Genomic DNA, 54,640 nt, shown 5'->3' with positions numbered 1-54,640 from the left:
TCACCATCAAAGTCAGCACCTGAAAGCCGTTCCGCAACCTTACTGTTAATACCGATTGCATCTTTAGGTGTGTTGCCAAGGATTCGACGAGCCTCTGCCTGCTTGTTATTCACTGTAAGGATAGGAATCTCAAAGGTTCCGCCATGGGGGTAACGAACCAGAGCTACTGTTTCACCATTCTTGTAATTCGGGGCATACACTTCATTGTCTTTCATCGAAGTGATAGGTAGGATCACCTGATATTTCTGACGAGGAAGAGCAGCTGCCTGAAGGTGCACAGCAGCAGAGTCACAATCATCCGCAAAGGATTTCAGTAATGATTTTTTAACCGTCGGATTTGTCAGTGAGCAGATTTCATCAAATTCAGCCATCTTATCAGATGCCGCCAAGTTCAGCTGTTTATTGACCAGACTCAAACTCTGCTTAGAAAGAAACTGGGATGGGAGTTTATCCGCCCATTCACCCCAGTCGCCCTCTTCGGCACGCTTATTGATAAGGGAAAGCTGTCGTTTGCCATCAGCATCGATGTAATAGCTCTGCCCACCGGCTTTGATAAGTGAACCGAACGGATTGTCAGGGTCGTCCTTGACCTTCTTCAGAACATCCGATGTCGGGGTGCCTTTTTTCTTATTGGTATTGAACATTACGTCCACACCATCAGGAAGATCATCAGAATAGACAGCCATACCTTTCAAATATCTATTGCCGTCGACCAGGATACGAACCTGCGCATAATGGGAATCGCCAAGAGATAAGTCGTCTACACCACGACGAATTTCAATGACACCATCTTTCTGAATACCGCCATCTTCCGCATAACGGATTTTCAAGCGGCTTGAATCCATACTTTTAGGATAGACAAACTTGTCGAATGTCTCGCCGTCATCATGAGACACATAGTCTCTGACAGAATGAACATTCTCGAAATTATAAATCTCTTTATGCTCTGTTCCTGGAGGGCAGAGAACCTTGATGTTTGTTTGCTTACCCGGGTTTGTTACCTGAGGGACACCGCCGCCATAGATGGGATAGCCTTCCATTTCCAAAATATAAAGAGCCTGGTTCATTTTCTCTTTCGAAATACCAAGCTCTCTTTCGACTCCGGTTCCGACATCGATCATGCCTTTTTCCGAAATCTGTTTTTTCAGAAATTCAGCGGTCTGCTTTGCCTGATTCATACGAGCTTCGGAACTCTCATTCAAAAGCGAGCGAACCGAAGAATCGTTAGCAAAGCCCATCTTATCAGCGATTTCATTCAAACTATAACCCTTAGCACGAAGAGCCTTAGCCGTAGCGACATCAGCAGAACGGCGTTCATCCTTTGCAAGGCTCATCTGGGTACGAAATTGGGTTGTACTCAAGCCCATAGATTTTGCAATGGCTACTTCTCCTGTGTAAGTTTTTCCATCTTTATCGGTAAAGGTGAAATTGGACTTTTTCAGTTCCTCTACACGGGAAAGAAAATCACCGCTGTGCTGATAAGGGTTGTCACCCGAACCCCAAGGATAACGACCAGACCTTCTGGGCATACCGTAATGCATTAAAATATCATCCGTGAGACTCATGGTTTAACCCTCCTGTTCTTTGATTTTTCTGATAACCTTGTCGAAGGTAATAATTTTGTCCATGATTGGAACAATATCTTCGGCAGTAGGTGTGTGATATAGAATTTCATTGTTCTGATACAAACGAAGTTCCATCTCGATTTCCGATGGTTTCACCTTGTATTCCAAACAAAAAAGAGCAGCGTATATTTCAAGCTGCTCCATGTGCGCCGGCACGACACCGGTCTTCAAATCGTGAATACGAAGCGTGCCGTTCCGGAACACAATCGTATCAGCGGTGCCAAAGCAATTTTCTGAATAGAACAGAACCTGTTCAGGCACCATACGAAAACTGATTGCATCATTGACATACATGTTCAATGTTTTCTGTGACTTGGGAAGTTTTTGTCCCAAAGTGATGCATTGGCATGCAAAGTCATGCAGAACGGTCCCTCGCTGTGTAGCCAAAAACTTTGAATAAGCATCGGCTACTTTTGTTTCATCATAGTTGATCCAATGATACTTGCTGGCACCAAGAAAAGCGTGTTGCCCTTCAAGATTGGAATGATTGTTGAAGATCATGCAGCACTTCCTCCTTGTTCTCGGGGCAAATAAATCTGGAAAAAGACATCTCGTCCATCTTGCCCACATAATATTCTTGGTTTGGTTGCTTTTTTGCGCCAGCGTGTTGCTTACATTCCAGAGCAGCCCATTTGTCATTGAATAGAATAAGCAGATCAGGAATGCCCTGTAAATATCCAGAGTCGCTTTTCATCACGATGCAACCCGGAAAAAGTTTCTTAAGCTCCTTAATGAGCTTCGATTGAAATTGACTTTCGAGCATTGGCAAATGAGCCTCCTTTCATGTAGTTTTTCAAAACTGAAAAGAGAATGCCTATTCTTAAAAATAGCTTTTTTACTCCTCTCTTCATAAAAGGGAATGTATTTTTCGCGCGGCGAAAAAAGACATAAAAAAAGACCGAGACACTGTTTAAGCATCTCGGTCAAATATAAAGTTGTTTGTTATCGAGCTTCTACACTTACTGGATCAAGTTCAAAGAGACCGGTATCAGAATTGTAGCTCCGCACTTTAGCCTGTATTCTTACATTGCTGCCGACTTTGATATAATCAGCAAGCGTAAGTCCGTCTCCTAAATCATATACCCCAACATCCTTAAACTTAAAAGTTGGACCAGGGTTTGCAGTATTTTCATCTACATAGTCTCCCGCACTGATTAGCAAATCATATCGGGTGTCGTAATTATCGTGGTTTGTAAGATAGGTAATGCAGCCATTAAACTCAATAACCTGGTTCTTATGAGCCTCTGCAAAATCGGCATACGATTGGTCCATATCAGCTTTAAGAGAAAGTATTGCTGCCAATTCCGGAGAATTATCTACTGTCAAAATATCAGCAGCGGGCGTTTCGGTTGAAACGGATTCACTGTCTGATTCAGAAGTTTCTTTTTCCGGGAATGTGTGATATGTGATTATAACCTCGACATCAGCCGGATACCAAGCATCAGCAGAGTATCCAGTATCGCCATCTACGGAAACAGATTCGACCTCACCGTCTTTTGTAAGCCAACCAGTAACAAGGTCGTCAAGTTTTTCGAGTTTGATGTTTGTGAAGCCACTACTTTCAAACTCGTCAACTACTTTTTGATAATCCTTGCCTTTTTGAATACTGGAACCTGACGGAGTTTTAGCTTCACCTTCATGTCCCTCTGAACTACAACCTGCAATCGTAAATATCATGACAATCGCCATGCACGCTACCAAGAACTTTCTCATCTCATTGTCCCATCCTTTCCGAGGGCATTAAAAAAGTGCGCCCCCACAACGAGAGACGCACCGAAAAAGTGTCAACCCTCATTGTTGCCACACAATCTCAATCAAGCCGCAAAGGGACAAATGAAATGAGTAAAGAGAGAAAACACTTTTTACCAAAGCAGTTTTCCCTAAACGACTTGAACATATTAGATTGTGTGGCTCTTATAGTATAGCACAGTCTAAAAGAAAAAGGAAGAACTTTCGGTAAAAAGTCTTGACATTTTCGTCTACTTGTGCTATGTATTCCGACCTCTGGCCAAATGCCCACTTTTCTCGCCTTATTTATATATTTATTAAAACTTTTTATCGCAATTAAATAAGAAATAAAAGTGGGAAAGTGGGCTTTTTTCACAAAAAAAATTTCAAATCGGCGCAAATCGGCCATTTTGGGGCAAAAAACGCCTAAAAAGTGCCATTTTCAGAAAATGCCTACGAATTTTTCTGCCCACTTTTGGTTTTCAAAACCGGGCTTTTGCCCACTTTTTCTGGCTTTTTTCAAGAAAATTGTCCGTACACGCTCAAAAATTTTTTCAAAACCGGGCTTTTACCCGAATCCGCCAAACAAAAGTGGGCTAAAATTTACACAATTTTCAAGTATGTACGGACTCATTTCTCTCATCTCCAAACCCGTCCGTTCCGTTTATCAACCAGAATAATCCGACCTCGATCTCGAAGTCGGCCAACTCACACAAGTAAAACAGTGTATGCAGCAGCTTATGAAATCTTTCGTCTTCTTCACGCTCAATGTTCTTGAGGGCTTCGTAAGCGGTCGGGTCAGAATATCCTTCGGCATTTCGTCGAGGATTAGTAGTGTTCGCCATGATGCAGGTACTCCTTTCTTCTAAGTTTGTTTCAAGATTGCTACGCCTTCTTTCAAGCTTTCCGGAATATCAATTACTCGTTGGTTACGGCTTCCTCTGAAATCAAGCCCCAACGATTTTTCAGCCTGTACGAACGGACCGTCAACGAGCACATCAATATAATTCAGCAGCTCGGCACCCTGTCCGTACAAGTCTTCAAAAAGATAGCCAGTGTAGCACCAAACGCTGAGCCCCATTCCATGAGCTTTTTGAGCAATAAGACTACACTGACCAATTTGACAGAACGGCTCGCCTCCGGAAATGGTAATGCCGTCTATCCAATCTTTTCTTTTGGAAATATCATTGAGTATGTCTTCGATCAACACGAGTTTTCCGCCACCGAACGGGTGAGTTTGAGGATTGTGGCAGCCGGGACAATGATGTGGACAACCCTGTGCGAATATCACATACCGGATTCCTTCCCCGTCAACAATGGATTCCGGTTCAATTCCCGAAATTCGAATCAACTTCATGCTTGACACGATCTCGCTCCTCCGCACGCTTAGCGTCATTCCACTTGTCAAGAGTTCCGACCAAATATCCAGTGATACGACGAATGCGTTCGAATGGAACTCCATCGGCTTCGCTCCGTCCGCAGCAGGGGCATGTATCATTGATAATTCCGTTATAACCGCAGACAGGATCTCGGTCTACAGGATGATTGATGCTTCCGTAACCAATACCAGCTTCTTTCATGTGTCTTACAACACGCTCAAAAGCAGCCAGGTTTTTGGTCGGATCACCGTCCAGTTCTACATAAGAAATATGACCGGCGTTGGTGAGAGCATGGTATGGAGCTTCAATGTCGATCTTCTTAAGAGCCGGGAGATGATAATAGACCGGAACATGAAAACTGTTAGTGTAGTAGTCACGATCGGTAACACCTTTGATAATTCCATATCTCTCCCTGTCAGAGCGAAGCAGCCGCCCAGCCAAGCTCTCAGCAGGGGTAGCAAGACAGGTTACATTCATGCCGAGTTCAGTGCTCTTACGGTTGCAATAGTCACGAATATAACCTACAATTCGCAGCCCAAGCTCCTGAGAGAATTCATCTTCTCCATGGTGCTTACCGTTAAGCGCTACAAGGCACTCTGCAAGCCCGCAGAAGCCGATAGACAGCGTTCCGTGTTTTAAGACCTCTCCAACCATATCATCAGGGGAAAGCCCGTCAGAGTCCATCCAGACACCTTCTCCCATGAGAAATGGGAAGTTACGAACCACTCTCGAAGCCTGAATTTTATATCGGCAGAGAAGCTGCTGCATCGTCGCATCGAGCATTTTGTCCAGCAGTTTGAAGAAAGCAAGGTAGTCGCCTTTAGATTCAATTCCAAGTCGAGGCAGGTTGATCGATGTGAAACTCAGATTACCTCTGCCGGGAGCGATCTCGCGAGATGGGTCATAAACATTACCCATTACACGAGTACGGCAACCCATATAAGCAACTTCCGTTTCAGGATGACCGGGCTTGTAATACTGGAGATTAAAAGGTGCGTCAATGAAAGCAAAATTAGGAAAGAGTCTCTTGGCACTTACCTTCATCGCCAGTTTGAACAGGTCATAATTTGGGTCATCCGGATTATAGTTGACGCCTTCCTTGACTCTGAAAATCTGAATTGGGAAGATGGGTGTTTCGCCATGACCGAGCCCTGCTTCCGTAGCAAGTAGAAGCTGTTCAATAGCAAGACGACCTTCCCAAGATGTATCCGTGCCATAGTTGATAGAACTGAATGGAACCTGAGCACCGGCACGGGAATGCATCGTGTTCAGATTATGAATAAAACCCTCCATAGCCTGATAAGTATCACGAGTAGTCTTTTCCATAGCATAGTCAAGAATCCATGCTTTATCTTTCAGATCATTGAGGCGTTCGCAAATCGTATAACCCTCTTTCAGGTACTTCTGATAAGTATAACGGACACCCTCGGCCATTGCGTAATCGAAGTCGACGACACTTTGACCACCATGCTGGTCATTTTGGTTGGACTGAATGGCAATAGCAGCCAGAGCAGCATACGAACCGATGCTTTTGGGTGCTCTCAGATGACCGTGTCCGGTATTGAATCCGTTCTTGAAGAGTTTGCGAAGCTCAATCTGTGTGCAGGTTGTTGTCCATGCATAAAAGTCAAGATCGTGTATATGAATCCAACCATCACGGTGAAGTTCTGCAATTGCAGGTTTAATCAAATACTCCAGATTGTACTCCTTGGCGGTATTGGCACCATATTGCAGCATAGCCCCCATAGGGGAGTCACCGTTGATGTTGGCGTTATCTCGTTTCAAGTCGCTATCTTTTGCCTGAAGAACGGTAATGCTATCAAAAATAGTTTTTACCTTTTCTCCGAATTGTTCATTCATAGAAAATCCTCCTTAAATATCATCCTGATTGCGATGCAGACTGTGTTCAGCGTCGAAACCATCCGGATACCTGGCTTTCAGTTTGTCCACATTCATCTGCATGATGGTTTCAAGGTCATACCCAATGGCGTTTGCACTTACAGCAAGGTACCAAGCCACATCTCCAATCTCTTTAGCCATATGTGCAGTATCAAGTTCGTGTCCTTGAAACAGATGTTTTTTCAAAATATCAATTGCTTCGCCGGCTTCTCCGTTCAGACCCATTAAGCCATTGAGCAGAAGTCGGTCAGGCGGTAAATCTTTTGGAGCAGTGCGAAGAGCTGCCTGCTGATAGTCGTTCGGCGTCATATTTTTTCCTCCTGTGATTACGATTCACCAGTACAATAGCCTGGTTTATTTGAATATCAAGCTGACGTTGTTCCTTAGCTTCCCGAAGACGGTCATAAACAGCCTGAATATCCGCTTTTGTCGCTTCTATGGCAAGCATGATTTTCTCCTTTACATAAAAATAAGAGCCAAGGTTTAACCTCAGCTCTTACATAACCTGTTAATTTTTCGATTTGTGGTATTTCCAGGCTTCACAAACCGTTTCCTTGCATTTCGGATAATCAGGGCGTCCGCATTTGTTGCAGATAAGCTCTTCTCGTCCGAGATCCGGAATATCTTCTTCAAATTCTTTGATAACAGTTGTCCATGTGCCGTCTTTTCTTCGAACCGGACAGGACATTCTGGATTTGACTTTCATCGGCATCGCCTCCTTATAGTATGTTACCACAAATATAACAAAAGTAAAAGGGCTTGTTACGGCCCCTTTACCTTTGAAATCGAGTAACTTACGAAATCATGATCTTGTAGCGCTCGTTCAGCTCTTCGAACACTTCCTGATCTGCTGCAATGCTAATATGAAACTCAATCTTGCCCTTTTCGTTCAACACGGTTTGGACAGCAGGTTGAAGTTTTTCAGCAAACAGCATTCTCAAACAAGTGCCGAGTTGCCGATCATTAACTGCCAGAAAATAATTCATTGTGTGTTACCTCCTTTCATAATAGGGGGTGTATTTTTCGTGCAGGAAACCGTTTATTAGAGTTTCTCCGTCTCGATAAGGTGCTCACATTCATGTGGGTTTTCATCCGAGCAGACTTTATATTTATCCCAGTATCTCGGGCATTCATGTTCCTTTGCGTTTTTACTGCACATCGTCCATAGTGGACACAGCTCTCCGTAATAAGGAAGCTGATTGACTACGAATTTCATCATCTTTCATCCTTTCTTTTCGCCAGTAATCAGCTCAGAATAAGGCAGACTCTCAATCCAGTCACAGAACGTATGCCACTCGTCGAGCTTGTGGTTCCGACGGGACTTATAGATGTTCGCCAGAACCTCGTAGTTCAGCATAACTGTCCGGCGCTGGTTGTAAGAGCTCGGGAGAAGCTGGATCATCTGCCACCAATCCTGTTTATCCTTGGTTTCAAGGTAGTTTTCACGATATGCGTTTAGCATCTCGATCGTGCATCTAAGAACATCAAATGGTGTCATCCATACCTTGTGTGGCGAAGTGATATCTTCATCGACGATTACGCTCTCGATCCAGTTGCGATGATAAGGTTCGCGATCCAGATGCTCGCAACTAAAATCCGCCAGCGTAAACTCCTTATCCGCGATCTTATGCATCGTCGAGCAAGAATTGGCAACCGTACCAACCTTGTAGGTGTCAAACTCCTTCCACCAATACAGTGGGGCGGTGATGTCAAGATAGACCGTAATCATCCGCATGAACTTACGGTGATCGGTGCCGGCGTTGCGGAGGGTAGTCATGAGCTTCAGATCGTTCGGACCCACTTCAAAGCATTCAAAGCCCGTACAATCACGGTCATCTTTTGTGCAAATACCCTCTCGCTCGATTTTACCGCACTTTCCACAGTCAACAGCAGGATATGAGTCCGTCTTCTCCCAAGAGTTCTTAGGGTTCCTCATACCACGAATGGCGTGCTCCCAGCCATAACCTCGGCGTTTTCAATTTTCAGCATTTTCTACCTCCGCAAGCTTCATCCGAATCATTTCCAGAATCTCTTCCACAATCGAACGAGTATTATTGTGCATCTTAATATAATCGGCATGGTCTTTATACCAGGCAAACATTTCGGAAAGGTCACCTTTAATCCAGCTGAATGCCCACCAGTCACAGATCATCTCAATAATGTATGGATACGGCATTTCGATAAGGATAGTTCCTTCTTTAGGTTCGTCGTTGATTAAGACCCAATACTGCCAATGATGGGGGTTTCGGTGGATATGCATAAGCCATGCCCGGTTAAACGCCTCGATGATTGCTGGGGTTTGCTCCCCATAGAAATAGTTGTCATAAGGCGTGTACTCATCTGGCGTATTCTTCGACATATCATGGAACTCAATATTTCGAGTCGCCTCCACATCTGTCAGTTCAGGAATATAAGCAGCAATCCACTGATAAGCCTTTTTTACAGCTTGCCTGTGTTTTTCCAGATATTCATCATATTTTTGAGACATTGGATTCTCCTTTCTGATAGATAACCCGATCGCAAGCAACTTTGTTTACCACGCTGGTTGTGTAGTCGATTGTAGGTACCTCATGCTGCTCGAAATGGATTACTATGGAAAAATCAGTGATTAAATCATTTTCGGGATGCACCATCGATTCAGCTCGGTTGATAAGTTCTTGACCTGCGTCTTTTATTTGCTGAACAAGAGCATTACGATACCCATTAGTCATTTTTTTCGATCTCCTTTCTCAATTTATGAGCCATAGCCACCTGTTCCTCAAGCCCCGGCATATGAGGGCAGGGGTAATCGAGACCACAAAATAGACAAGTAACACCTCTCGTAAGAGTAAAGCATCGATTGCATAAAACCCGACAACTTTCTTTAAGTGAATCGTTTTCATTTTCGAGTTTTGAAAGCTTTTCATGGTATTCAGCCTGAAGGTCTGACAACTGTCTTTTCAGTTGTGCATTCTCTTCAGTAGCATCTGACGAAAGTGCCTTTCTGAACTCCTCAAGATTCATGTTTCTTTTCTCCTTTCAGAAATATCACTCTTGATCGAGCCGTGCTTGTTTAAGGATGCGACCAATTTCGTAAACAGATTTTGCCTGTGCAATTTTTCTCTTGACTTCTTCGCTATAGCAAAGTTCCGTTGCAATATCAATCGCATCCTTTTTCTCGGCATCAAGAATTGTTTTTGCTTTCATAGTTCATCGGTTTGTGGGAATTTGTATTGCTGGGTTCTGCGAGACAGTCATTGCACGGGTCTTTGGACTCTTCAAGACCGTGGTATTTGCAAGATTTGCAATACTGGTCAAAATAGACTTCCTTTTCTTCATTCATCTGCAAAAACTCCTTACAAAATCCACAGGATGCACTTCACAGCTAAAGCAATGACGACGGCAGAAACACAAAGACAAACTACCAGCGCGATAGCCTGCCCGATTTTATAAGCGACAGTATTCATTCTGTCTGAATTGTTGGTATTCTTATGCATATTCATCCTCCAAACTGAAGTCCGAGATGAGAATATAAATCTTTATAAAGGATCTTCTCCAACTCGTCCTTATACATTGTTACAACTTTGCCGTCTACTACACGGCTTACAGTTTCTCTCAAAATGGGAACTGCTATATCAGCAGTAACCGGGGCTTTGACATCTGCCATAATCGGTTCTGGTAAATATCCCAATGCTTCCATTTCCTTGTGCTCACAGGTCTCGACAAAAGGACATTCACGGCATTGCTTCGTCAGTCTTGCCAACGCCATCGTCCGTCACCTTCTTTCTCAGGTATCGCTCAATGTTTTTGCACCGATTTCGATTTGAGCATCGAATGACCGTGTCGGATATGACGATCTCTTCACTCATTCCGTATGCTTTTTGCGGTCGTTGAACATCTGGATCGAAGTCCATGCAAGCAGAGCAATACTCCGCGACATCAATTGTTATCATCTTTTCTCCTTTCTCAGGCAGCTTTGGGTTTATAGCTGCCGACATACTTGGTTTCGTTGAAATTCCGCTTCTCGCTTAACGCTCGACTGATAGCCAAATCAATGCCAGAACGGGACTTCAAATGGTAGTAATATAAATCTTTGAACGGAGTATTTAAGCGATCGGTTCGCCCAGCTGACTGCTTCATAATTTTGTAGGAGTAATTCTGCGAGTAGAACACAATGGTGTCTGTGCTAATACAGTTCCAACCTTCGGCTCCAGCAGTATACTGAACCAGATACACCCAGCTGTCGCAAGTTGGAATCGGTTGATGCTTGTGACCATTCCATTCTGCAATCTCAACATTTTCTCCATAGTAGAGATTTTTCAGAATATCAAGCTCGTAGTCGAAATTATAGAAGACGATCATTTTAGGATGTTTCTCAAACAGCTCCATTAGAGCGATTTGCCTGGACTCGTCCTCATTTACGATGCGTCTCCATACATAGCAGAGCTCTCCGGCGTTGACAATCGGCTCATTTTTATATGGGTTCCAGCGAAGACGACTTGTCTCTTTATACTTCGCAACATCATAATTGACATAAACATCTTCATGGTGTGAACAGGTTTCCCGCTTGAAATCCATATCTACAAGAATGCGATTGCGAAGTCGAATAAGCCGTCCGACTCCTAAATATCTGTCTACTTTTGGATACTTTCCGTTTACCCAAGTCATGACCATGTGTTCTTCCTTGAAGGCAGTCCGGTTTTTATAAAAGCCGTTTGCAACAAATACAGGAATATAATCCTCCCATGTATCACCTGGAGTTGCCGACAGCAAGATCCATTCGTTAAACTTGGCAATTTTCAGGAACGCCTTAACCCATGCTCCTGAACCGACAACACGCTGTTCGTCAAATATAAAGAAAGCGTCCGCAACCGTTGCGTACTTCCCAATGTTATTCCAGGAATCAACGACGACCTTATTTTTATAGGTATTGACTTCCGCGTGAACAGAGAGAAGGAAGGGTGAAAGCTCACCCTCCCATTCCAAAGTGTCTCTTTTTCTCGCCGTGGTGATGATGTACAGGTCTTTTGGCATACCCGGCATCCGAATATAATTCTTTGTACCGAGCTTACCGCCATTTTGCTTGTAGTAATAGGCTAAAGCTGTTCTGGATTTGCCACTACCGACACCGCCACAGAGAATGCAGCCGTTTTTCATTCTCTCAACGGCATCTGTTTGATAGTCTCGAAGTGATATACCTGCCATCAGCGCCCTCCGAAGATCCGACGCAGCACCCAGACATTAGAATAATACATTGGCGTGAACCAGTAGTTCTCTTTATTGTCGTTGTCCGTCATCGGTTCTGTCAGAGAGTTTCCGACCTTTACATATCCTGCTACCCCCAAAAGTGAAAGCTGAATATAACACATAAGCGCCACTGTTTCATCGATATCCTGTGCAACGACGAGAAGATGATTTTGGTAGTTCAGGTTTGCTTTTTCCAACTGCTTCCTTGCAGCGTGGATTCCGGCAATCAATGTGGCCCCAGCTCCGCAGCACGGATCGTTAATTGAAATATAACCGTCCTGTTCTACCTTTTTTACCGTGTCGTCCATCATCATTTCAGCCATTAGCTCGCAGACATGATACGGCGTAAAGATCTGTCCATTATGCTCGTTGCCGAGATTGAGAGACATAAAAATGCTGCCCAGAAAGTCCTGCTCCGGATTTTCTTCCAAAGCCAAGACAGTCTGAGCAGCCAGTTCAGGAAACACCTCTTGTTCCTGCTTATTGTACTTTTTGATGATTTCCAAATATAACGCTTCTCGCTTATCCCGGTGCTCCTTATCGAGAGGATTAGATAGCGAACAAGCGAACATAGTGATGAAGTCACGCCAAACATCCCAAGCCCGATGTCGATTGGTCAATCGTCCGAATGCATCTAAGAAAGCTTTTTCCGGAGACAAAACCTTTTTGTATTTTTCCCCAGCGGGCTTTTTTTGCTTTGGCGTTTCTTCTTTTTCCTCAGGCTCAGTCGTTTGCGGAATCTCTTCCACCGGCTGCTGAGGAGCAACTAAAGTAACTGCTTTAGGCTTGGTAGCCTTTTTGCGTTTCTTCTTTTTCTGCCACAACATGGCTTTACCTCCTTTCGGTTACTAAAGGGGAATAGGCTGTTTCCTCTTACCATCATAGGCGTGCACACCTAATCGAGACCTTACTGGACATTTAACCAGACATGTACTAAGCTGGCACCTATTCACCTTTAGAAGGGCATCTCCTCAGGACCCTCAGTTTCGGCATACTTTTCAGCGAATTCGTCTTCCTCAATGGTGACATACATCGTCTTAAGGTACGCCTTGACTCCGGTTTTGCCATTGACCTCCCAGTTGTAGGGGCGGATCGTCAGGTCAACATTGCGGATCTCTGCAAAGTCCAGAGTTCCGATAGACTCCTCATCCAGCTGAGTCTTAGCCCGACGAGTAATCATGATAACCTTCGGGGGGATGTTGTCGAAGCTGACCGCCACCTGAATATAATGGCGAGGAGCCTCGTCCTCATCACGAGGAGCTAAAACACGAACATTCCAGCCATCCTCAATAAGCTTCTGCGCCATATCGGGATCTTCAATGACCACGCAGAAATTGCGGGAGCCAGCACGATTGTACTTGGACTCCTCACCCTTAAAGTTGCGGAAGATAATTCGAGCATTCTCGATGATGATGTTGTCTACTGCTTTATAAGCCATAATTAGTTTCTCCTTTCAATTTTTGCGTTTATCGCATGGAAATGGGCAAGTCCTGCACTCCTCACCTCACATCAAACGGAGTAGTATCCTCTTCATGAGGCTCGCCGGCTCCGAACCACGGAGGTGTGTTATCCGAAACATACGGTTCGTCTGCTGCAAAGCGTTCGAAGTCGCCATAAACAGACAGAGACTTGATTGCTTCATCTACCATGTTGTTGTAATAACCACGGTCAATGTCACCTTGCTTGTCCAGCTGCTTTACCATCTCGGATTCGAGCCATCTGAAGCCCTTAGAACCCGTAGCAGCAGCATAACCCTTTTCGCCTGTCTTCTTGTTTTCAGTCTCGCGAAGCAGGATACCGCCTCCGCAGCCAGGCTTAATCGGGCAGAACTGTCCGACTTTTCCGATGAAGTGGTAGTCGTGACCCTTGGCGATTTCGTCCGTTAGTTCTTCGACACGCTCGCATTCCGTGGGCATCGGCTCAGTCATGCGTTTAGAATCGGTAATCTGTTTCCACAGTTTATCTCTTTCCGCTTCGAGGGCACTTACATCCGGCAGAGCCTCGTTCATGTCAAGATAGAGCGAGGACGTCACAGATTTCGTCTCGCACATGTCCTCGAACTCGATGTTCTCCTTGCTGAAAAGTGTCTTGAAGACATAAGGAATCTGGAACTGAGTGCCAGTCGCCGTCCATGCATACGGATGCTTCTTGTTCTCCTTGCAAATATCTTTTGCGGAGTCGATGTACTTTTTCCCATACAGGTCGCAGCACTTCTCAACCGTAGCATATCGAGCAATATAAACTGCATCGTTCACCAGACACATACGATCATAGGTTGCTTCGTGCTCAAAGTTGTACCCATACAGTTTGCCGTACTCAGTCACAAACTTGATGATCTCAGGCGTTGCGTCCGGAATCTTGATGGAGTCGGTTTTGATGTGCGCTACAGTAAAGCCCTGACTCTGAACAGCGTGCTTGAGATTGACCATAAACAAGGCCCCTCGTTTAGCAACAATGTTATCCTTGTTACGATTATCTCGGAACGGATTTTCAAACCCGGCTGAAGTCAGACCATATACCGAGTTAATTGCAATCTTCAGAGCCTGCGCCAAATCAGCCGCTGCATTTTCGTCAGTCAGGTATTTAGCCAATGCACCGCCCAGCATTTTCTTGGCTTTATCAAAATCCTTATGCTTGATTGCGATACGAGCCTGAAGAATTTCGTTGAACCGCTTTGTGTATTCCGGTCCGAAGAGTTCTTCCGCTACGATACTGCTCGGATGCATGGATGCAATATCCAGCAGAGCAATGTTGCTGTACATGCCGGGTTCAGAATATACATAGCCGCCCTCACCAACTTCTTCGCCTCTGTAGACGGACTTACCGCCCTCGAATGTGTAGCCAGGAAAGATGGGACGATGGTTTTTATCGAACTGTGTGAACTCGTCATAGTCTTCAAGCCCCATTGTAAACGGAAGATCCGCATTAGGGTCGAAGATTTGACTCTCGTCACCCATGAAACGGTAATTGAACTGATCCTGAGGCTTGCGGTTGTTACCAAATATAATTCTGGTAGTCAGCGAGTTCGTTGTATCATTGACGGACATCCCCGCCACATCTGCCAGAATCTGACGAGCCGTGAAGTCTGCTTTACGAGCATTAAAGGTTGCTTCTGTCGCAATGACATCATTGTCACAATACTCGGCGACCTTTGTCCAAAGCTCCTCCGGTACAGGCTTGTCCCAGGGAAGACCAAGTTCCTGATGGTGAATACCCAGTTCAATCTCGAACTTCTTAAGGGACTGCTTCTTACTGGAAAAGTCATACACATCCGTATACGACACATTATAGGCTTCGCCAAAGAAGCAATTTGCGCTGCCGTTGATGATCTTTGTCGAGAGATTATAAAGCTGTTCATTCGTATACCCCATCAACCGGGCGTAGAGAATATGATTATCGTATCTGCGGCAGTTGAAACCAACCAGACGGAATCGCATCAGCTCTTCAATCTCAGTCGGGGTAGGGTTAATCATACGAACCACCGGCTTACCATCGCCCTCGATTTTCCAATTCACCAAGAACAGGTTCGGAAACACCTCAACATCGTAAAACACGAGCTTGGCGTCATCATTTTTTGCTCCTGCTGACTGGTCTGCGGACTTAAACTGCATCTTGTTGACTAACTTAATACAGTAATCCGCCTGATGTGTGCTGCTCGCTGCAAATGCCAAAACAGCATTCCGCATATCCGTCACGTCATAATTGAGTCCGCTTGCATAAGCATCCTTAAGAATTTTGTAAATGAAGTCGATACTGGGCTTTGTTGCCGGATGGTACTCTTTGTTCAGATTTCGCTTGATTTGCGTTCTAAGCCCTTTCTCGCTCTTCACTCCTTCAAAATTTATCACTTGCTTTTTTCCTTTCAGTGGTAAACCCGAGTTGATCGTTGCGATAGGCAAGTCATTACACTTTGTCAGCTTTCTGCGCAGCGAGCTCTTACCGGTGAAGACTTTCACTTCAATATGATCGTCATACACTCGGCTGAGCTTGCTGACATCACCGGCATAAATATAATGAAGGTGGATGCCCTGACCGCTTTTACTGAGTTCAGCATAGGTCGGCGGCCATTTACTCGCTTCTTTGAGATTCAGTTCATACGACTTATTGCCGTCCTTATCCTGAATATCAAAGTCGATAACAATGTGGTTCTCCGGAACTTTCACATAATGCAATCTTGATGTAGACAAGTCGCTTAGCTTAGTTGAAACTTCATCCCATTTGGAAGTTGGTGTCTCTTTAGCCGAAGCATACTGAGCAGGACAATCTGCGCATTCTCTATCGAAGACCGATTTCTGTTTTAAGAATTCGATCAGTTTATGCTCAGGCTCGTCTTGCTCGGTAAGTGTCTTATCCTCGAATTTCTCGGTTCGAAAGCCAATGTAATAGCTTCGCACACGAGTTCCGTCATCGAGATTGAATCTCTCCTTATAATCCCGGAAGTAGTTTTTAAGTTCCTCCTTAAATATCCTCTGAGAGAATGGGAAGGTGACTTTTGCCTCATCGCAATAGGTTTTATACATCTCCCACGAGGCTTTGAGAGTTGTCCCGTCTTCTTTTTTGAAGACATGGTAAGAATCAATAATGAAGTTATAGAAATCATTAGATGCACCGAGCATCGTCACGGGAATATAATCATCGTATCTGCCCGGATTCTCCAGATAGACTTCCTGACAATGATAAGCAATCGCACCGAGCTCAAATTCGATCTGCTTTGTCACCGCCTTGTATTCCTTGGGACTCAATTTATTTCCGGAAGGGGATACATCGATCAATCGTCTGATGAGACCTGACTTTGCGTCCGTAATCTTGACCGGTTTATTGGTGCCCATAAACAGGAAGCACTTGAAGCGGTTTGCATAGGTCGATTTGAACTTTTCGTTTACTGTCATCAGTTCGTGAGAAACCAAACTGTTCAGTCGGGTGTTATCCTCAATACGAGACAGATCACCATCATGCTGAATCGCCACAAGTGGGTTTGTCTTAAATGCCTCCAGCGCAAAGGAGTTACTGGATGAACCCAGTGCCTTAGCATCAAAGACCGAGTAATATCCTTCAAAGAGTTGCTGAACAATATTCAGAACTGTAGACTTACCCGTACCTGCTGCACCGTACAGAACCATAAATTTCTGCAATTTTTTCGACTCTCCACAGACAATAGAACCAATAGCCCATTCAATTTTCGTTCGCTCTTCTTCAGAGTAAATTGTGGACATCAGCTTATTCCATGCATCCGTGGTCCCTTCCTCAAGGGGGTAGTTCAGCCGCTTACTTGCATAGTCTTTTTTGTTCGTCGGAGTATTGGAGAATATAAGTTTCTCATCAAGCATGTGGAAAGAGTCTCGCATCTGCTTTTGACAGTATTTGTGCCACGAATCGATCATTCCGGATTCGGAATCCCACATGTGCAGAACTTTAATACTTGAATCAAAGTTTTTGCGGTTTTCCTCTGCATACTTGTCAAGTTCCCGGTCAATAAGCTGGAGCGCATCTTGCTCATCCGTAGACCATAAACCTCGGTCTTCTAACCAAATGGCATAGAAGTCACCGCCTCTAATCATCAGGTCGGAGCTTTTCTTAATGATAAACTTCGGATAGATTTCTATTACACCACGCTTCGTACTACGGGTCGAAATCATTAAAAAGTCGATCATCGAAGTTCTTTAGTCTCCTTCCGTTTTTCTAAGCTCCTTGATTTCGTTTTTAAGGTTCCCGATCTCGTCACGCATACTGCGAATCTCCAAGTCCTGGATAAGCATGTGCACAGTCATAACCGTGGCGACCATGACGGTGCTGCAATTGAAAGACCTCTGTTTTCTGAGCGTCTTAGCAAACACACGCATCGCAGTTTCGGAGCAGCGAAGACTTCCGAAAATATAACGAATCATTTCATCCATGTTTCTTTTCTCCTTTCATGTCGGCAAGAAATTGATCGATCGTTTCAAACTTCCAAGCCTTCGGCTCTCTCAACGAAAATATAAATTCCTGTCCATTGGTTTTGCGAATTCGAATGCTGTTTTTACCATTTGGGAAGTATTCTTTTACCTCCTTTGCCTGGTCGGGTAAGCATGTCTGAAAAAACCCGTACACTTGCGTATGAATCATGGTAATTCTCCTTCATAGGATGCTGTCCAAATACCAATTCATCTGCCACCAAATTTCAACAGTTCTCATGTCATACTTGCAGCGTTCGACGGTAAACAAACCGCCTTCGCCATTTCGCTTATATTTGCGGTTCATAAATCGAGATATTACATCGTCCGTATACGCCGCATCAAATCGAGAATCACTCATCGACCCTAAACCCAGACTAACAATCATGTTCCAGAACCACTGTCCCATGCGGTTACCGATATCCGGGTCGGTCATAATATGTTCTTCGCAACGAAACGCTAAGGCAATAAGCATCTCCAATACACTGCAAGGGCGGTTATCCAGATAACTGGCAATCATAAGACCCTCGTATTCTTTTTCATAACCAAAACGATACCGGAGGTCTATCCCATCTTCTGCTCGATTTCCGTCCATCGGCAGCATATATTGAAAATCAATATTATGCAGATGACGAAGAAGCTTCTGATAAGACAGCCTCCGGCTATATCGTTCGTTACATACGAGCTGACACATCCACTCAAAATATTCATTGTTCAGCTCAATTTCAGTCATTCAATCCTCCTATTAGTAGTTGGAGCCTTCAGCCACATCGGAGAAAGAGCGATTGTCTCTGAGAATTTCATAATCGCATCTCAGACGGTCGTTACGAATAAAGACCGAATCGTCCTCATACTCTCCGAAATGTTCAGCAAAGTCCTCGCCAACAGTGTCCTCAATATCCTCGACGACTTCATCTTCATCGTCGGCAAGGACTTCGTCACCTGCATAATAGACCAGACTGATCTGCGTGTAATTGTCATTCTCACCATAATTGTCCGGAGAGATGACATAAGGTTCATTGGGCATAGGATCATCCTTTTTTTCTTCAGTATTTTTCTTGCTGTGCTCCGTGTAATTGGTATAGCCCTCTTCCTGAAGCTTAGCGGCATAATTCACCAGGTCGGGTTTCAGCTTGGCAATATCTGCCTTATGCTGATTTTCCTCCTGCTTTTCATTGCTCTTTTCATTCTTGGCGATATTAGTGTTTACGGGCTTTTTTTCGGCAAATGCCGCTTTCACAGAATCGATCTCTTCCTGTGCAATCTGCTCGTAATACCGTCTAAGACAAAGCCATGTTGCTGCGGCGCCTACCGTGGCTCCAGCCAGAAACATAGCGAAACCGGTTTTACTCATCTTCGTATTCCTCCTCGTCAGTTTGAATTGTAACAACAGTAATGGCGAGACCTCCGAACAGCAATGCTGCACTCAGAAGAATCCCGCCAGTAATGTGTCTTTTCCGCCGACTGTCCAACATGGCATCGACGGTTGAGATGAAGTCATCCAGAATATCCATTATTTACTCCTTTCCACCGGAGAGAACAGCAATGCCTCCTACGAGGCAAAGCCCTGCCATAGTGGAAAGAATGTACGAAAACAAAGCTTTCATTTTATGTTCTCCTTTCAGTCATAACTCGAAAAGTAGTGACAACACTCCTGAAACAAAGGCTCACCATACTTGCTGTATCCTCCGGCCATGAAGAACACACAATCGTAATTTGTCCGTTCCAAAAGTTCTTCTTTTACCAACTCAACAATCTCAGGCATGACATAACAACGATCAATCCTGCTGTTCCACATCACACTGAACTGATTGGGTTGATAAATAACATCGTACACAGTATCCGGGAAAGATGGATGGTCAATACGGTTAAGAATTGTATCAATGACCAAGCGTTTTCCCAGTTCTGTTTCTCCTTCAGCTTCACCCATGGTTACGAGTGCTATGAGGTCGATTTCTTCTTGTGTAAGAGGATAGTCCGGCTCATTCTTCACTTCAGGTGTTAAGTTAGGAGATTCCATCAGAAGATCCGCTATAATCACTGGCTCTGCCTCCGCAAGAACCGGATAAGATTGCTTGATCTCCGATGTTTCTTTATCTGTAGAGCGAACCACACCGCATACTGCAAAACCAACAAAGAATATCATGCAGAGAACGGCGGCTATCGCTCGTGGTTTGATGCGCATTATTAAAACTCCTTTACATTAAAAATATCACCCCCAGTCCAAGTCTGAAGGTGGTTGATTACATCTTTTCCCAGATGTTACCCTCAACATTGAAGTCGAGCAGAAGCGCCGGCTCATGACGACCATCCTCGGTCTCACGCTCTACCTCAACGATGCGGAAATTAACATAGCCGTCCGGACCATCCTTTGTCCAACCGACAATCTGACCAGCAGGGGTACGAGGAAGATCCAGATCGTCCAGAACCTCATTCAGGAAGAGGTGACCACGGGTCTGAAGCTTGTCGTTTGCAAATGCCTGCTGTGCCTTGAGGAACATGCGGTTGTAATCGGGATTGGTTTCGTAGTTGCGGCTCTTGCTGTCGAAATATACAGCATAATCGCTCTGGAGATTAGGGTCAGCGACCATCACAGTCTTCTTGACCTTCTTCTCCTTACCGGTCTCGGGATCAACTTCGATCTCCTCGAACTTCTTCGCTTTGATGCCATATTTCAGTTCAGTGTCGACCTGCTCACCGAAACGCTCGATGACCCGACCACGATACTCCTTGAAGCTCTTATCGATTGCAGCATAAGCCGCCCCGAGAGCAACATTGCGCTTGCGAAGAATATTGTTGGATGCCAGAATGCTGGTAATGGACAGCGTGCCAAGAATGATGGCGGGGCCATAAAGCTTTGCAAGCTTCATTCCTGTCTGAGCATAGACCACAACCGTGTCCTTCTTGCCGTCCTCAGTCGTATACTCCTGACCGTTGATTGCACCAGTTTCCATTCCATCATGGATAGTATCAAGAGTATCCTTAGTTTCATCGAGAATCTCTGCCACCTTAGTGGTAGCCTTGCAGGCGAGGACGGCACTTACGACCGTACCGGCAATACCAGCCACAACGAGAATCTCAGGGCTGTGTTTCTTGAGCTTCATAACGGTCTTGGAAGCCACGCCGTTCACGCTCTTCATGATTTCAGTCTTATTTTTCATGTTTATAAAATCTCCTTTTCGTTATTTGTTGGAATTGATTTCTGCACCACAGGCAGCATAACCCGCTAAATCGACATAGCTGTCGTCCGTAGCCGTGCCTGTCCGGATTCGTGCAATCTTAAGAAGTGCCATCATCATGGCAACATCATTTGCAGTGAATTCAATGCCTTTATAGACGCTCCAAAAGCCAGCAATAGCGGCGAAATTATCTTCCGGAGAGCCGTATTCATTCTCTCTCTGCCCGCATACACAAGCCTTTGCTTTATCAAGAGTCTCAGATCTGTTCATCATCTTCATCCTCCTTGACAAACGAAATATAATCACGCTTACGCTCTTTTGCGATTACCTGACAACCACACATCGGGCAGTCAAATGCATCATACAGGCATTCTTCAGCAGTAGAGCCAAAGGCAACTGCCAGCCCAGTTTTTCCGTTATCACGAGCAAGATAATGTCTCTCGATAACGGCATTGAATTTAGTGCCACAAATTTTACATTCAAGCATTATTTTTTCTCCTTTCAATTCAGCGGGATTGCACGAGGCAGTTTCAGAATATAACCGTCTCGAACCCGTACCGCAGTTGCACCGCCAATATTTGTCCAACCATAGCGGTTCATAGTAAAGTTATCATTGGGAACACGAGCGAGATCATAGAAATCGGATACACTCACCGTTCCATACTGACTGATGATATCGTTCATTGCATCGAGAACCGCTTCCGCATCTCCACGGGTATCGAAGAGAATATCATCATAATCAGGTGTATTGCGTCTGTTGCCAACGGAACCTGCACGCACTCTGTCTGTGCCTTGATCGTAGTAGTTCCGATAAGACACCTTAGATGCCGTTCCGTTTTTCTTGCTGCGACCTGCCTCGCCGTACAGAATCATGTCGATACCGGTAGTGACAATGTCAGAAATCGCTTTCTTGACAGCAGGCACAATGACCTCCATCAAAATATAAGATTTGACATTGTTTGCATCTTCTGCAATAAAGACATCTGCGAATTTTTGCATCTCGCCTTTTTTTCGAGTTTTTGCAGCCCCGGTAATAACCGCCTCAACTTTCTTTTCTGACTGCTGCTCCTGACGAGCTTTATCAGAATTAGACTTGTAATCTTCCACTGGGTGATCTCCTTTCTTATGCCGGAATCAGCTTACCGGGCAGAGTAATTTTTGTGTTCGGCATCAAGCCGTTTTCTTTTTTATATCGATAGGCGAGATTGCTCTTCGCTTTCGCTTCCGTCGGAGCAACAGTAGTTGCTTTCCAGCGATGTTGTACGCAATCATCGAATCGCATAACAGGACCGTCGTATTGATACTGCTGCATATTTTTTCCTCCTTTCGAGAGATAAAGAAAAAAGGGAAAGCACCTTGTTACAGGTACTCTCCCTTATCCGAACTTCTCAAATTCGCATTTTTAGTTGTCTTCAGTGGCAACATCAGATTCTTCCAAGATAACCGTATTCTCCTCAGCAGCCATCTTCTTCTGCTCGATCTGGGCTTTGATGTTTGCGATCACCGGCTTTGCTACATACTTGTAGACGACCACGCCTACAACTACGCTCAAGCCGATACCCGCAGCAATCTTTACGCCCTTGCTCAAACCAGCGTTCTCGATAACCTCTTCGGTAGCTTCAACGACCTCGTTGTTCATAATCTCATTGTTGTTCATTGTGAAATCTCCTTTCAAATGTGTGAAATTGTGGAATGTTCTTCCATTAAATAAGTTGTAAATTTCGCGCGGCAAATTTACTGATAGTCGTAAACTGGTGCTACCTGATAGTCGATCACCAGGCAAGGGGTGCCATTTGCATCCAGCTGGGACGAGAAAGCAAGGTCAATGTAACCCTTATCAATGTTCCATCCGAGCATATCGCCCATCTTGGTTCCGTCTAAACCGAGTTCATAGTAGAAATCGTTTAGTGTGACATACATTTCGTCACGCATCTGCCGATTCAGTTCATTCATGACCCTGGTAATCTTATCCCTGTCAGACTTGAAATATCGGCCGGACAAGACATCATAACAGATTGTGTTGCCGCCGTTTTCAGTGAGAATCACTTCTCGAACAGGATTCTTTATCATCTTGTCTTTCGACACAGAGTCTCGAATGGACTGTTCTTTTTTCTCACCAATTGTCTCAACAACTTTTTCCTGATACTCCTTCAAAGTAGACTCTGAGAGGGTATATGCCGTTGCCAGAGCAGCATTTCGACGAAGATTAGTCGAGCTTGCCCCAATCAGGCAGAAGACAGAGATGGAACCTACAACGGCAGCTGGAATATAACAAGGCCAAGCCGTCTTGATGATGTCCTTCGGCTCAAGCTTGTCCGTATCCAGCTCGTCTTTTTTCTCTTCAAGCAGAATCAGAGCTTTGGGAGTTGCTTTTACCGCCATAACAGTGGTGGTAATCATACCGGCAATTCCAATACCGGTGAGAATTTCAGGACTATGTTTTTTCATTGCCGTCCGTACACCTTTGGCAATGCTTGCTAAACTTTGTTTAGGCATGGTTTTCTCCTTTCGGTTAAACAAATAGTAGACTTAATTCTTCAGCTGTTTCGACTGCACTCTGAAATATAAAGCTACGCTGCTCGTCCTCGCCGTAACAAGCATACATAGCCATCTCGAACATGAAATTTTCGATGACGGTGATTGGATCATCAAAAGGCTTGTCCAAGATTCGATGACAGATTTCATATGCAGCCCATTGCTGATATGACCTTTTTCTGAATTCATACTTTGGCCATGTGAAGGATGGACTGAACAGATGCTCACCAACATATCGTTGGATAATCGAAACAGCCGTGCTTGCATCACACATATCGTTCGGATAAAGAGGAAGAGCCCTTGTTAGGACTCCTCGTCTTCTTCATCGCTAAGTGCGGCAAGCTTCTCATTGATGCGTTCATCAATTTTTTCTTCCATCTTCTTCTCGTTCACCCAGTCAGTGAGGAGCGTAGCCCCCATACCTACTGCGGTAGCGACAAGACCCAGGATTTTAACCAATTTTGCATTATTCATAAAGCGAAACCTCCTTTTCGTTTTCATAAAGTGAAATGTATTTTTTGCGAACTTACAGATCTTCCATCCACTCAGCTGTAGGCTCAAAAACCATGTCGATAACATATATCTCCATGCCGTCATCCAAAGTGAGTCGGTGATGGTTAAAGTCGATCCAATAAATATCGCCATTACAGCTTGACCATCCTACGGCATCTCCGAGTTCCGTCTTTTCAAGTCCGAGAAACTCGTAAAAATCATTTAGAGGAATAACACCTGCAAACATGAAATTGCGGTTCAGATGGTACTCAGCCTGAATGACCTTCTCGATGGTCGACTCAAAATATCTTTGTGAAAAGCTATCGTAGAAAGTGCGGGAGACTTCTGGCTCCATGCTTTCACCAAAATCGAGAGAAGAATCGTACCAACCTCCATTAGCAGAGATACTGATGTCCTTGCACTTTTCTTTGGCGATAGAATCTACGATAGCATTATGAGCTTCCTCACCATAGAGCTCTTTCAGCTTGTCCTTATACTCCTTATAAGAACTTTGGACAAGCGCATATGCACTTGTTAGTGCTGCCTGTTGACGTCGGTTTAGTGCATTAGCGCCCATAATGCAAGCGATAGTAGAAGCCCCAAATGCTACCGCCGGAATATAACATTTCCATGCAGCGATGAACGCCTCTTTCTTGGTGTACGCATATGGATCGCCATCATGCTTTTTGCGACTGTCTGCGTAAACTAACGCTACTGCTCGTGGGGTCGCTTTGGCTGCTGCAATTGCCGTGACTACCACGCCGGCTGATGCTACACAAGACAATGCAACAGGTGAGTATTTCCTGATACAAAGCCCTGACTTATGCAGCAACTTTTGAATTGCTTGGTTCTTACTCATGTCTTTTCTCCTTTCATGTTTTTTTGTTATTCCATAGCCCTTAGTAGGTCTAAAATGTTCGCTGCCATTTCACTGGCAGATCGAAACATAAGACTCGTGTTTGGATTCACCCTCGCATACTTAGCGGTCTTCATCATAAATTCATGCGTGAGCTTACAGAATTCATCAATAGACCCTTCTCTTCGAGGGTAAATCTGTTCGGCGATAAAATCTCTGAGCTCGTCGACAGCCCATTGTGAGTAACTCGCTTTTTTATAATCTTCAGTCCATTTACCAAACAAAGGCGGCAGCCAAGCGTCCATGCGGTACATGTCATACAAGATTAAATCAAGCTGATCGATGCTCATGTCTTTTCTCCTTTCATGCGAAAATAAAAAGCAAGAGAGACTGTATCGGATTCGAACCGACGACCTCCACGGAAGTGTGGCGCTCTACCAACTGAGCTAACCCGTCTCTCATAATAAGACTTGTAAATTTCGCGCGGCAAAAGAAAAGAGCCGTTGTTAGCAGCTCCTTTCAGATTTTACAAACCAATACTTTTCAGGATTTTAGTAAGTTCATCTTTCTCAAGATCGGCATCTATATCCAGATGAACATGCGTCTTTCCGTCAACGACTGTGGCTTTTACCTCATTCAAATTCAGTTTTACATCATAACCAAATTTCTTTCGGATTGCCAAACTCGCCAATTTCGAGATAATGCTCGTAGTGAATTTAGAACCAATTTTCATTTCGTCCATGCTCCTTTTACTCCTTTCGAATAGCATCGTTTTCCACAATAGGGGTTGTAATTTTGGCGAAAAGAAAAGAGCCGTTGTTGGCGGCTCAATCCTCAATAAATCCAGTTTTCTTTTGCAAAGAACAACGGTATTGCGATAAACGCAAAGAATACTAATGCTGTTGCATCTTTGTCGATAAGTACCGGTAAGTACCCACAAATAAGTAATACTACAGCATATAGCTTGTTCTTTAGTGTTTTCATAATCCATGTCTCCCTTCAAAATTCAATAGTTTTTCATAAAGGGAGATGCGTTTTTTGCGCTTAGATATCCCGTCTATCGAATACGGTTTCCCATCGTTCTTTCTGAATAGGCTTCATTTTTAATGCCCACATAATTTGGCGAACCGTTACAGTAGGGTATAGTCCGTCCGTACAAGTCCCAGCCCTCATTTCAAAGTATTCTCGAAAATCAGGGTGCAAATATAAAGCGTCAGTAATCCAAGGGTCAACTTCGCTCCACCATGTACTTTTCGTCTCGGAGTCAAATCGTTGCTGAATTACTGCTAAACCTCTTTCTTCAATTCTGTAGAGAGTGCAGCTATTGTAAACCGGATGCTCACAAATATAACGCTCGCCATACAAGGTCAAGTAAATTTCCGGTTTGTCAAAATGGTATCGCATATCCATCACCTATAAAAAGAAAAGAGAAAGAGCCCTCGTCAGGACTCCTTCCCCTTTGCTAATAGTCTTAATTAGTCGTCGCAGATCTGATCTCTGGTCGGATATAGAGCATCATATTCTTCATCGTTCTCCATACCGTAATGCTCTAAATCGACGGAGTGACCGCAAGCCGGGCATACTAAAGTATCTTCCCACTCGTCTTCAAATTCCATAAGTCCTCCGCATTCACTGCAAATATACCGTCCAGTAAGTAAACCGTCTCTCTGCGCGTCGTTAAAAAAGCTCATTGCAAATTACCTCCTTGATATTGTGTGGCACTATTAAGTATAGCGGCCATCAGTATTTTATCAAGAGATAAAAAGCACTTTTACATCTCTCACAATAGCCCTTGTAAATTTCGAGCAGGAGAAAAACGAAGAGAACGTGTTGTATGCACGAACTCTCCGCTTTTGGAACCGGTTTATTTCTTAGTCGGTCTGAATCGACTGAATAAACCTCTGAATGTCTGAGAGGTGAAAGTTCCGTCCTGTTCGAACTTAAAACCTCGTCTCATCCAAACGCCGTAGAACATCAACGGCAGCACCAGCTCAGCGGCAGCCATACCAAATCTGAAGTATCGATCTTTGACAGACTCTGCCATTTGAGCCGTCTTGGACTCTTGATCGATTTCACGATTCTCGATCTTGTCCAGACGCTCATAGGTGTTCTTGTCCTCTTCGAGCTTCAGTTTGTACAGCTTCGTCAAGCTATCCACTGCTGTGGTATGCTCCTGACTTCCGGATTCGAGAGATCCCAAGCGTTTAATTTCGGCTTTGATCTCCTCTTCCAACAAACTTCTGTTTTCTTCACCCATATTCGTTTCTCCTTTCGTTTTAATAGGGTTCCATAAAAGGAAGTGTTATTTGTGCGGAATAAAGTCTTCACGCTTCACTTCTAATAGGACAGTTCTTTGAGCTATAATTTCATTAACGCTCTTTTTCAGTTCAAGAAAAAGATAGGGTCCGTCCGGATCAGACTTGTCAATACGCAAAAAACCAACTGGATGCTTTCGGCGAATGATAGATGAGACGGCAAACCCAATCATAATTCCGATAACTACATAGACAACTTCCACGGTGATCTCCTTTCAAATTGTTTTTCAAAAATTTCAACCCGGGGATTTTTCCAGATACTAATTTAACACATATACCTGTCACCTCCATCCGGGTTTTAATCTAAGTTAGAAAAAAGAAAGAGCCAATGCTATAGTGCATCAGCTCTCACTTCTCCATAAAGGACACTGTTATTCTTGCGAACCCTCGTAGACGATCTTCTTCCGTAAGTCAGACCAGGTTATATATCGGTCTTTACGGCATACGGGGCAATAGAACTTGCTTACTTTGCCTCCGATGTCTGTCAGCTCACTGCTGTCGGCTTCAAGCCTACTCTGGCAATTCGGGCAGTTGAAGCGATAGACTTTTTTCACTGCAATATCTACAATCTTCATTACTGTCTCTCCTTACTAAGCAGCCAGAAAAACCGTCTGTACAAGTCGTAATAAACATCCTTGCAACATGGGATGCCGGTTCTGGCTTTCAAATGGTCGTATGAAATACCCTCCGTTATAGCTTCCAAAATATAACATGAAAGCTCTTCGTCCGTTTCTTTTGCAACCTGTTCCACCATCTTCATACGGTCGGCATAGTACAGCCTCTCACCAATATGCTTGGTAACGGGATCACTAACAACATTCGTTTTACAGGGCGGAACTAATTGCGGCCATGAACCCGGATAGTCTATCAACGAATTGTACGCATGACGCCATAGCGGATACTGTAAGCAGAAATGCTTCAATTCGTAATAGCGGTGTTTCTCGATCCAGTAACGATTAGTTTCGGAAAGTTCCGGTCGTATCAATGTACTCATACGCGTTCACCCCTCCATATATAGCCGGTCTCCTGCCAGAGGAGCTTAGGCGAAATATAAAAGTTGATGCGTCCATACTTAGAGTTCATTTCCTCTAAATTCGTAACGAGTTTTCCACTCCGAGTAGCTTTTCCGATCGGTAGCCACCCAGATACGATGCCGGCTCGAATCCAGGATGCGTCTTTCCCGTAGACTCGTGCTGCAACTGCCACCGGGACAGACCCAGATGCAAATATAATTTCTTCCATTGGCGTTTGCCTCCTTTCAACCGCTATTTTAGGTTAGGAACGGCTTTTAGTAAAAACAACCTCGGTGGAAACAAGCGCCAGCGAATCATCGTCATTTCACAAGGATAATCTTCAAAACCCAAAGTCTCACAAGTAATAAGACCTTCAAGCACGCCGATAATAATATCTGCTTCATACTGTTTATACGGAAATATAAAGTCAGGAAGCTCCCGATGAACTGCATGACATTTACAGCACCGAAGTCTTCTGATAGCTACCCATTTTTTGTTGCCGAATTTCGTCCGTACCAATCTTTGAACATGATCGTAGTATTTAAGCTGCCCTCCGCACTTTGGGCAGATTGATTGGTTATCACTAATCATATATGCTTTCTCTTTTCTCTGATTAAAAAGTTTGAATGTAGGAGTTGACATTCCTACACTTATGATATATGATTACTAATAGCAAATCAATGGGGAAGGTGATAATAGTGTTGATGAAATGCCCTGAATGCGAATTACAAGTAAGCGACAAAGCAATTTCTTGTCCTCACTGTGGATTTCCATTGCAACCAAATATAAAACCGAGAAAACCTCGGAATAAGAATAACAAACGCCGTAGACTGCCAAATGGTTTCGGGCAGATCAGTGAGATCAAGAATCGGAATCTCCGCAACCCATTTCGAGCTATGATAAGTGTCGGAAAGGATTCGAACGGACGGCCTATCTGCAAGCCTCTTAAACCGGAGTCATACTTTCGACATACAACGATGCCTACGCCGCCCTCGTCGAGTACAATAAGAACCCTTACGACCTTGAACCGTCTATTACTATGAAGGAACTTTACGAGAAATGGCTTGCTGAATACGAGAAGACAGTTAAAAGCACTCGTTCAGTAGCTTCAGCATGGGGGTATTGCTCGGCCGTGTATGATATGCGAGTCAAAGATGTCCGCGCTCGTCATGTAAAAGGTTGTATGGACGAAGGCTTATCGAAGGTTCGAGGCGAAGAGAAGACACCAAGTGCATCCATGAAGAACCAGATTAAGTCTTTGTTTAACTTGATGCTGGATTATGCCTTGGAGTACGAGCTTGTTGACCGGAACTATTCGCGAACTTTTAACCTCAGTGAGGAAACAATCAAAGAAATCGTCACAGTTAAGAACGAGCATATTCCTTTTACGGAAGAAGAGATGGACTTGCTTTGGGAACACACTGATGATAAAATGCTTGTAGATGTCCTGCTTATTCAGTGCTATTCTGGTTGGCGTCCCCAAGAACTTGGTTTGCTTGAATTAAAAAATGTAGATTTGGAAAACTGGACTTTCCGAGGCGGTATCAAAACTGATGCCGGTACCGATCGTGTCGTTCCAATTCACTCGAAGATCCGTCATTTGGTCAAACAAAAATATAAAGAGGCGCAGGAGCTTGGGAGTCTGTATCTGCTCAACTATGTTAATCCGAATGCTCGCAGCAAAAACACTGCACTCACTTATGCTCGATACCAAAAAGGCTTCAGCATGATTCGAGATGAATTGAATTTGAACCCCGAGCATAGACCGCATGATGGTCGCAAACACTTTGTGACGATGGCAAAGAAGTACGGCGTTGACGAGTACGCAATCAAATATATGGTCGGTCACAAGATCTCTGACATCACTGAAAAGGTTTATACCCAGAGAGAATTTGAGTGGTTGAAAGACGAAATCGAAAAAATAAAATAGCTTGTAAAAACAAAGAAAAGCCTCCCCGAAGTGGGAGCACCAACAAAGGCACTCAGCACAACGAGGAGGCTGACTTTGTGTAGGAATATAGATGTAGGAGTAGTGTAGAAATAATGCACAAGTTGCCTGCATTTCTCGGCATTTATCCACTTCTAACCACTCTGAAAACAGCGTAATTACAGGGGTTTAGAAGCAGCTGGATTGTAGTAAGTTTCTATCGTACTAACTCCTACGTTTTCTGTCAAGTATCGACACCGTTCAACTGCAATCCCCACTGTTTTCGCGTATTTCCTCTGATATTCACCATGATTTTCATGCCATACAAAAAAGGCTGCCGAAGCGAGCTTCGGCAGCCTTCTGTATCTTTACGATTTCTTAATTAAAGGAAGATGTACTTGAGTACGAACAGTACTGCCAGAACGTACATCAGCGGAGCAACCTTCTTGCCCTTGCCGGCTGCAACATTCAGCAGAACGTAGGAGATAACGCCCAGAGAGATACCCTCGGAGATGCTGTAGAACAGCGGCATAGCGATGATGGCGAGATAAGCCGGGATGGACTCGGTCAGGTTGTCCAGATCGAAGTTGATCTCGGTTACGGTGCCTACCATCAGGAAGCCAACCATGATCAGCGCCGGAGCGGTTGCGAAGGACGGGATGGCGGTGAAGATCGGCGCAAACAGCGTGGATACAAGGAACAGGATGCCGGTAACCAGAGCGGTCAGGCCGGTACGGCCGCCGACTGCAACGCCGGATGCGGACTCAACAAAGGTGGTGGTGGTGGAAGTACCCAGAATTGCACCTGCGGAGGTTGCAATCGAGTCTGCCAGCAGAGCGGGCTTGATGCCCGGCAGCTTGCCGTCCTTATCGAGCATCTTCGCCTTGGTGGCAACACCGATCAGCGTGCCGAGGGTGTCGAAGATATCAACGAACAGGAACGAGAAGATGACAACGATGAAGTTTACGATGCCAACCGCGCTGAAATCAACATTGAAGCACTGGCCGAAGGTCAGACCCAGTCTGGAGAAGTCGGTCATGCCCCAGCTCGGGAACAGAGAATAGAAGCCTGCGTCCGGCGTCGGAACGTAAAGGCCGGTCACCTGACAGATCATGCCGAGGATCCAGGTCAGCAGGATGCCGTACAGGATGGCGCCCTTCATCTTGCGGGTGTAGAATACTGCGGTGAAGAACAGACCGATCAGCGTCAGCAGTGCGCAGATGCCTGCGGTGTGGAAATTCTCCGGGAAGCTGATGATGCCGACCAGCGTTGCGGAGTCCACGCACAGGCCGGAGTTCTGCAGGCCGATGAAGGCGATGAACAGACCGATACCAACCGAAACACCCTTTTTGAGCGTCAGCGGAATGGCATTGAAGATGGCCTCACGGATGTTGGTGAGCGACAGGACGATGAAGATCAGGCCCTCAATGAATACGGCCAGCAGCGCAACCTGCCAGCTGTAGCCATAGCCTGCAACAACGGTGTACGCCATAAAGGCGTTCAGACCCATGCCGGCAGAGAGCGCGAACGGCAGGTTTGCCATAAACGCCATGCACAGCGTGCCCAGGCAGGATGCCAGAGCGGTTGCCAGCAATACCGCGGTGGTATCCATACCGGTGGAGCCGAGTACGCTCGGGTTTACGGCAAGGATGTACGCCATGGTCATAAAGGTAGTGATACCGGCCATGACCTCGGTCTTGACTGTGGTTTTGTGTTCCGATAGCTTGAAAACACGTTCAAACATCGAATAACCCCCTTTTTAATTTTCAGGCTTTCGCCTTGATTACTGTGAAATGATAATTTTACTTACTTCCCCTCGTAAGCGACAACCGTCTCCGCCGGACAGGTTTTGATGCGGTCGCGTCCGTGCAGACCCTTGAGCTCCAGCAGGCAGACAACCTTGACGACCTTCGCGCCGAGCTGCTCCAACAGGTGGACAGCCGCCTCAAGCGTACCGCCGGTAGCGATCAGGTCATCGACAACGACGATCTTCATCCCCGGCTTGATGTCATCGCGGTGTACCTCGATGGTCTCCATGCCGTATTCCAGCTCGTAGGACATGCGGGACGTTGCACGCGGCAGTTTGCCCTGCTTGCGGATCGGAATGAATGCCTTATGCAGATTGTACGCCATCGGTGCACCGAACAGGAATCCGCGGGATTCCAGACCGGCGATTGCGTCAAACTCCACGCCGTCCAGCAGCGCAGTCATCTCGTCCACCGCCAGATGGAAGCCGTCCGCATCACCGAGCACGGTGGTAATATCGCGGAAGATGATGCCCTCCTTCGGAAAATCCGGAATGCTGGTGATATACTGCTCAACCTTACTCATGAAACCTCAATTTCCTCCTTATCCCTGCCGCCCGGCAGAGAATCAATTATGCTGTTTTTACCATTTAGCGCGTAAAACAGCAACACTTCTTATATATTATCAAATCGTGTCGTTTGTGACAAGAGATTGATTGTACGAAATGCAGATTTTTTAACATGAAAATTATTACAGCTATACAAATCCTCATCAAATTGTTCACTATCGGATACGGAGCGAGTGCCAGCCCTTGGCTCGGTGGTTCGCCACACCCGCGGCGGCGGGTAACTCGTTGGCCCAGTAGTTACGGACGGCACCTGAGAGTTTCATCTTTAGTACCTCTTACCTTTTATATAACCGCTATTTACTGTAACCATCTGCATCTCATTTATTGCGTTCTTCCTATCGCTGTGCTATGCTGTGTATATACCGACTAACCTCGTTTATGATGGGAGGCTACTGTGATGAATCGAAAAAGCGTTATCAATATTCTCTGTGCCCTGTCGGCCATGATTGCTGTCGGAATTGCGGTTTGGATCACTCTGACTGCCCACACACCGCACACGATGGACGATTATATCAACCATCAATACTTGATTGGTGTTTCCAGCGGAATCGCACTCATACTATGTATTATCCGCAGCTATATGTCAAAATAGCAGAAGAGACGCAACTGCGTCTCTTTTTTATTCTATGGAGAGCGGTAAACCGCAAGTCTCTCTTCACTCTCACTCTAATTCTCAATTTTCCATTTCTCTCCTCATCCAGCTCATCAGCATTCCAACGATATAGACCTGCTGCTCCGCCGAAAGCGGCACCCCCTGCGGGATGCCATGCCATTTTGCCAGACAGCCGCGGCAGCAGCAGGCGGTCGCGTGCTGCGCGATGAACACCGGATGCCCGCGCATGGGTGTCTGCTTGCCGTCGTTTTTCGGCTCGGCCGGTGCAAGCCGCTTGGAAACGAAATCTGCCGCGTGGTCGGCAACCGTGTTCCATCCCTTATCGCGGATATACTGCTTATCCTGCGTCTTCAAATGAAAACGGCTGCGGAAATTCGAGCGCGAAAGCCGCACGAGCATCTGTGCATAGGTTTCCTGCCGCTGTTTGTCTGTCATTACGCTCACCTCTTTTTATAGTATACTCCGATCGACTTTTTTACGCAATCCGGATAGAACATTTGTTTTCTTTTCCCGAATATGATATACTATCTCTGCATTTGATTTTCTGTATCTTCAAACGAAACGAGGAAACCTATGGAACCGACCAAATTTGATATGAAATATGCCGCTGTCCGGCGTGCGATCATCGAACAGCGCTTTTCCAAGTTAAACGACAAGCAGCGCGAGGCTGTCTATCAGACCGAGGGTCCGCTGCTCATCCTGGCGGGTGCAGGCAGCGGCAAGACGACCGTGCTCATCAACCGCATCATCAACATTCTCAAGTTCGGCGACGGACTGGAAAGTGAATTTGCGCCCGACTGGGCGACCGAAGACGATCTTCTGTTTCTGACCGAATACCTGACCGATCCTAAGCCGGAGAACCGCGCCCGCGCGGAGCACCTGTGCGCGATGAATCCTGCCCGCCCGTGGCAGGTGATTGCGATCACGTTCACCAACAAAGCCGCGCGTGAGCTGCGCGAGCGTCTGGAGTTTGCCCTCGGTGACGAGGAAGCCGCGTCCGCTGTCTGGGCGTACACCTTCCACACGGCCTGCCTGCGCATTCTGCGCAAGCACGTTGACCTGCTCGGCTTTGAGAGCGCGTTCACCATCTACGATGAGGACGACAAGAAGCGCGTCATTCTCAACGTAATGAAAAAGCTCGATCTCGATCCCAAGAATTTCGATCCGCGAACCGTGATGGGCATGATCTCCCGCGCAAAGGACAAGCTGATGACCCCGCGTCAGTTCAGCGCGGATGCCGTCGGTGACTACTTCCGTGAAAAGGTCGCAGACGTCTACCGCGATTACGAAAAGGCCATGAAAAAGGCCTGTGCACTGGATTTCGACGATATTATCATGAAAACCGTGCTGCTGCTGCAGAACAACCCCGAGGTGCTTGAATACTACCAGCGCCAGTTCCGCTATGTGCTCGTGGACGAGTATCAGGATACCAACTACGCGCAGTATGTGCTCACCAGCCTGCTGGCAGGTTATTATGAGAACATCTGCGTGGTCGGTGATGACGACCAGAGTATCTACAAATTCCGCGGTGCAACGATCACGAATATTCTGGAGTTTGAAAAGCAGTTCAAGGACGCGAAAACCATCCGTCTGGAACAGAATTACCGCTCGACCGGCAACATTCTCAATGCTGCAAACGAGGTTATCCGCAACAACGTCGGCCGCAAGGGCAAGGAGCTGTGGACCGACCACGGTGACGGTGCGAAAATCCGTCTGCATCGCTCGGACAGCCAGGAAGGCGAAGCTGCCTACATTGCCGATACCATCCGCGAGGGCGTGGAGCAAGGCCGAAAATGGGGAGATTTCGCCGTTCTGTACCGCAATAACGTCCTGTCGGATAACATTGCCGCCGCATTCATCCGCGCAGGCATTCCGTACCGCGTGTACAAGGGCCGCGACTTCTTCTCGCGCGCCGAGGTCAAGGACATGTTCGCCTACCTGTGGGTGATCGAAAATCCGGCGGACGAGCTGCGTCTGCGCCGCATCATCAACACGCCTGCCCGCAAGATTGGCGATAAATCGGTCGAAACCGCCATGCAGCTTGCCGTCGAGTACGGCACGACACTGTACGATGTGGTATGCCATGCCTCTCAGTACCCTGCCCTGTCCCGCGGTGCCGCGGCAATGGAGAAGTTCGGCGAGATGATCGAAAATCTGCGCAAGCTGCGGGAATTTGTCTCGCTTTCCGAGCTGTACGATGAACTCATGGACAAAAGCGGCTACATCCGTGCGCTGCAGCTCAAGGGCGGTGTAGAAGAGGAAAGCCGCATTGAGCACATTGAAGAGCTGAAATCCTACATTGTCGATTACGAGGACAAGACCAAAACGCCGTCGCTCGGTGATTTTCTCGAGAACATGGCGCTGTACACGGATGCCGACCAGTCCGGCGAGGACGATGACGCGGTTATCATGATGACCATGCATGCCGCCAAGGGTCTGGAGTTCCCTGTCGTGTTCCTCGCGGGCATGGAAGATGGGCTGTTCCCCGGCTTCCGTGCAATGGAGAAAGACGAGGACATGGAGGAGGAACGCCGCCTGTGCTACGTTGCCGTCACCCGCGCAAAGGAGCAGTTGTATCTCACCTGTGCGGAGCGCCGCCTGCTGTATGGCCGCACGCAGTATTCGCATCCGTCGCGCTTTGTTGATGAGATGCCGGAGGAGCTGCTTGAGAGCAATATCACCGAAAGCCGCCGGTTCTCAAACGCAACTGCACCCGATCCCACGCTTTCACGTCCGCAGGTGGCGCGCGCGCGGTATGTCTCTGCCGCAAATACTGCGCCGAGCGCGTCACTGGCCTCGGCAGCTAAAAGCAAGCCGCTGCCGAACTTTGCCGCCGGCGACCGCGTGTTCCATAAGGCCTTCGGCGATGGACTGATCGTATCGGTAAAGCCGATGGGCGGCGATGCCCTGCTCGAAATTGCATTTGATCAGAAGGGCACCAAGCGACTGATGGCCAAGTCGGCCGGACAGTTTATGCACAAAACTTAATATGCAAAAACCCTCTGAACACATTCATTCAGAGGGTTATTCAAACTTAAATTCTACATTTTCTTCAATAATTTCAACCAATTCATGCGGTTTCATATTCAGCGCAAATGCAATCTTAAATAGCGTATCAACATTAGGACTTCTTAATCCACGTTCGATTTTGCTGTAATGTGTACGGTCTAAAGCCGCTAAACCGCTTAATTGTTCCTGCGTAATGCCCTTTTTCACCCGTAATTCTCGTATAATTATGCCAATGCTCTTCGCATCTATCATTCCATCATCCTCCCTATTGTTATGATAACAATAGGGCATTTATTTTATGAGGTCAGTTGACCTCACACAGTAAATATGCTATATTGAATATAAAGAAATTTCCATTACATTCAATGTTTGAATAGGAGATGGCATTATGAGCGATTTGGCATTATTAAAACAATCCGCCGTGAAAGGCTCTATTCGCAATGTACTTATCGATGAATTTGGGAATATCGCCAAAACCCTTGCACCCAAAATCATCGATGCTGTCGTAAAGCTGAAAACAAGGAAACTAACTGTCTATCGAAGGCTTTGGATACCACACTTCCCAAATTATTGGAAACCGTAGACAAGGGCGTTGCTGCTGCATTTGCTCCAGACCAGCAAACAGTTGACTACTCCAAAGCAATGCTGGATCTTCTTAAATATCAAATGACCATTATTCAGAACGACAACACTTTGTCCCTCTCTGAAAGAAATGCACAGCTTGATGATCTTACGATTAGATACAACGAGTACCAGAGTCAACTTGAGCAATATAAAGATCACGATGCTGGCCGCAAGAAATCCTTTATCGGCTCCATTGTTGCAGGTACTTCTGCTGTTATCGGCGCAGCGGTATTGCAGCTTTTGTGGCACATCCCAAGGATTTATCTTCTATTATTAAAACGCATCAAAGAACAAAAGCAACCAAGCATGTTTTTGATGGCCTCTTTGATACGTTCAAAAGCATTTTCAGCATATCCCATATTTTCCGCAATCTTTTCACAAAATAAGGACATAAAAAGGAGTTCTCTCACGAGAACTCCTTTTTCACTCTCTCAGCATTTCCCTCAGCTTCTCTATGGCACGTTTTTCGATGCGCGAGACCTGCACCTGCGACACACCGACAATGCGGCTGACCTGCTGCTGCGTCAAATCACGCGAATAGCGCAGACTGAGCACCTGCCGGTCGCGCTCGGGCAAGTCCTGCAGTGCGTCATGCAGCGACAAATGCAGGCAGGTTCTCTCCTCCATTCCCTCGTCACCGACCAGATCACCTACGCGTCCGCCGTCGGACAGTTCCCGCTCGAACGAGTCCACCGACACGTCCGCCTGCTCGCAGGCCGCTACTTCCTCGACCGTCAATCCGGCGGCCTGTGCCAATTCTGATACGGTCGGTGACCGTCCGTTCCGGCTCTCCCAATCGCTTTGCAGGCGGCGCACACGAACCGCGCGTTCCTTGACCGCCCGGCTGACCTTGACCGCGCCGTCGTCCCGCAGAAACCGCCGAATCTCACCCGCGATTTTGGGCACCGCATAAGTAGAAAACTCGTTGCCGCGCGACACATCGAAGCCACGCACGGCCTTGATGAAGCCGACACACGCCAGCTGATACAGATCGTCCGGCTCGGTGCCGCGCCCGTAATACCGCCGCGCGATCGACCAGATTAAACCGCTGTTGTCCTCGATCAGCCGCGCTTCCGCATCCCTGTCGCCCGAAGCCGCCTGCTCGAGCAGCGTGCGCATTTCTCCGGTCACGCCTGCCGCTCCTTCAGCACCTTGACCATCGCAACCAGCGTTCCCTTCCCCGGCGTGGAGCGCACGCGCATTTTGTCCGTGAATGTCTCCATGATGGTAAATCCCATGCCGCTGCGCGTGTCGTCGCCCGTGGTGAACATGGGCTGGCGCGCCTGCTCGACATTCTCAATGCCGCAGCCGGCGTCCTTACTTTCAGTTCCAGGGCGCGTCCCTCGAACAGCCGCACCGTGACCGTGATAAACCCGCATTTGTCCGCGTAGCCGTGCACAATGGCGTTTGTCACCGCCTCAGAGACCACGGTTTTGATGTCGCCAAGTTCCTCCATCGTTGGGTCCAGCTGCGCGACAAACGCGCCGACCGCCTGCCGCGCAAACGCCTCGTTGACCGAATGGCTCTCGAATTTCAGGCTCATTTTGTTGATGACCGCCCGCATTATTCCTTCCCCCTTTCAAAAACCATCACCTGCGGCAGACCGGCTGCCTCAAACACCCGCATCGGCTGCGGCGGCGTGCCGCGCACCGCAAATTCGCGTCCGCTGCGGGCACAGGTGCGGTACAGGTGCAGGACGACCGCCAGACCGGAGCTGTCCATAAACGTCAGCTCGGACAGGTCGAGCACCAGCTTTTCACACGGAAACAGCACCAGCAGATCCTCGGTCTGCTCGATCGCCGCCCGTGCTGCATGATGGTCCAGTTCACCGGTGTACACCGCGATCAGCGTGCCCTCCTGCCTTCTCTGCGTGATTTGCAGCATATATGTCACCTCGAAATCAGCAAAATATTACCTCTTATTTCGCAGGGCACCCCGCCCTGCGATATACCAAACAATATACCTATTGAAAACAACTGACACAAAAATAAAAGGCTTGTACTTTCAAAGTACAAGCCTTATTTTACCTGTTTATTCCATTTTAATCTGTCGTTTTCGGTCGGCCGCGCAAAATCTTCTCGCACTCACCGATGAGGTACAGCGAACCGCAGATAAGAATGCAGTCGTTCATCTTCGCATGCTCCAGCGCAAGCTCGATGGCGTGCTCGGCGGATTCACACTCGTACACGCGCTTGCACGACTGCCGCGCCAGCTCTGCAATCGTGTGTACATCCAGCGAACGCTCACCCGCATCCGGCACACAGGCGTAAAAGTCATCCGCGCGGCTGGCGACCTCGTGAACACAGGTTTCGTAGTCCTTGTCGCGCACCATGCCCATCACAACGTGCAGCCGCTTCATCTTGAGCAGCTCATCCACCGCGTGACACAGAGCATCCGCGCCTGCGGCATTGTGTGCGCCGTCGAGCAGGATGAGCGGCTGATCGACCACGCGTTCCAGCCGGCCTGCGATACGCGCCCGCGCCAGACCGCGCACGGCGGCTTCGGTCGGAATGTTCCAGCCGCGCTCGCGCAGTGCGTTCAGCGCCCGCAGAGCCGTCCGCGCATTCTGCAGCTGATGCCGTCCGGGCATGGCAATGGTGTAGCCCTGCGCCTCGTACACGAACGCCGAACCGCCGATGTCACACCGCAGCACGCGGCAGTCCTCCGCTCCGCCAAACCAGACAGCACCCGCCGCATCACAGGCACGGCGCAGCACCCGCTGTACATCGTTCGGCTGACCGTCCGCGCAGACAACTGCCGTGCCCGGCTTGAAAATGCCTGCCTTCTCGGCCGCAATGACTGCCGTTGTGTTGCCGAGCACCGCCATATGGTCGAGCGAAATCGGCGTAATAACGCAGACCTCCGCATTTTTGATGACATTTGTCGCGTCACAGCGGCCGCCCAGACCGGTTTCGAGAACCACAATGTCGCATTCCTGCTCAACAAAACAGAGGAATGCCAGTGCGGTCGTGAACTCAAACTCGCCGATGGTCTCACCCTCGGGCAGTGTGAGCGATTCACACGCCACCGTTACTCGTTCGCACAGGCGCGTCAGATCGTCGTCCGAGATCATCACACCGTCCACGCGGATGCGCTCGTAAAACTGCACCAGATACGGCGAGGTATACAGTCCGGTGCGCAGTCCGGCCGCCTGCAGCGCCGAGGCGACCATGCACGCGGTCGAGCCCTTGCCGTTCGTGCCCGCAAGATGAACAAACTTCAGCCTGTCCTGCGGGTTGCCCAGCGCCTCGCACAGCGCCTTGATGCGGTGCAGACCCGGCTTGCCGGAAAATCTGCCGAGAGAGTGTATGTATTCGATTGCCGTTTTCGGATTTTCGGTATCCATAATAGCTTCTTTCCTTATATTATAATGATACATTTGATTATAACACAGTTTCATCAAATTGAGAATGGAGAATGGAAAATGGAGAATTACCTTTCCGCAAAAGGAGCGGCACTCGCTTCATCTGAACATTCATTCTCCATCTTCAATTCTCCATTGGAAACATAAAAACCACCGAAAATCGGTGGTTTTTATGTTTTTTACTTGATCTCCTCGACCGGAATCTGCTTGAGCAGCTCGCTCGGGCCGCAGCCGGAGCACTTTGCACAGTCGTGCATGCATGCCATCGGATCATCCGGATCTTCCTCACGGCCGATCTCGAGGATGGTCGGGTCACCCTGCTTTTCACCGACGAGGAACTTTGCAACCGATTCCTCCGCCGAGCCTTCGCAGCCGGGCACGAGCAGCACGCCGAGCATCTCGAGTGCGTTGCGCGTTGCCAGACCGAGCGAACCGCAGATGAGCACGTCGATCTGCTCCAGACCGGCGAACTTGATCAGGTCGGTCGCGGATGTGCCGGCAATCCCGGCAATGCGCTTGCCGACCGGTTCCCGGCCCTCGGTGGTGATAATGAGCACCTCACGGCAGTCGCCAGATTCTTGGCGATCCGGCCGTTTTCATATGCTACGCCAATGTTCATAACAGACCCTCCACGGTCTTAAGCGCACCGGAAAGCTCGTCCGGCAGCTTTGCATCCTCGATCTTGCCTGCGTCAACCGCCGCAGCCAGCTTCGGGTCGATCGGCAGTTTTGCCAGAACCGGCAGCTCGTAGTGTGCGGCTACCTCGTCGATATGGCTCTCACCGAACACCGAAATATGCTTGCCGCAGTCCGGGCACGCCAGATAGCTGTAGTTCTCCACAATGCCGAGCACCGGAATGTTCATCATCTTCGCCATCTTAACCGCCTTGCCTACGATCATGGAGACCAGATCCTGCGGCGAGGTGACAACGATGATACCGTCCACCGGCAGGGACTGGAACACGGTCAGCGGTACATCGCCCGTTCCGGGAGGCATATCGACAAACAGGAAGTCTACGTCGTCCCATACAACGTCAGACCAGAACTGCTTGACGGTCTCCGCGATGATCGGACCGCGGTAAATAACCGGATCGTCCTCATGCGGCAGCACCAGATTGATCGAGATCATCTGTACGCCGCCTTCACTACGTGCCGGAAGAATGCCTTCCTCGCAGCCCTCGAGCTGACCGTGTACGCCGAAGGTCTTGGGGATGGACGGGCCGGTGATGTCGGCATCCAGCACACCGCAGGAATAACCCTTGCGCGTCATGCCGACCGCCATCATCGAGGTGAGCAGGCTCTTGCCTACGCCGCCCTTGCCGGAAACAACGCCGATGACTTTTTTAACAGAGGCCGCCGGATTGGCTGCAACCTTGAGGCTCTTTTCGCCGCCGCAGTTAGACGAGCAGCTATCGCAATTATGCGAGCAACCCATAAAAAACAACTCCTTACCTATATATCTTGCCTAAAAAACAGTATACCCTAAAAAAACGTTTTCCGCAAGCATAGCACCGGCTTATTTATTGACAAATGCCAAAAACAGAAAAGCACCGCTGTTTCGTGGGGGAACGAAACAGCGGTGCTTTCGGTTAATAACACAAATTGAAAAAAGGGAAAAAGAGAAATGAAAAAAAATCGGATGACGTCAATGCGGGATTTGCGGCTCTCCCTCACTGACAAGTACAGTATACCGTCTTTTTATGCCGAATGTGTGAACGAAATTTGAATATGCTGTGAAGGATATGAAAAGAAAACAGCATATCGTCCAAACCGCAGTTTGGCAGCCAAAAGAGAAACGCCCTGTTTCCCGGGGGAAGGAAACAGGGCGTTCTCGTTGATGCAAATGAAAAGAGTTTAAGAAAAGGTGATAAAATCAAAGAAAAGAGGTTGTCAGCTTGAGAAAAGGGGTAACTCTTACTGACACCTATAGTATATCGCGCAGGCGCCCTTTAATTGTGAACAAATCATGAACAGACCTTGAAATATTTTTTACAATGTAAACAAGTATCCTGCTTAACCATTTCAAAGATACTCCGAGGCAGGAAAACACCCCGCTCCGTGGGGGAAACGGAACCGAGGCATTTTCGATCATTTCACAAAATAAAGGGGGTAAAAGAGAAATAAAAGATTGTAGATGACTATCGATTCAGGATTGCGGCTTCCCTTATCGACAATGTTAGTATACCGCACTTTGCTTCAAAATGTGTGAACGAATTTTGAACAGAATTTGAAAGGTTTGTGTACTGCCGAAAACCCGGTTTCGTACAGGAAAACACCCTGCCTCCGAGGGGGAACGGAAACAGGGTGTTTTCGGTCATTTCACAAAATAAAGGGGGTAAAAGAGAAATAAAAAAAATCAGTAGGCTGTGTCGTTCGGGATTGCGGCTTCCCTCATCGACAATGTTAGTATACCGCACTTTGCCGCAAAATGTGTGAACGAATTTTGAACAGAATTTGAAAGGTTTGTTTCTAAGGCAACACCGCATAATTGAACAAGAGTAATTTGCGAGTAAATTTTGCGTACTGACAAGACGCGGTGTTGCCTAAAGTTCATAATTTGCCGCTTGATTCCCGTTTTACCGTGTTACAGCTGTGCGACCATGGTTTTCAGGGCATCCGGGTTCATGGCAGGCGTGTCCTTCAGCGGAAACTCCAGACCGAGCCGTTCATATTTTTCCATGCACAGCTTGTGGAACGGCAAAAACTCCAGCTTTTCAAAGTTGGGATAGCTTTCCGCCTTGGCTTTGACGCGGTGTAAATGGTCCATCCCATCGGTCAGACCGGGCACGACCACATGCCGAATCCACAGCGGCACGTTTTTCATCGCGGTCAGCTGCAGGAAACGCTCAATCTGGTCGAAATCCGCGCGGCAGTTCTTGAGATAATCCGCTTTGGTGAGGAATTTCAGGTCGCACAGGACTAAATCTGTGTGCGCGAGCACCTTTTCCGCTTTGGAGAGATTGCCCACGCCGGAGGTATCGAGCGCGGTGTGTACGCCGTGCTCATGCAGCTTGGCGAAGAATTCCTCGACGAATTCGGCCTGTAGGAGCGGTTCGCCGCCGGTGACGGTTACGCCGCCGCCATTCTTCCAGTACGGACGAAACCGGAGAGCCTTGCGGACCAGCTCGTCCACGTCGGTCGGTGAGCCGCCTTCGGTCAGCCAGGTATCGGGATTGTGGCAATAGACGCACCGCAGCGGGCAGCCCTGCATAAATACGACGTATCGCACGCCGGGGCCGTCCACCGCGCCGAGGGACTGAATGGAATGAATGTTTCCGATCATATTGCCACTTTCCTTTCTATTCGGGAAAATAAATGGCTCCGTGGCTTTGACGCGGAACCATACCTCTGCCCGCGCCGCGGCGGCGCGTCCTCGTCCGCTGTGCGGGCGAGAGGGGGTTATCCAAACGGTTTCGCAAGGAACCGGTTGGGTATCTAAGGGGGACAGCGTCCCCTTAGAGGTTAAATCGCCTCGTGGAACGTGCGCGAAATAACCTCACGCTGCTGCTCGCGGCTCAGCTTGTAGAAGTTTACCGCGTAGCCGGAAACACGGATGGTCAGGTTCGGGTACTGCTCCGGATGCTCGTAAGCCGCCATGAGGGTTTCGCGGTTGAGCACGTTTACGTTCAGATGGTGCGCGTTCTGCGCGAAGTAGCCGCCCATGATGGCAACAAGGTTGTTCACCTGCTCCTCATCGGTCTTGCCGAGTGCACCCGGCGTGATGGAGAACGTGTTGGAGATGCCATCGCGGCAGTAGGTGTAGCTCAGCTTTGCAACCGAGTTGAGCGATGCCAGTGCGCCGGAAACATCACGGCCGCTCATCGGGTTTGCGCCCGGTGCCAGCGGTTCGCCGTGACGGCGGCCGTCCGGCGTGTTGCCGGTCTTTTTGCCGTACATTACGTTGGAGGTGATGGTCAGGATGGACAGCGTATGAATTGCGCCGCGGTACAGCGGGAACTGCGTCAGTGCCTGATAGAACTTCTCGACCTGCTCACACGCGATCTGATCTACGCGGTCGTCGTCGTTGCCGAACTTCGGGAAATCGCCCTCGATCTCAAAATCCACGATAATGCCGTTCTCCGGATTACGGATGGGCTTTACCTTGGCATACTTGATTGCGGAGAGCGAATCCGCCATGCAGCTCATGCCCGCAATGCCGAACGCCATCAGGCGGCGCACCTCAGTGTCATGCAGCGCCATCTGGCTCTTCTCGTAGGCGTACTTGTCGTGCATGTAATGGATGGTGTTCATCGCGGAAACGTAGGTCTTAGCCAGCCACGGACGGTAGAAGTCCATGCGGCGGAGAACCTCCTCGTAATCCAGCACATCGCCGTCCATGACCGGCATCTCCGGGCCGACCTGCTCGAACTTGTTCTCGTCACGGCCGCCGTTGATCGCCATCATCATCAGCTTGGCGATGTTGGCACGCGCACCGAAGAACTGCATGTCCTTGCCGACGCGCATCGCGGATACGCAGCACGCGATGGCGTAATCATCGCCATAGTACGGACGCATAACGTCGTCATTCTCGTACTGCAGAGCATCCGTGTCGATGGATACCTTTGCGATGAACTTCTTCCAGTTCTCCGGCAGGTTTTCGCTCCACAGAACGGTCAGATTCGGCTCTGCGGCAGCGTTCAGGTTGTACAGGGTGTTGAGCATGCGGTAGCTGTTCTTCGTAACCATGTGACGGCCGTCCTCACCGATGCCGCCGACCGCCTCGGTGATCCACATCGGGTCGCCGCCGAACAGCTCGTTGTACTCCGGCGTGCGCAGGTGGCGCGCCATACGCAGGTGCAGAACGAAGTCGTCCATGATCTCCTGCGCCTCGGACTCGGTCATGAGACCTGCCGCAATATCGCGCTCAAAGTAGATATCGAGGAAGGTGGAGGTGCGGCCAAGGCTCATTGCGGCGCCGTTCTGCTCCTTGATGCCGGCAAGATAGCCAAAGTACAGCCACTGAACGGCCTCCTTTGCGTTCTCCGCCGGACGGGTGATGTCAAAGCCGTAGGAAGCCGCCATTGCGATCATGTCCTTGAGTGCCTTGATCTGGTCGGAGAGCTCCTCCGCGCAGCGGATTTCCTTCTCGGTGGTCGGCACGCTGCCGAGCGCATCCTTGTCCTTCTGCTTTTCCGCGATCAGACGGTTCACGCCGTACAGTGCCACGCGGCGATAGTCACCGATGATGCGGCCGCGGCCGTAAGCATCCGGCAGGCCGGTCAGCAGACCAACGTGACGCGCTTCACGGACATCCTTGGTATATGCGGAGAATACGCCGTCGTTGTGGGTCTTGTGGTACTTGAACTCCTCCTCAATCTTGGGAGAAACCTCATAGCCGTACTGCTTGCACGCATCACGGATCATACGCATGCCGCCGAACGGATTGCATGCACGCTTGAGCGGCTCATCGGTCTGCAGGCCGACAATTACCTCGTTGTCCTTGTCGAGATAGCCCGGGCCGAACGCCGTGATGGTGATAACGGTCTCGGTGTCGATATTGCGGACACCGCCCTTTTCGCGCTCCTCCGCGAGCAGTGCGTCGAACTTCTCACGCAGCGCAGTCGTGCGTGCGGTAGCCGGAGCCAGAAAAGCGCCGTCACCATCATACGGGGTGTAATTCTTCTGGATAAAATCGCGGACGTTGATCTCGTTTTCCCAGTTGCCGCCATTAAAGTTGTTCCATGCGTTCATGTTCTTTTCCTCCTGTTTGTGCTGTCTGCTGTCCTTTTTATGGCAACAAAAAAGGACAGCATCGCGTATTGCTTGCGACACTGCCCAGACGGTCGGCATTGAGATGCACTTCACGGTGCATCTGATTACGGAACTCCCTGCTCCCCGGTGGTTTGCGCTCCACCTGTGTCCGTCAGTTGCAGGGAATCTGTCTGGCATTAGCATAACACATCTGCCGCTCAATATGCAACTGCCGAAAGTCACAAAAAATCCATGTGAAAAAACCGTGGAATCTGTGTAAAGTATCTTTTCAATTTACACAAAATAGGGTATAGTAAAAATATAATACTGCGCATTGTACACATATAGAGTGCGGAAAACAGAGTCAGGAGGCAGACGAGTATGTTGAAGATTGGTATGCTGACCAGCGGCGGCGACTGTCAGGGTCTGAACGCGGCACTGCGCGGTGTAGCGAAAACACTGTATAACGAACTGGGAGATAAAGTAACCATCTATGGTATTCGGGACGGCTACCGCGGTTTGATCGAAGGCGATTACCACGAAATGCTGCCCGAAGATTTTTCGGATATTCTGACGGTCGGCGGCACTATTCTCGGTACGTCGCGCCAGCCGTTCAAGGAAATGCGCAAGACCATCGAGGACAGCGAGGAGACCAAGCTGGATAAAATGCTGCACACGGTGAAAAAGGCAGGCTTTGACTGTCTGGTCATTCTTGGAGGCAACGGCACGCACAAGACCGCAAACCTGCTGAGCATGAAGGGTGTCAACGTAGTAACGCTGCCCAAGACGATCGACAACGATCTGTGGGGCACCGAGCTGACGTTCGGTTTTCAGTCCGCGATTGATATTGCGTCCACGGTTATTGATTCCATCCATTCCACCGCATTTTCGCACTCGCGTGTGTTCATCGTGGAGGTTATGGGACATAAAGCCGGCTGGCTGACGCTGTACGCAGGCATTGCCTCCGGCGCGGATGTCATCGTCATTCCGGAGATTCCCTACTCCGCAAAGAAGATTGCCGCAGCGATCGAAAAACGTGCCAAGGCGGGCAAACGATTCTCCATCATTGCAGTGGCTGAGGGCGCGATAAGTCAAGACGAGGCGAAGCTGAGCAAAAAGGAATTCAAGGCGGCGCGCGAGGCGATGACCTATCCGTCCATCTCCTACCGCATTGCGGACGAACTCAAGGAGCTGACCGGGCAGGAGATTCGCGTTACCATTCCGGGCCATTATCAGCGCGGCGGCGCTCCCTGCCCGGCCGACCGCGTGCTGACCAGCCGGTTCGGCGTAGCGGCAGCGCAGCTTATCACGCAGAAAAAATTCGGCTATATGGTCGCGCTGCAGGATAACCATATCGTGCCGGTTCCGCTGACCGAGGTCGCAGGCAAGCTGAAAACCGTTCCGCCCGATGGCGAACTGGTGAAGCAGGCAAGAGCGCTCGGACTGTCGATGGGCGACTGATTGCCGAATTGAGAATTGAAAATGGAGAATGAACGCAGCTATTTAATCCGTTCCAAAAAGGACGCATAATATGCGTCCTTTTTTCGTACGAAAGCACATATAAAATTCCGGTTTGCTTGCAAACCGCAACTACATGACAGGATTTCGTTCAGAAATCTGAGTCATTGTCCCGTGCCGTGCACGACCGCCGTTTCACGGCGGCATTCAATCGCGTTTGCCGTGCAAATGCAAAAAAACGCAGGACATGCGCGCGCAGCGCGGACATAGCCGCGCAAGGATAGCGCCTGCGTTTTTTTACAAGAAAAAAGGGATTTTGTGTGCCCGCCAAGGCGGACGCGCAAATCCCGTATAGGACGTATCCGAGCCATTGGCTCGGTACGTCCCTCTCGTCCGAAAGCGTGGTTTCGGACGAATTATTTGATGGTCATAACCTGATCACGAGCAGGGCCTACGCCAAGCATGGTGATCGGGCACTCGATGATACGCTCCAGCTCCTTGATGTAGGACTGCACGGTTGCCGGCAGTTCCTCAAAGGAACGGCAGTTGGTGATATCCTCATCAAAGCCGTCGAACTCCTCGTAAACCGGCTCACAGTCTACCAGATCCATGAAGTTTGCCGGGAACTCGGTAACGGTCTCGCCGTTCTTCAGCTTGTATGCAACGCAGACCTTGAGCTTCGGCAGGCCGCGCAGCGGGTCGATCTTGTTGATAACAACGTCGGTCAGACCGTTTACACGAACCGCATAGCGTGCAACGACTGCGTCGAACCAGCCGGTACGGCGCGGACGGCCGGTAACGGTACCGAACTCGCCGCCTGCATTGCGGATATAGTCACCGGTTTCATCGAACAGCTCGGTCGGGAACGGACCCTCGCCCACACGGGTGGTGTAGGACTTGAAAATGCCCATGATCTCGTTGATGGCAGTCGGGCCGACACCGGAACCGATGCAGCAGCCGCCTGCTACCGGATGAGACGAGGTAACATACGGATAGGTGCCCATGTCGAGGTCGAGCAGTGTGCCCTGCGCACCCTCGAACAGCACTTCCTTGCCGGACTTGATGGCGTCATAGGTCATAACGGTGGTGTCGCGCACCATCGGACGCAGACGGTCTGCGTAAACCTTGTACTCTGCGATAACAGCGTCCGCGTCGATCGGCTCGCCGCCGTAAACGCCGGTGATCACGCGGTTCTTGCGGGCACAGGTCTCGCGGATAACCTCCTCGAAACGCTCTGCGTCTACAAAATCGTGCATGCGGATGCCGCTGCGCTCGGACTTGTCCATGTAGGTCGGGCCGATGCCCTTCTTGGTGGTGCCGATTGCGGTGCCTTCCTTGGCCTTCTCTGCCTCGCTGAGCGCATCCAGCTCAAGGTGCCACGGCATGATGCAGTGGCAGCGTGCATCGATGAACAGCTTGTCGGTGGAAACGCCTTTCTCGTGCAGGCCGTCGATCTCGCCGAGGACAGCCTTCGGATTGACAACAACACCCGGGCCGATGACGTTGACGCACTCCGGATACAGGATGCCGGACGGAATCAGCTGCAGCTTGTACTTCTCACCGCCGGCTACAACGGTGTGACCGGCATTGTTGCCGCCCTGGCTGCGGACAACCAGATCCGCCTTGCCTGCGAAAATATCAATAAACTTACCCTTGCCTTCGTCGCCCCACTGGGCGCCGAGAATTACCTTACCTGGCATTAGGATTTCCTCCCTTTCTATCTGCAACGTGCTCTTGTCACGCAGTATACTTATAATAGGTAACAGCCATACCCTTAAAATTATAGCATACCCTTTTCTACTTTTCAATGCCGTTTTGCACGTTTTTGTCTTGTAAAAGGCGGCCCGCCGTTGTAAAATATTTTATAATAGCGGGAAGTATGGCCGCACGGCGGTCTGCCCCGATGAAGGAGTTCGTTTTTCTATGCATTATCTTGATAACGCGGCGACGACCCGCGTGCTGCCCGAAGCGGCCGAAGCGGCCGTTCACGCGATGTGCGAGGAGTTCGGCAACCCGTCCAGCCTGCACCGCATGGGGCTGGAGGCCTCGCATCTGCTCGAGGACAGCCGCAGGACGGTCGCGTCTGCGCTCGGCTGTCTGCCCGAGGAAGTATATTTCACCGCCTGCGGCACGGAGAGCACCAACATTAGCCTGCGCGGTACCGCTCACCTCAACCGACATAAAAAGGGCCGTATCATCACGACCGAGATCGAACACGCGGCAACCGTCAACACCGCAAAGCAGCTTGCTGCGGACGGCTTCGACGTAGTTTTCCTTGCGCCGGACGCAACCGGTCACATCACGCCCGAGGTGCTGAGCGATGCACTGACCGAGGACACCATTCTTCTCTCCTGCCAGCTGGTCAACAACGAGATCGGCACGGTACAGCCGGTCGAACAGCTCGGAAAGCTGCTCAAGGCCAAGGCACCCAAGGCGCTGTTCCATATTGATGCCGTACAGGGTCTTTGCCGTGTACGCCTGACGCCGAAAAAATGGAACTGCGACCTGATGAGCGTTTCCGGCCACAAAATCGGCGCACCCAAGGGCATCGGTGCGCTGTATGTGAAAAAGGGCCTGCGCCTGCCTCCGCTGACGTTCGGCGGCGGTCAGGAGCGCGGCATGCGTCCAGGCACCGAGGCCGTGCCGAATATCGCAGCATTTGCCAAGGCGTGCGAGATTCGCATGGCGCATTTCGACGAGGATTACGCCCATGTGCAGGAGCTCGCCGACTACCTCAAGCAGCAGGTCAGCGCCGAGCTGCCCGATGCACAGTTCAACGGCGAAGGCGATATCCCGCATGTGGTCAATCTTTCCATGCCCGGCTGCAAGAGCGAGGTCATGCTGCATGTACTCGAGGGGGACGAGGTTTACATTTCCAGCGGCTCAGCCTGCTCCAAGGGCAAGCAGAGCGGTGTGCTCAAGGCACTCGGTCTGCCGAAGGCGCGCACGGACAGCGCGCTGCGCGTTTCGTTTGCACCGTTCAACACAAAGGAAGATGTGGATGCGTTTGTTGCAGCGGTCAAAAAGGGCGCGAAAATGTTCCGCAGATAAGCTAATTCGTAATTAGGAATTATTGCGAGGAGGTAGGGTTATGAGCAAAAAACATATTATGAACGCCGGTATCTGCTGTATCTGCACGGCCGTGATTTTCGGTCTGCACTTCTTCGTGTACGGCCGGATGCTGCTGGACAATCCTGTGCTGGTTGGCGCTACCTGCGCTGTTTTTATTGCATCAGCCGCAGGGCGTACAGGCGAGGAACGAGAACCATGGTTTCCGCCTAATCATATCGTTACACGGCTTTGTCAGCTGATATTCTGCGGTATCCTCTGCACCATTCCGTACATACTGTTCACGGAACCGTATTCTCTCGACAACTGGATTTTCCTGCCGCTTTGGGCTACGTTGAGCATTATCGAGCTAAGATATCGAGAGCAAAATTCCACTGCTTATACGGTTACTATGGCAGTCGCTCTGTGTGTTACCGGCGCATTTCTGCTGATTACCCACCCGATTACCGCATCACAGGCGCAGAATATCGTTGAGCAGGCAGGCTACACAAACTGTGTTTACTACAAAGTCAATCCCAATAACAATACCGCGTATAAAGACGGTCGGGACAGCGAGGCTCTCTACTTTACTGCGCCCGAACCGGCTGACAAGTCCGACTGTTACGCCTTTTCCGCAAACAAGGATGGCGAAAAATACGGTGTTCTTGTTTCTTATTTTCGCGGAACCATTGACGAGGAACAAAAACAAGGAGTTTAATCTATATGGAATACAAAACCATCACCAAACCGGACGGCTCGGAGCACAAGCTCGCCGTATATGACGGCAAATGCCGCTTCTGGATGGAGGGCCTTTACGACAGCCTGCCGGACACTGCCGAAAAGCGTGCGGAGGAATGCAGTCTGCCGGTCAAAATTGACCGCCGGGAGGACGGCACGGTCAGCGTCGGCACGCAGTCGCTCGTACCGTGGGAGACCGATTACGGCAAACTGGAAATCATGGCGGACGTTTACTTAAACTATCTGGCACAGGTGTTCAACCTGCCGGATGATGATTACGTCAAGACCCGCTTGGAGTTCGGCTCGGACAGCGCCGACCGCGACAGCCTGATGACCGCTGAGGAGAAGGAAATCATCAGCGCAAACGAATAAATTTACCATCAAGGAGACAATAAATGAAAGAAGTATTACTGCTCAAGTGCGGTGAGATCGTCCTCAAGGGACTCAACCGCAAAACCTTTGAGGATCGTCTGCTGAAAAACCTCAAGCGCCGCATGGCGCACGTTGCAGACTGCGAGATCACTATGCGCCAGTCGGTCGTTTATGTGGAGATTCCGGACGATGCGGACGCAGATGCGGTTATGGAGTGCGCAAGCCGTGTGTTCGGCTTTGCGACCATCTCCCGTGCAGCGGTCTGCCCAGAAAAGACGCTCGAGAGTGTCATTGCGACCGCAAAGGACTATCTGACACCCAATTTTGCGGCGGCTAAGACCTTTAAGGTCGAGTCCAAGCGCGGCGACAAGAAATTCCCGATGACCTCCACTGAAATCAGCCAGCACGTCGGCGGCGAGCTTGCTGATCTGTTCCCGGATGTTCGTCCGGACATGCACCATCCCGACCTGACCGTGCACGTGGAGATGCGCGAGAAGTACGCCTTCGTTCACGCCGGTTCGGTTCCGGGTGCGGGCGGCATGCCGATCGGCTCGAACGGCCGTGCAGCGTTGCTGCTCTCCGGCGGCATCGACTCCCCTGTTGCCGGCTGGATGATGGCCAAGCGCGGTCTGGAGCTGTGCGGCATCCACTTTTTCAGCTATCCGTATACGTCCGAGCGCGCCAAGGAGAAGGTGCTTGAACTGGGCCGCAAGCTGACCGCATGGTGCGGCCGCATGAGCGTTATGGTCGTGCCGTTCACCCACATTCAGGAGGAAATCCGCGACAAGTGCCACGAGGAGCTGTTCACGCTCATCATGCGCCGCTTTATGATGCGCATTGCCGAGCGCGTAGCTGTTGAGTACGGCTGCGGTGCACTCATCACCGGTGAGTCGCTCGGTCAGGTTGCCAGCCAGACCATGCCCGCCATGGCCGTTACCGGCGCAGTGTGCGACCTGCCGGTGTTCCGTCCCTGCATCGGCATGGATAAGGAGGAAATTGTGACGATCGCCCGTAAGATCGACACCTTTGAGACCTCTATCCTGCCCTACGAGGACTGCTGCACCGTATTTACCCCAAAGCACCCGAATACCAAGCCGAAGATGCCGAAAATCCTCGAGGCGGAGAGCCACCTCGACGTTGAAGCACTCGTGGACGAGGCGGTTAAGGGTGTGGAGATTATCCACCTCCGTAATAATTAGGAATGAGTAATTGCGGTATCGCTTACGCGATAATCCATATCGGCCAGCGGCCGCACCATAATTACTAATTACTAACTACTAATTCCTAATTAAAATAGCAATTCCCTTGATTTAAGGAGGAACTTTCATTGAACGCAGAACTTATCGCAGTCGGCACGGAGATTCTGCTGGGCGACATCGTAAACACCGATGCACAGCTGATCTCGCAGGGTCTGTCCGAGCTGGGCATCAATGTATTCTACCAGACCGTTGTCGGTGACAATCCGGCGCGTCTCGAGCGCGTGGTCCGCGAGGCAAAGGACCGTGCTGACATCATCATCACCACCGGCGGCCTTGGCCCAACCCTTGACGATCTGACCAAGGAGACGCTGGCGACCGTTTTCGGCAAAAAGATGGTACTGCATCAGCCGTCCATGGACCGTCTGACCGACTTTTTCAAGACCATCGGCCGCGAAATGACCAAGAACAACGAAAAGCAGGCATGGCTGCCGGAGGGCTGCACCGTATTCACCAACCTGTGGGGCACAGCGCCCGGCTGTGCGTTTGAAGCCGACGGCAAGCACGTTCTCATGCTGCCCGGCCCTCCGCGCGAGTGCAACCCGATGTGGAAGGAATGTGCAATGCCGTATCTGTACAAGCTGGCAGGCGGCTGCATCGTATCCCGCAACATCCGCGTATTCGGCCTCGGCGAAAGCAACATGGAGAATATCCTGCACGACATGATGGAAAAAAGCGCAAACCCGACTATTGCGCCGTATGCCCGCACCTCGGAGTGCTTCGCGCGCGTTACCGCCAAGGCGGACACCCCAGCAGAATGCGAGAAGATGCTCGATCCGGTCGTTGACGAAATCCTGAAGCTGCTCGGCGACGACGTTTACGGCGTAGACGTTGACTCTCTCGAGCAGGTAGTCGGCGACGGCCTGTGCGAGCGCAAGCTGACCCTCGCGGTGGCCGAAAGCTGCACCGGCGGTCTGCTGTCCAAGCGTCTGACCGACATCCCGGGCGCATCCGATTACTACCTCGGCGGTGTGTGCTCGTACAGCAACAGCGTCAAGGAGAAGGTGCTCGGCGTGAAGAAGGAGACCCTCGACACGGTCGGCGCGGTATCTCCCGAAACCGCAGAGCAGATGGCTGTCGGCGTTGCAAATGCGCTTGGCTCGGACATCGGCGTCGGCATCACCGGCATTGCCGGCCCGGGCGGCGGCACCGAGGACAAGCCGACCGGTCTGGTCTATATCAGCGTTTGGTACGACGGCAAGTTCTTTACCCGCAAAATGCAGTCCTCGCTCGGCCGCGACCGTGTGCGCATGCAGGCCGCTTCTACGGCGCTCGATCTCATCCGCCGTCACATTTTCTGAACAAATTTATATCGAATTGTACGTTATTTTGTCATTTCCACTCAAATGATGTGGAAAGCAAACAAAATTTCTGTAAAGAAAGTCCAGTAATTGTGCTAAATTGCTGGACTTTTCTATTTATGTGATGTATACTATATCTAACTAAAGTGAGGGTATTCCGCCAAAATTCTGTCGAAGTACACAAACTGTTGGAAAATATTCGTATTTTCCTTCATTTGGCGGCTGTAAAGGGAGAGATGCTGTATGAAGAAAAAATCCGCAGCACCCGCCGCGGAAAAGCGAAGCGAGCTTTTCTATTCCGGCCGGGATTGTCGCGCGTTCGATTACATGGGAGCCCACCCTTTCGTGCAGGATGGTGAACAGGGTTATCTGTTCCGTGTTTATGCACCGGAGGCCGAAAAAGTTTCCGTCATGGGTGAGTTCAACGACTGGAATCGCGACGCCGATTATATGACGCGCGATGAACAGGGTATCTGGGAGAAATTTATTCCGAATATTCCGGAATATGCCGCATACAAGTATAGTGTATGGGCCAAGTCCGGCGATGTGTTTGACAAGTCCGACCCGTATGGCTTCCATTTTGAGACCCGTCCGGGCAACGCCACCAAGGCGTATGACCTCGACGGCTACGAATGGGGCGACGCCTCGTGGCTGGACTGGCGTAAAAAGCACCTGCCGTATTCCAATCC

At 48.9% G+C, this 54,640-nt stretch carries 66 protein-coding genes, 1 tRNA gene, 3 pseudogenes and 1 riboswitch (2 of these 71 only partly in view); of the genes and pseudogenes, 12 read left to right on the top strand and 58 right to left on the bottom strand.

The window, feature by feature from the left end; all coding sequences use genetic code 11:
• From DXB00_RS00610 to DXB00_RS00385, 45 genes and pseudogenes are all read right to left on the bottom strand, one after another.
• Positions 1-1,565, bottom strand: partial view of a LuxR C-terminal-related transcriptional regulator gene (locus DXB00_RS00610; RefSeq protein ID WP_119214374.1) — the 5' portion only. It extends 1,156 nt beyond the left edge of the window; 1,565 of the gene's 2,721 nt are visible here — the first part of the coding sequence; it begins with the start codon at positions 1,563-1,565; its stop codon lies off the left edge, out of view.
• A 3-nt stretch (positions 1,566-1,568) separates the two neighbouring features.
• Positions 1,569-2,126: a DUF2800 domain-containing protein gene (locus DXB00_RS00605; protein ID WP_119214373.1), complete on the bottom strand. Its 558-nt coding sequence runs from the start codon at positions 2,124-2,126 to the stop codon at positions 1,569-1,571.
• Complete coding sequence (locus DXB00_RS00600) at positions 2,098-2,388, bottom strand: hypothetical protein (protein ID WP_003529525.1); 291 nt, start codon at positions 2,386-2,388, stop codon at positions 2,098-2,100. Before DXB00_RS00600 ends, DXB00_RS00605 begins: the two co-directional genes overlap by 29 nt.
• Positions 2,389-2,567: 179 nt before the next feature.
• The gene (locus tag DXB00_RS00595; protein WP_119214372.1) at positions 2,568-3,338 is read right to left on the bottom strand and encodes a DUF4839 domain-containing protein; all 771 of its coding nucleotides are present in this window, start codon (positions 3,336-3,338) and stop codon (positions 2,568-2,570) included.
• A gap of 629 nt (positions 3,339-3,967) precedes the next feature.
• Positions 3,968-4,198: a hypothetical protein gene (locus DXB00_RS00590; protein WP_243107112.1), complete on the bottom strand. Its 231-nt coding sequence runs from the start codon at positions 4,196-4,198 to the stop codon at positions 3,968-3,970.
• A 20-nt stretch (positions 4,199-4,218) separates the two neighbouring features.
• Complete coding sequence (gene nrdG, locus DXB00_RS00585; protein ID WP_119214371.1) at positions 4,219-4,710, bottom strand: anaerobic ribonucleoside-triphosphate reductase activating protein; 492 nt, start codon at positions 4,708-4,710, stop codon at positions 4,219-4,221.
• Complete coding sequence (locus tag DXB00_RS00580) at positions 4,682-6,592, bottom strand: anaerobic ribonucleoside triphosphate reductase (RefSeq protein ID WP_119214370.1); 1,911 nt, start codon at positions 6,590-6,592, stop codon at positions 4,682-4,684. The genes nrdG and DXB00_RS00580 overlap by 29 nt, the downstream gene beginning before the upstream one ends.
• 12 nt (positions 6,593-6,604) lie before the next feature.
• Positions 6,605-6,940, bottom strand: coding sequence for a nucleoside triphosphate pyrophosphohydrolase family protein (locus tag DXB00_RS00575; RefSeq protein WP_119214369.1), 336 nt, complete (start codon positions 6,938-6,940; stop codon positions 6,605-6,607).
• Positions 6,879-7,079 (bottom strand): hypothetical protein, encoded by a 201-nt coding sequence (locus DXB00_RS00570; protein WP_119214368.1) that lies wholly within the window; start codon positions 7,077-7,079, stop codon positions 6,879-6,881. Before DXB00_RS00570 ends, DXB00_RS00575 begins: the two co-directional genes overlap by 62 nt.
• A gap of 60 nt (positions 7,080-7,139) precedes the next feature.
• Positions 7,140-7,337, bottom strand: coding sequence for a hypothetical protein (locus DXB00_RS00565; protein WP_119214367.1), 198 nt, complete (start codon positions 7,335-7,337; stop codon positions 7,140-7,142).
• 88 nt (positions 7,338-7,425) lie between these two features.
• Entirely contained in the window at positions 7,426-7,617 is a 192-nt protein-coding gene (locus tag DXB00_RS00560; RefSeq protein WP_003529507.1) for a hypothetical protein, read from the bottom strand.
• A 236-nt stretch (positions 7,618-7,853) separates the two neighbouring features.
• A pseudogene (locus DXB00_RS00555) lies at positions 7,854-8,620 on the bottom strand (hypothetical protein).
• Positions 8,607-9,119 (bottom strand): DUF5662 family protein, encoded by a 513-nt coding sequence (locus DXB00_RS00550; RefSeq protein WP_119214365.1) that lies wholly within the window; start codon positions 9,117-9,119, stop codon positions 8,607-8,609. Before DXB00_RS00550 ends, DXB00_RS00555 begins: the two are co-directional and overlap by 14 nt.
• Entirely contained in the window at positions 9,103-9,342 is a 240-nt protein-coding gene (locus tag DXB00_RS00545; protein ID WP_119214364.1) for a hypothetical protein, read from the bottom strand. The genes DXB00_RS00550 and DXB00_RS00545 overlap by 17 nt, the downstream gene beginning before the upstream one ends.
• Positions 9,335-9,634: a hypothetical protein gene (locus tag DXB00_RS00540; protein WP_119214363.1), complete on the bottom strand. Its 300-nt coding sequence runs from the start codon at positions 9,632-9,634 to the stop codon at positions 9,335-9,337. The genes DXB00_RS00545 and DXB00_RS00540 overlap by 8 nt, the downstream gene beginning before the upstream one ends.
• A 24-nt stretch (positions 9,635-9,658) precedes the next feature.
• On the bottom strand, positions 9,659-9,817 hold the full coding sequence (locus tag DXB00_RS16240) for a hypothetical protein (RefSeq protein ID WP_158581243.1): 159 nt from the start codon (positions 9,815-9,817) through the stop codon (positions 9,659-9,661).
• Between the two features lie 292 nt (positions 9,818-10,109).
• On the bottom strand, positions 10,110-10,379 hold the full coding sequence (locus DXB00_RS00535) for a hypothetical protein (RefSeq protein ID WP_119214362.1): 270 nt from the start codon (positions 10,377-10,379) through the stop codon (positions 10,110-10,112).
• 197 nt (positions 10,380-10,576) lie between these two features.
• Positions 10,577-11,815 (bottom strand): DEAD/DEAH box helicase family protein, encoded by a 1,239-nt coding sequence (locus DXB00_RS00530; RefSeq protein ID WP_119214361.1) that lies wholly within the window; start codon positions 11,813-11,815, stop codon positions 10,577-10,579.
• Positions 11,815-12,684: an N-6 DNA methylase gene (locus tag DXB00_RS00525; RefSeq protein WP_119214360.1), complete on the bottom strand. Its 870-nt coding sequence runs from the start codon at positions 12,682-12,684 to the stop codon at positions 11,815-11,817. The genes DXB00_RS00530 and DXB00_RS00525 overlap by 1 nt, the downstream gene beginning before the upstream one ends.
• 128 nt (positions 12,685-12,812) lie before the next feature.
• Positions 12,813-13,295: a hypothetical protein gene (locus DXB00_RS00520; protein ID WP_016406579.1), complete on the bottom strand. Its 483-nt coding sequence runs from the start codon at positions 13,293-13,295 to the stop codon at positions 12,813-12,815.
• A 61-nt stretch (positions 13,296-13,356) separates the two neighbouring features.
• Positions 13,357-17,508, bottom strand: a complete 4,152-nt coding sequence (locus DXB00_RS00515; protein ID WP_119214359.1) for a DUF5906 domain-containing protein — start codon at positions 17,506-17,508, stop codon at positions 13,357-13,359.
• Between the two features lie 9 nt (positions 17,509-17,517).
• Positions 17,518-17,751 carry a hypothetical protein gene (locus DXB00_RS00510; RefSeq protein ID WP_119214358.1) on the bottom strand — a complete coding sequence of 78 codons (234 nt, stop codon included), beginning with the start codon at positions 17,749-17,751 and terminating at the stop codon, positions 17,518-17,520.
• Positions 17,744-17,959 carry a hypothetical protein gene (locus DXB00_RS00505; protein ID WP_009325067.1) on the bottom strand — a complete coding sequence of 72 codons (216 nt, stop codon included), beginning with the start codon at positions 17,957-17,959 and terminating at the stop codon, positions 17,744-17,746. The genes DXB00_RS00510 and DXB00_RS00505 overlap by 8 nt, the downstream gene beginning before the upstream one ends.
• A gap of 12 nt (positions 17,960-17,971) precedes the next feature.
• Positions 17,972-18,520: a hypothetical protein gene (locus DXB00_RS00500; protein WP_119214357.1), complete on the bottom strand. Its 549-nt coding sequence runs from the start codon at positions 18,518-18,520 to the stop codon at positions 17,972-17,974.
• Between the two features lie 12 nt (positions 18,521-18,532).
• The gene (locus tag DXB00_RS00495; RefSeq protein ID WP_119214356.1) at positions 18,533-19,141 is read right to left on the bottom strand and encodes a hypothetical protein; all 609 of its coding nucleotides are present in this window, start codon (positions 19,139-19,141) and stop codon (positions 18,533-18,535) included.
• Complete coding sequence (locus DXB00_RS00490; protein ID WP_009325064.1) at positions 19,134-19,301, bottom strand: hypothetical protein; 168 nt, start codon at positions 19,299-19,301, stop codon at positions 19,134-19,136. Before DXB00_RS00490 ends, DXB00_RS00495 begins: the two co-directional genes overlap by 8 nt.
• 107 nt (positions 19,302-19,408) lie before the next feature.
• A complete protein-coding gene (locus DXB00_RS00485) occupies positions 19,409-19,972 on the bottom strand; it encodes a cell wall hydrolase (RefSeq protein WP_119214355.1) in 564 nt (187 codons plus the stop codon).
• Between the two features lie 58 nt (positions 19,973-20,030).
• A complete protein-coding gene (locus DXB00_RS00480) occupies positions 20,031-20,948 on the bottom strand; it encodes a DUF6353 family protein (RefSeq protein WP_119214354.1) in 918 nt (305 codons plus the stop codon).
• Between the two features lie 21 nt (positions 20,949-20,969).
• On the bottom strand, positions 20,970-21,239 hold the full coding sequence (locus DXB00_RS00475; RefSeq protein ID WP_119214353.1) for a DUF6378 domain-containing protein: 270 nt from the start codon (positions 21,237-21,239) through the stop codon (positions 20,970-20,972).
• Positions 21,223-21,453, bottom strand: a complete 231-nt coding sequence (locus tag DXB00_RS00470; RefSeq protein ID WP_119214352.1) for a hypothetical protein — start codon at positions 21,451-21,453, stop codon at positions 21,223-21,225. The genes DXB00_RS00475 and DXB00_RS00470 overlap by 17 nt, the downstream gene beginning before the upstream one ends.
• 14 nt (positions 21,454-21,467) lie before the next feature.
• A complete protein-coding gene (locus DXB00_RS00465) occupies positions 21,468-22,073 on the bottom strand; it encodes a hypothetical protein (RefSeq protein WP_003529469.1) in 606 nt (201 codons plus the stop codon).
• A 16-nt stretch (positions 22,074-22,089) separates the two neighbouring features.
• Positions 22,090-22,278, bottom strand: coding sequence for a hypothetical protein (locus DXB00_RS00460; RefSeq protein WP_003529467.1), 189 nt, complete (start codon positions 22,276-22,278; stop codon positions 22,090-22,092).
• Between the two features lie 90 nt (positions 22,279-22,368).
• Positions 22,369-22,623 carry a hypothetical protein gene (locus DXB00_RS00455; protein ID WP_119214351.1) on the bottom strand — a complete coding sequence of 85 codons (255 nt, stop codon included), beginning with the start codon at positions 22,621-22,623 and terminating at the stop codon, positions 22,369-22,371.
• 77 nt (positions 22,624-22,700) lie between these two features.
• A complete protein-coding gene (locus tag DXB00_RS00450; protein WP_119214350.1) occupies positions 22,701-23,462 on the bottom strand; it encodes a DUF6353 family protein in 762 nt (253 codons plus the stop codon).
• A gap of 342 nt (positions 23,463-23,804) precedes the next feature.
• Positions 23,805-23,975 carry a hypothetical protein gene (locus DXB00_RS16555; RefSeq protein WP_016407366.1) on the bottom strand — a complete coding sequence of 57 codons (171 nt, stop codon included), beginning with the start codon at positions 23,973-23,975 and terminating at the stop codon, positions 23,805-23,807.
• A gap of 52 nt (positions 23,976-24,027) precedes the next feature.
• Positions 24,028-24,852 carry a DUF6353 family protein gene (locus DXB00_RS00440; RefSeq protein ID WP_119214348.1) on the bottom strand — a complete coding sequence of 275 codons (825 nt, stop codon included), beginning with the start codon at positions 24,850-24,852 and terminating at the stop codon, positions 24,028-24,030.
• A gap of 26 nt (positions 24,853-24,878) precedes the next feature.
• Positions 24,879-25,199, bottom strand: a complete 321-nt coding sequence (locus tag DXB00_RS00435) for a hypothetical protein (protein ID WP_119214347.1) — start codon at positions 25,197-25,199, stop codon at positions 24,879-24,881.
• A gap of 35 nt (positions 25,200-25,234) precedes the next feature.
• Positions 25,235-25,307 (bottom strand) — tRNA-OTHER (locus DXB00_RS00430).
• Positions 25,308-25,375: 68 nt separating this feature from the next.
• Complete coding sequence (locus tag DXB00_RS00425) at positions 25,376-25,591, bottom strand: hypothetical protein (RefSeq protein ID WP_009325052.1); 216 nt, start codon at positions 25,589-25,591, stop codon at positions 25,376-25,378.
• A 92-nt stretch (positions 25,592-25,683) separates the two neighbouring features.
• Positions 25,684-25,833, bottom strand: a complete 150-nt coding sequence (locus DXB00_RS16550; RefSeq protein ID WP_003529451.1) for a hypothetical protein — start codon at positions 25,831-25,833, stop codon at positions 25,684-25,686.
• Positions 25,834-26,324: 491 nt separating this feature from the next.
• Positions 26,325-26,540 carry a hypothetical protein gene (locus DXB00_RS00415; protein ID WP_003529440.1) on the bottom strand — a complete coding sequence of 72 codons (216 nt, stop codon included), beginning with the start codon at positions 26,538-26,540 and terminating at the stop codon, positions 26,325-26,327.
• Between the two features lie 173 nt (positions 26,541-26,713).
• Positions 26,714-27,106, bottom strand: a complete 393-nt coding sequence (locus DXB00_RS00410; protein WP_003529438.1) for a hypothetical protein — start codon at positions 27,104-27,106, stop codon at positions 26,714-26,716.
• A gap of 45 nt (positions 27,107-27,151) precedes the next feature.
• The gene (locus tag DXB00_RS00405) at positions 27,152-27,367 is read right to left on the bottom strand and encodes a hypothetical protein (protein WP_243107110.1); all 216 of its coding nucleotides are present in this window, start codon (positions 27,365-27,367) and stop codon (positions 27,152-27,154) included.
• A gap of 168 nt (positions 27,368-27,535) precedes the next feature.
• Entirely contained in the window at positions 27,536-27,739 is a 204-nt protein-coding gene (locus tag DXB00_RS00400; protein WP_003529434.1) for a hypothetical protein, read from the bottom strand.
• A 690-nt stretch (positions 27,740-28,429) separates the two neighbouring features.
• Positions 28,430-28,768, bottom strand: a complete 339-nt coding sequence (locus DXB00_RS00385; protein WP_119214344.1) for a DUF6431 domain-containing protein — start codon at positions 28,766-28,768, stop codon at positions 28,430-28,432.
• A 68-nt stretch (positions 28,769-28,836) separates the two neighbouring features.
• Between DXB00_RS00385 and DXB00_RS18045 the strand changes: the two genes are divergently transcribed.
• Both DXB00_RS18045 and DXB00_RS00380 read left to right on the top strand, forming a co-directional pair.
• Positions 28,837-29,220, top strand: coding sequence for a zinc-ribbon domain-containing protein (locus DXB00_RS18045; RefSeq protein ID WP_442861353.1), 384 nt, complete (start codon positions 28,837-28,839; stop codon positions 29,218-29,220).
• On the top strand, positions 29,217-30,107 hold the full coding sequence (locus tag DXB00_RS00380; protein WP_330575166.1) for a tyrosine-type recombinase/integrase: 891 nt from the start codon (positions 29,217-29,219) through the stop codon (positions 30,105-30,107). The genes DXB00_RS18045 and DXB00_RS00380 overlap by 4 nt, the downstream gene beginning before the upstream one ends.
• A gap of 379 nt (positions 30,108-30,486) precedes the next feature.
• Here DXB00_RS00380 and DXB00_RS00375 read toward each other — a convergent pair whose 3' ends face one another.
• Positions 30,487-31,848 (bottom strand): NCS2 family permease, encoded by a 1,362-nt coding sequence (locus tag DXB00_RS00375; RefSeq protein ID WP_118728844.1) that lies wholly within the window; start codon positions 31,846-31,848, stop codon positions 30,487-30,489.
• A 62-nt stretch (positions 31,849-31,910) separates the two neighbouring features.
• On the bottom strand, positions 31,911-32,435 hold the full coding sequence (locus DXB00_RS00370) for an adenine phosphoribosyltransferase (RefSeq protein ID WP_110435309.1): 525 nt from the start codon (positions 32,433-32,435) through the stop codon (positions 31,911-31,913).
• Between the two features lie 440 nt (positions 32,436-32,875).
• Between DXB00_RS00370 and DXB00_RS00365 the strand changes: the two genes are divergently transcribed.
• Complete coding sequence (locus tag DXB00_RS00365) at positions 32,876-33,070, top strand: hypothetical protein (RefSeq protein ID WP_118728843.1); 195 nt, start codon at positions 32,876-32,878, stop codon at positions 33,068-33,070.
• A gap of 81 nt (positions 33,071-33,151) precedes the next feature.
• On the opposite strand, the gene DXB00_RS00360 is transcribed toward DXB00_RS00365, so the two are convergent.
• Positions 33,152-33,526 (bottom strand): DUF4186 domain-containing protein, encoded by a 375-nt coding sequence (locus DXB00_RS00360; protein WP_118728842.1) that lies wholly within the window; start codon positions 33,524-33,526, stop codon positions 33,152-33,154.
• A 138-nt stretch (positions 33,527-33,664) separates the two neighbouring features.
• On the opposite strand from DXB00_RS00360, the gene DXB00_RS00355 reads away from it, so the two are divergent.
• Positions 33,665-36,079: an ATP-dependent helicase gene (locus DXB00_RS00355; RefSeq protein WP_118728841.1), complete on the top strand. Its 2,415-nt coding sequence runs from the start codon at positions 33,665-33,667 to the stop codon at positions 36,077-36,079.
• A 36-nt stretch (positions 36,080-36,115) separates the two neighbouring features.
• On the opposite strand, the gene DXB00_RS00350 is transcribed toward DXB00_RS00355, so the two are convergent.
• The gene (locus DXB00_RS00350) at positions 36,116-36,352 is read right to left on the bottom strand and encodes a helix-turn-helix domain-containing protein (protein ID WP_118728840.1); all 237 of its coding nucleotides are present in this window, start codon (positions 36,350-36,352) and stop codon (positions 36,116-36,118) included.
• Between the two features lie 136 nt (positions 36,353-36,488).
• Between DXB00_RS00350 and DXB00_RS00345 the strand changes: the two genes are divergently transcribed.
• Positions 36,489-36,683 carry a hypothetical protein gene (locus tag DXB00_RS00345; protein WP_119214343.1) on the top strand — a complete coding sequence of 65 codons (195 nt, stop codon included), beginning with the start codon at positions 36,489-36,491 and terminating at the stop codon, positions 36,681-36,683.
• A 464-nt stretch (positions 36,684-37,147) separates the two neighbouring features.
• Here DXB00_RS00345 and DXB00_RS00340 read toward each other — a convergent pair whose 3' ends face one another.
• From DXB00_RS00340 to pflB, 8 genes and pseudogenes are all read right to left on the bottom strand, one after another.
• A complete protein-coding gene (locus tag DXB00_RS00340; protein WP_243022600.1) occupies positions 37,148-37,855 on the bottom strand; it encodes a sigma-70 family RNA polymerase sigma factor in 708 nt (235 codons plus the stop codon).
• Positions 37,852-38,180, bottom strand: a pseudogene (locus DXB00_RS00335) (ATP-binding protein). The gene DXB00_RS00340 and the pseudogene DXB00_RS00335 overlap by 4 nt, the downstream one beginning before the upstream one ends.
• A gap of 107 nt (positions 38,181-38,287) precedes the next feature.
• Positions 38,288-38,608: an anti-sigma factor antagonist gene (locus DXB00_RS00330; RefSeq protein ID WP_110435314.1), complete on the bottom strand. Its 321-nt coding sequence runs from the start codon at positions 38,606-38,608 to the stop codon at positions 38,288-38,290.
• Between the two features lie 157 nt (positions 38,609-38,765).
• Positions 38,766-40,070 carry a bifunctional folylpolyglutamate synthase/dihydrofolate synthase gene (locus DXB00_RS00325; protein WP_158578252.1) on the bottom strand — a complete coding sequence of 435 codons (1,305 nt, stop codon included), beginning with the start codon at positions 40,068-40,070 and terminating at the stop codon, positions 38,766-38,768.
• 197 nt (positions 40,071-40,267) lie between these two features.
• A pseudogene (locus DXB00_RS00320) lies at positions 40,268-40,648 on the bottom strand (NifB/NifX family molybdenum-iron cluster-binding protein); the annotation flags it as partial.
• 55 nt (positions 40,649-40,703) lie between these two features.
• The gene (locus DXB00_RS00315; RefSeq protein WP_117751035.1) at positions 40,704-41,522 is read right to left on the bottom strand and encodes a P-loop NTPase; all 819 of its coding nucleotides are present in this window, start codon (positions 41,520-41,522) and stop codon (positions 40,704-40,706) included.
• Between the two features lie 1,149 nt (positions 41,523-42,671).
• On the bottom strand, positions 42,672-43,370 hold the full coding sequence (gene pflA / locus DXB00_RS00310) for a pyruvate formate-lyase-activating protein (protein WP_118728837.1): 699 nt from the start codon (positions 43,368-43,370) through the stop codon (positions 42,672-42,674).
• Positions 43,371-43,549: 179 nt separating this feature from the next.
• On the bottom strand, positions 43,550-45,778 hold the full coding sequence (gene pflB / locus DXB00_RS00305) for a formate C-acetyltransferase (protein WP_118728836.1): 2,229 nt from the start codon (positions 45,776-45,778) through the stop codon (positions 43,550-43,552).
• Between the two features lie 75 nt (positions 45,779-45,853).
• Positions 45,854-45,968: riboswitch (ZMP/ZTP riboswitch) on the bottom strand.
• A 191-nt stretch (positions 45,969-46,159) separates the two neighbouring features.
• Here pflB and DXB00_RS00300 point away from each other — a divergent pair.
• The gene (locus DXB00_RS00300) at positions 46,160-47,239 is read left to right on the top strand and encodes a 6-phosphofructokinase (RefSeq protein WP_117751038.1); all 1,080 of its coding nucleotides are present in this window, start codon (positions 46,160-46,162) and stop codon (positions 47,237-47,239) included.
• 413 nt (positions 47,240-47,652) lie between these two features.
• On the opposite strand, the gene DXB00_RS00295 is transcribed toward DXB00_RS00300, so the two are convergent.
• Positions 47,653-48,936: an adenylosuccinate synthase gene (locus DXB00_RS00295; RefSeq protein ID WP_110435320.1), complete on the bottom strand. Its 1,284-nt coding sequence runs from the start codon at positions 48,934-48,936 to the stop codon at positions 47,653-47,655.
• 223 nt (positions 48,937-49,159) lie between these two features.
• Here DXB00_RS00295 and DXB00_RS00290 point away from each other — a divergent pair, with 223 nt between their 5' ends.
• From DXB00_RS00290 to glgB, 6 genes are all read left to right on the top strand, one after another.
• Entirely contained in the window at positions 49,160-50,287 is a 1,128-nt protein-coding gene (locus DXB00_RS00290; protein WP_117751039.1) for a cysteine desulfurase family protein, read from the top strand.
• Between the two features lie 40 nt (positions 50,288-50,327).
• Positions 50,328-51,002 (top strand): hypothetical protein, encoded by a 675-nt coding sequence (locus DXB00_RS00285; RefSeq protein ID WP_117751040.1) that lies wholly within the window; start codon positions 50,328-50,330, stop codon positions 51,000-51,002.
• A 5-nt stretch (positions 51,003-51,007) separates the two neighbouring features.
• On the top strand, positions 51,008-51,394 hold the full coding sequence (locus tag DXB00_RS00280; protein ID WP_117751041.1) for a hypothetical protein: 387 nt from the start codon (positions 51,008-51,010) through the stop codon (positions 51,392-51,394).
• 23 nt (positions 51,395-51,417) lie between these two features.
• Positions 51,418-52,593: a tRNA uracil 4-sulfurtransferase ThiI gene (thiI, locus tag DXB00_RS00275; RefSeq protein WP_119214341.1), complete on the top strand. Its 1,176-nt coding sequence runs from the start codon at positions 51,418-51,420 to the stop codon at positions 52,591-52,593.
• Positions 52,594-52,721: 128 nt separating this feature from the next.
• Positions 52,722-53,951, top strand: a complete 1,230-nt coding sequence (locus DXB00_RS00270) for a competence/damage-inducible protein A (RefSeq protein ID WP_118728833.1) — start codon at positions 52,722-52,724, stop codon at positions 53,949-53,951.
• A gap of 243 nt (positions 53,952-54,194) precedes the next feature.
• Positions 54,195-54,640: the beginning of a 1,4-alpha-glucan branching protein GlgB gene (gene glgB / locus DXB00_RS00265; protein WP_119214340.1), read on the top strand. It continues 1,774 nt past the right edge of the window; the window shows 446 of its 2,220 coding nt (coding positions 1-446); its start codon is at positions 54,195-54,197; its stop codon lies off the right edge, out of view.

Origin of the sequence: Butyricicoccus sp. OF10-2 (assembly GCF_003481925.1) — a bacterium.
Classification (GTDB): Bacteria; Bacillota; Clostridia; order Oscillospirales; family Butyricicoccaceae; genus Agathobaculum; species Agathobaculum butyriciproducens.
This window is presented reverse-complemented; position numbering and strand designations above follow the sequence as displayed.

Excerpts from the sequence above, each read along its gene's own strand:
- DXB00_RS00590 (WP_243107112.1), bottom strand. The coding sequence starts at position 4,198 with ATGGCGAACACTACTAATCCTCGACGAAATGCCGAAGGATATTCTGAC.
- nrdG (WP_119214371.1), bottom strand. The coding sequence starts at position 4,710 with ATGAAGTTGATTCGAATTTCGGGAATTGAACCGGAATCCATTGTTGAC.
- DXB00_RS00345 (WP_119214343.1), top strand. The coding sequence starts at position 36,489 with ATGAGCGATTTGGCATTATTAAAACAATCCGCCGTGAAAGGCTCTATT.
- DXB00_RS00480 (WP_119214354.1), bottom strand. The coding sequence starts at position 20,948 with ATGAAAAATAAGACTGAAATCATGAAGAGCGTGAACGGCGTGGCTTCC.
- DXB00_RS00365 (WP_118728843.1), top strand. The coding sequence starts at position 32,876 with ATGAATCGAAAAAGCGTTATCAATATTCTCTGTGCCCTGTCGGCCATG.
- DXB00_RS00560 (WP_003529507.1), bottom strand. The coding sequence starts at position 7,617 with ATGAATTATTTTCTGGCAGTTAATGATCGGCAACTCGGCACTTGTTTG.
- DXB00_RS00330 (WP_110435314.1), bottom strand. The coding sequence starts at position 38,608 with ATGCTGCAAATCACGCAGAGAAGGCAGGAGGGCACGCTGATCGCGGTG.
- DXB00_RS00295 (WP_110435320.1), bottom strand. The coding sequence starts at position 48,936 with ATGCCAGGTAAGGTAATTCTCGGCGCCCAGTGGGGCGACGAAGGCAAG.
- DXB00_RS00325 (WP_158578252.1), bottom strand. The coding sequence starts at position 40,070 with ATGGATACCGAAAATCCGAAAACGGCAATCGAATACATACACTCTCTC.
- DXB00_RS00440 (WP_119214348.1), bottom strand. The coding sequence starts at position 24,852 with ATGAGTAAGAACCAAGCAATTCAAAAGTTGCTGCATAAGTCAGGGCTT.
- DXB00_RS00515 (WP_119214359.1), bottom strand. The coding sequence starts at position 17,508 with ATGATCGACTTTTTAATGATTTCGACCCGTAGTACGAAGCGTGGTGTA.
- DXB00_RS00400 (WP_003529434.1), bottom strand. The coding sequence starts at position 27,739 with ATGAAGATTGTAGATATTGCAGTGAAAAAAGTCTATCGCTTCAACTGC.
- DXB00_RS00380 (WP_330575166.1), top strand. The coding sequence starts at position 29,217 with ATGAAGGAACTTTACGAGAAATGGCTTGCTGAATACGAGAAGACAGTT.
- DXB00_RS00495 (WP_119214356.1), bottom strand. The coding sequence starts at position 19,141 with ATGAGTAAAACCGGTTTCGCTATGTTTCTGGCTGGAGCCACGGTAGGC.
- DXB00_RS00540 (WP_119214363.1), bottom strand. The coding sequence starts at position 9,634 with ATGAATCTTGAGGAGTTCAGAAAGGCACTTTCGTCAGATGCTACTGAA.
- pflA (WP_118728837.1), bottom strand. The coding sequence starts at position 43,370 with ATGATCGGAAACATTCATTCCATTCAGTCCCTCGGCGCGGTGGACGGC.
- DXB00_RS00385 (WP_119214344.1), bottom strand. The coding sequence starts at position 28,768 with ATGATTAGTGATAACCAATCAATCTGCCCAAAGTGCGGAGGGCAGCTT.
- DXB00_RS16550 (WP_003529451.1), bottom strand. The coding sequence starts at position 25,833 with ATGAAAACACTAAAGAACAAGCTATATGCTGTAGTATTACTTATTTGT.
- DXB00_RS00280 (WP_117751041.1), top strand. The coding sequence starts at position 51,008 with ATGGAATACAAAACCATCACCAAACCGGACGGCTCGGAGCACAAGCTC.
- DXB00_RS00530 (WP_119214361.1), bottom strand. The coding sequence starts at position 11,815 with ATGGCAGGTATATCACTTCGAGACTATCAAACAGATGCCGTTGAGAGA.
- DXB00_RS00315 (WP_117751035.1), bottom strand. The coding sequence starts at position 41,522 with ATGGGTTGCTCGCATAATTGCGATAGCTGCTCGTCTAACTGCGGCGGC.
- DXB00_RS00290 (WP_117751039.1), top strand. The coding sequence starts at position 49,160 with ATGCATTATCTTGATAACGCGGCGACGACCCGCGTGCTGCCCGAAGCG.
- DXB00_RS00510 (WP_119214358.1), bottom strand. The coding sequence starts at position 17,751 with ATGGATGAAATGATTCGTTATATTTTCGGAAGTCTTCGCTGCTCCGAA.
- DXB00_RS00425 (WP_009325052.1), bottom strand. The coding sequence starts at position 25,591 with ATGGACGAAATGAAAATTGGTTCTAAATTCACTACGAGCATTATCTCG.
- DXB00_RS00600 (WP_003529525.1), bottom strand. The coding sequence starts at position 2,388 with ATGCTCGAAAGTCAATTTCAATCGAAGCTCATTAAGGAGCTTAAGAAA.
- DXB00_RS00595 (WP_119214372.1), bottom strand. The coding sequence starts at position 3,338 with ATGAGAAAGTTCTTGGTAGCGTGCATGGCGATTGTCATGATATTTACG.
- DXB00_RS00485 (WP_119214355.1), bottom strand. The coding sequence starts at position 19,972 with ATGCGCATCAAACCACGAGCGATAGCCGCCGTTCTCTGCATGATATTC.
- DXB00_RS00565 (WP_119214367.1), bottom strand. The coding sequence starts at position 7,337 with ATGAAAGTCAAATCCAGAATGTCCTGTCCGGTTCGAAGAAAAGACGGC.
- DXB00_RS00475 (WP_119214353.1), bottom strand. The coding sequence starts at position 21,239 with ATGATGAACAGATCTGAGACTCTTGATAAAGCAAAGGCTTGTGTATGC.
- DXB00_RS00350 (WP_118728840.1), bottom strand. The coding sequence starts at position 36,352 with ATGATAGATGCGAAGAGCATTGGCATAATTATACGAGAATTACGGGTG.
- DXB00_RS00455 (WP_119214351.1), bottom strand. The coding sequence starts at position 22,623 with ATGAACAACAATGAGATTATGAACAACGAGGTCGTTGAAGCTACCGAA.
- DXB00_RS00545 (WP_119214364.1), bottom strand. The coding sequence starts at position 9,342 with ATGACTAATGGGTATCGTAATGCTCTTGTTCAGCAAATAAAAGACGCA.
- DXB00_RS00360 (WP_118728842.1), bottom strand. The coding sequence starts at position 33,526 with ATGACAGACAAACAGCGGCAGGAAACCTATGCACAGATGCTCGTGCGG.
- DXB00_RS00535 (WP_119214362.1), bottom strand. The coding sequence starts at position 10,379 with ATGGCGTTGGCAAGACTGACGAAGCAATGCCGTGAATGTCCTTTTGTC.
- DXB00_RS00460 (WP_003529467.1), bottom strand. The coding sequence starts at position 22,278 with ATGCAGCAGTATCAATACGACGGTCCTGTTATGCGATTCGATGATTGC.
- DXB00_RS00500 (WP_119214357.1), bottom strand. The coding sequence starts at position 18,520 with ATGACTGAAATTGAGCTGAACAATGAATATTTTGAGTGGATGTGTCAG.
- DXB00_RS00550 (WP_119214365.1), bottom strand. The coding sequence starts at position 9,119 with ATGTCTCAAAAATATGATGAATATCTGGAAAAACACAGGCAAGCTGTA.
- DXB00_RS00570 (WP_119214368.1), bottom strand. The coding sequence starts at position 7,079 with ATGCTTGCCATAGAAGCGACAAAAGCGGATATTCAGGCTGTTTATGAC.
- DXB00_RS00490 (WP_009325064.1), bottom strand. The coding sequence starts at position 19,301 with ATGGATATTCTGGATGACTTCATCTCAACCGTCGATGCCATGTTGGAC.
- DXB00_RS00375 (WP_118728844.1), bottom strand. The coding sequence starts at position 31,848 with ATGTTTGAACGTGTTTTCAAGCTATCGGAACACAAAACCACAGTCAAG.
- DXB00_RS16555 (WP_016407366.1), bottom strand. The coding sequence starts at position 23,975 with ATGAATAATGCAAAATTGGTTAAAATCCTGGGTCTTGTCGCTACCGCA.
- DXB00_RS00285 (WP_117751040.1), top strand. The coding sequence starts at position 50,328 with ATGAGCAAAAAACATATTATGAACGCCGGTATCTGCTGTATCTGCACG.
- DXB00_RS00470 (WP_119214352.1), bottom strand. The coding sequence starts at position 21,453 with ATGCTTGAATGTAAAATTTGTGGCACTAAATTCAATGCCGTTATCGAG.
- thiI (WP_119214341.1), top strand. The coding sequence starts at position 51,418 with ATGAAAGAAGTATTACTGCTCAAGTGCGGTGAGATCGTCCTCAAGGGA.
- DXB00_RS00520 (WP_016406579.1), bottom strand. The coding sequence starts at position 13,295 with ATGGCTTATAAAGCAGTAGACAACATCATCATCGAGAATGCTCGAATT.
- DXB00_RS00300 (WP_117751038.1), top strand. The coding sequence starts at position 46,160 with ATGTTGAAGATTGGTATGCTGACCAGCGGCGGCGACTGTCAGGGTCTG.
- pflB (WP_118728836.1), bottom strand. The coding sequence starts at position 45,778 with ATGAACGCATGGAACAACTTTAATGGCGGCAACTGGGAAAACGAGATC.
- DXB00_RS00605 (WP_119214373.1), bottom strand. The coding sequence starts at position 2,126 with ATGATCTTCAACAATCATTCCAATCTTGAAGGGCAACACGCTTTTCTT.
- DXB00_RS00575 (WP_119214369.1), bottom strand. The coding sequence starts at position 6,940 with ATGACGCCGAACGACTATCAGCAGGCAGCTCTTCGCACTGCTCCAAAA.
- DXB00_RS16240 (WP_158581243.1), bottom strand. The coding sequence starts at position 9,817 with ATGAAAGCAAAAACAATTCTTGATGCCGAGAAAAAGGATGCGATTGAT.
- DXB00_RS00435 (WP_119214347.1), bottom strand. The coding sequence starts at position 25,199 with ATGAGCATCGATCAGCTTGATTTAATCTTGTATGACATGTACCGCATG.
- DXB00_RS00525 (WP_119214360.1), bottom strand. The coding sequence starts at position 12,684 with ATGTTGTGGCAGAAAAAGAAGAAACGCAAAAAGGCTACCAAGCCTAAA.
- DXB00_RS00450 (WP_119214350.1), bottom strand. The coding sequence starts at position 23,462 with ATGCCTAAACAAAGTTTAGCAAGCATTGCCAAAGGTGTACGGACGGCA.
- DXB00_RS00355 (WP_118728841.1), top strand. The coding sequence starts at position 33,665 with ATGGAACCGACCAAATTTGATATGAAATATGCCGCTGTCCGGCGTGCG.
- DXB00_RS00580 (WP_119214370.1), bottom strand. The coding sequence starts at position 6,592 with ATGAATGAACAATTCGGAGAAAAGGTAAAAACTATTTTTGATAGCATT.
- DXB00_RS18045 (WP_442861353.1), top strand. The coding sequence starts at position 28,837 with ATGATTACTAATAGCAAATCAATGGGGAAGGTGATAATAGTGTTGATG.
- DXB00_RS00410 (WP_003529438.1), bottom strand. The coding sequence starts at position 27,106 with ATGGGTGAAGAAAACAGAAGTTTGTTGGAAGAGGAGATCAAAGCCGAA.
- DXB00_RS00370 (WP_110435309.1), bottom strand. The coding sequence starts at position 32,435 with ATGAGTAAGGTTGAGCAGTATATCACCAGCATTCCGGATTTTCCGAAG.
- DXB00_RS00415 (WP_003529440.1), bottom strand. The coding sequence starts at position 26,540 with ATGAGCTTTTTTAACGACGCGCAGAGAGACGGTTTACTTACTGGACGG.
- DXB00_RS00505 (WP_009325067.1), bottom strand. The coding sequence starts at position 17,959 with ATGATTCATACGCAAGTGTACGGGTTTTTTCAGACATGCTTACCCGAC.